This is a genomic window from Nocardioides sp. Z38_18 (assembly GCF_058215695.1).
This window is the reverse complement of the sequence record NZ_JBZAJE010000001.1, coordinates 2,075,103-2,129,692: the sequence shown is the minus strand read 5'-3', so window position 1 is coordinate 2,129,692 and position 54,590 is coordinate 2,075,103. Positions and strand designations below refer to the sequence as shown.

Sequence of the window (54,590 nt, the reverse complement as noted above, 5' to 3'; positions counted from 1 at the left end):
GTTGGCTGTGGGCGGTGACCTCGAGAAGGTCACGCTCCGCCGACTCCTCGGTCGTGACGCCCGGCCGCTTCCCGCCGTCGACCTCAGCCTGTCGACACCAGGCGTCCCCACCCCAGCAGCGTCGCTACGTCGGCGGCAATGGCCGGCTTGGCGATGCAGAGCTCGCGTGTGTCGCCGACGATGGATGCCCGACATGTTCGAAAGGAAGCGCGTTGGGGATGGTGGCCCTCGCTCGGGCACGACTTCATGTCGCCGAGGGGGACTTGGTGCTGGGAACCCCCACGTCGATGCGCACAGTGCTGCCGTCGATGACGTACTGCGTGACGAGTCGGTGCGGCTGACCTGAGCGTCGGCCGAGGTACTCGACCACGGCGAGTCTGCGTCCCAGACGCCGACCAGCCTCGCTCTGGAGCACCGGGATCAGCAGCCGGTTGAACACGAGGTTCGTCGGGGCGAACGGTCCGCGGGCGGATGACCCCATGTGTCGATCGTCCTGCGTGCGTGTCGAGGTGCGTAGTGCCGAAGGTCCCGGGCCAGGGCGTGCTGCAGGACTTCGGTCCCTGTCGCCCCGGGCGGGGTTGGGTCATCGTTGGCTTGTCCACGGATGATGCGGAGGACCCGATGCGTGGTTGGGCAGTCAGCGGCAGGGCGGGTGGGCCAGGAAGACTGGTCGAGGTCGAACGCGACCAGCCTGCTCCCGGGGCGTTCGAGGTGGTCATCCGGGTCGAGGCGTGCGGCGTGTGTCGCACGGACCTGCACCTGGCGGACGGAGATCTGGCTCCTCGGGCCGCACATCGGATACCGGGGCACGAGGTGGTCGGCAACGTGGTCGCGGTCGGTGGCCAGGCGAGCCGGTTCCGCATCGGGGACCGGGCCGCGATCGCCTGGCTTCGCCACACCTGCGGCGTGTGCGGCGCCTGCCGACGGGGCCGGGAGAACCTGTGTCGTTCCGCGTCGTTCACCGGGTGGGACGCAGACGGCGGGTTCGCGGAGTACGCCGTCGTACACGAGGCGTATGCCTACGCGCTGCCCACGTCCGTGCCGGCGGAGCAGCTCGCCCCGCTGCTGTGTTCGGGCATCATCGGCTACCGCGCACTCAAGCGAGCGCAGCTTCCTCCGGGAGGCCGCCTGGGCATCTACGGGTTCGGTGCCAGTGCTCACCTCACGGCCCAGCTCGCCCTTGCCCAGGGCTACGAGGTCCACGTGCTGACGAGGGGCGAGTCCGCGCGCCGCATGGCCCTCGAGCTGGGAGCAGCATCGGCCGGCGCGGCCACCGACGCCCCGCCCGTACCGCTGGACGGCGCGGTGCTCTTCGCGCCGGCCGGTGAGCTGGTGCCGGTTGCGCTGGCGGCGCTGGAGCAGGGCGGCACCCTCGCGGTGGCAGGCATCCATCTCAGCGACATACCCGTCCTCGACTACCAACGACACCTGTTCCGCGAGCGCACGCTCACCAGCGTCACCGCCAACACACGTGCGGACGGGGAGGAGTTCTTGCGGCTGGCCGCTGCGGTGGGAATCACGCCGCACGTGACCGGCTATCGGTTCGAGGAGGCCGACCGGGCACTGGACGACCTGGCCGAGGGAACGCTGACGGGTGCGGCGGTCCTGGTCCTCAGCTGAGGGCGCCGCGGTCACGACTGAATCGGTTCCTGAACAGCGCAGCGGTGCGCCGCACGTTCAGGCTCACTTCTCGGACAGCGTGAGAGTCGTGGCATAGGCGTCCGACTCCACGTGCAGGTCCCGGTCGGTCTGGGAGGAGACCACCTGGGCCAGAGCCTCTTGCGGCAAGGGAGGGATGACGACGAGGCGGGCAGCTGGTCTCGTCCCCGTCGTACTGCTCGTCAGCCTGAGCTGGTGCTCCGGGGACAGATCGGGCAGGACGGCAGCGAGGAGCGCCCTGCCGAGGGCGGTGTCGCGCTCGGCGTCGAAGCCGGGGCGGATGTCGATCCGGCCGCCGGCCGTGCGGAAGAGCTGAACCTGGCGCCGGAGCTCAGGGGTGTAGAAACCCGGGATGTAGAGGTCGTCGCGGGCCAGGTGCTGCAGGGTTCGGGCTCGTTCCCGCGACTTCGGGTCGCTGTGGCTCAGCGAGCCTTCCGCGATCTGGTCCAGCCACGGGGCGATCTCGTCCCTGGTCATGGCGAGGTGCCGGTCGGATGCCTCCACCAAGGACTTCTGCTCATGGCTGGCGGCCATGGCGACCTGGAGGCGCCTGCGCTCCCGGTCCACGACGCGACCGGCCCGGCTGACGAAGGCGCCGATGAGGCAGGAGCACACTGCCGGTGTGAACGTGGCCTGCAGGGCCCCGGTGGCCTGCAGGGTCGAGGTCGAGGGGTCGATCCAGATGCTCAGCCACACCGTGAGCAGCTGCGGGACGGTCAGCAGCCAGAGCAGTCGGAGGGGTACGAAGTAGGCGAAGATGAACAGCGGCAGCTCCGCCAGGGCGATCGGCCACGACGCGTATCCCTGCGTCGCGCCCGGCCCTGCGAGGTAGAGACCGATACCCGTCAGGGCGCTGAGCCCACAGCTCCACGACGTCAGCCCCAGCACGGTGGGCGCCCGGGTCTCGATGCTGCGGACGGCGCAGACCAGCACGACCACCAGCGTCGGGGCGAGCATCGCCAACGGCAGCGGGTGACTCGCCTCGTCGGTGTGGCGCGCGGCCAGGATCAGGTGGGCGACCACCATGGGCGCGACGATCCGTCGGGCAACGCGCCTGTTTCCCGTGGCTGCCCAGATGTTCTCGTAGTGCGTGGCGGTCGTCGCTCGGGCCGGCTGCGGTTCTGCGCGCGGTGACCAGGTCAGGGTCACCGTGGTGCCGTCCCGGGGGTCATGGGTGACCGTCGCGTGGCCACCTGCGGTTGCCATCCGTCCCAGGATCGAGTGCTTGATGCCGAAGCCGGTCAAGGCTCCGCTGATGGGGCGACCGTGGTCCACGACCTGGACCCGCACCCCCGACGCGTCGGCGTGCACGTTCAGCTCGACCTCGTCCACGCCTGCATGGCGCACGGCGTTGCGACAGGCCTCGCGGCTCGCTCCTCGAAGAGCGGCCAGGACGCCGGTGGGTACGACGCAGGCGTCATCGGTCGTGTCGAGCCGCAGTCGCACCCGGAGGGCGCTCTCGGCCTCCAGAGTGGTCCGGAGCTCTCGCACCCAGGCATCGAACGAGACCTGGGTGCGAGGGGCTGCTCGACTAGGCATCTGCTCGATCGAAGGAAGCGACCGAGCGGACAGCCTCCTTGCAGGCGCGGCGTACCAAGAGACGGTCCTCGAACGGCAGCTCCGAGACCGCTCGCAGGGCGCTGAGCACGTCGTCGTGCAGGACGCGCCGGACCGCGTCGGCCGCAGCAGCCTCGGTCTCCTTGCGTTCGAGGTCCAGCTCGGCGGCCGCAGCGGCTGCGGCGGACCGATCCGCGCTGCGCGCAGCGGACACCACGGACGCCCCGAAGGCTGAGCAGGCGATCACGGTGCACGCGTTGAGCACGAGGGTGTCCAGTGAGGTCGACAGCACGTCTGCACCCTGGGCGCCCGGCTGGAGGAAGACGTAGGCGTAGAACGCGGGCGCCAGGCACAGCGCGACCACCGGCGGCCTGAACGTCATGGCGCAGCACAGGCAGTAGGCCACGAGGACCAGATCGCTCGGGAAGCGAAGCGGGGTTCCGGCAACGCCGGAAAGGGGCAGGCTGCACAGCACCGTCAAGCCGAGCAAAGTCACGTTCACAAGGCCTGAGCGCCCCCGGACCAGCTGCGCCGCGACCCACAGCTGACAGGCGGCGACGAGCAGGAAGCCTGCCTGTGGTGTTTCGCTGAGGTCCTCGGACATGGCGACGCCCAGCGACACCGCAGCGAGACAGATCAGCCCCATGCCGAGCGGGAAGAACATCGCGCGCCGGACGCTCAGGGTCATCGGACCGTCGTCCGGAAGCCAGAGCAGGAGCAGGTCGAGGCGCACGTCCACGATGTTTCACTGCGAACCCAGCGGTGACCTGCGAGTTCTCACGCCGTGGGACACGATCTTGGCTGCTGCTCTCAGCGGTCCTCGTCCCAGTTGGCGATCATCACCGCGAGCGGTGGGATGACCGCCGCGACGGCGGACATCACCACAGCCGCCGTCGTGGACCAGAGCCGGACCAGGCCCCACGCCAGCGCGATCAGGGTGATGCAGGTGCCCATCAGGGCCAGGTACCAGCGCCGGCGCCGTCTCAGGCGGGCGCTGTGCGCCTCGCGAGCGTCGCTCACCGTGAAGTGTCGGCGGTCGTGCTCCATCACTCCAGTCTCACACCCGCAGCGTCCGCCGCACGTACTCGGTCGGGTGCGGTGACAGGGCGCGGAGCCAGCGACCGACCAGGACGACACTGACCACCAGGAGGGCGGCACTGGGCCCTGCATCCGCAGCCAGGGTGACGTGTCCGTCCTCGACGAAGCCGGCGAGGACACCGGCCCACAGGGCCGCGAACAGGGTGACGATCTTGATCAACGCCACCGCGGCCAGCGGGCCGGCGACCCGGTGCCCGCGCAACAGCATCACCCCGACTGCCGCGATGGCGGGCAGCACGATCACGAGGTCGAGGACGTAGACCGGGTACGCCGCTCCACCGGGTCCGGCCGGTGAGGGCGCACCCCCGCCGAACGCGAACGGAAGCAGGACGCTGAGCCACAGGCCGGCGAACATCGCGGCGACCGCGACGAGGAGCCAACCCGTGGCACGTTCCAGGCGCCTACTGGGCACCCGCGGCCACGCCTCGGCGCGGAGTCGCAGCAGGCCTTCCAGGAAGGCCGCTCCCGAGACGGTGACGATGACGGCGTACACGAGGAAGAACCGGTTCATCGGGAGTCCGATGAGGTAGATCGCGTAGCTGTAGGCGACATAGGCGAGCAGCCCGAGACGAACCAGGTGGGCCCGCGGTGAGGTCCGCCGCAGGAGTACCAGCAGCAGGCCTGCGACCCCGATGCTGCACAGGTCCTGGGCACGGGCAGCCACGACGGTCTCGTGGGCGATTCCCCGGTAGGGGTCGGCGGCGACGAAGCCGTAGACCGACGAGGCCACGATGCCCGAGGCGAGGACCAGGCCCGTAGCGACGCCCCATGACCACCGTGGAGGCGAGGCTGCCAAGGTCGGGGTCGGGTGGTTGAGCGGAATGGTCATGGCAACCTCCTCGATGAGCCCTCCTGGCGAGACCTCTCAAGTCAGTCAGGTGAGAGCCGGTCGCTCTCAACTTCAGCCTTGGGCATCCGGGAGCAATCGGCCAGGGCACAGGGACTGCTGTGCCGGGACCAAGTGCCCATCCACGCCGGCCACTCCCGTCGGCCAGTCGGCGCACGCAGGTCACCGGGCCAGGGACTTGCCCCACTGCTCCGCGCGGTCCAGCTCCCCGTCGAGCAGCGGACCTGGGCTGTCGACGACGTAGAAGCTCTCGGTGGTGACCACCCGGCCCAGGTGGTGGCGGCGTACCTCCTTGCCGGCCGCCTTCGCCGCGGAGCCCGGGAGGTGGCGCACCTTGGTCACGCGGGTGTCGAAGGTGGCCACGTCGAGGTGGTCGGACTCCGGCAGCCGATCGAGCCATTCGCGCAGCCCGAGCTTCTCGTGGCCCGGCGCAGCGCCCTGCTGCACAGCGGCGTCCCGGGTCGCAGGCCTCGTCATCGAGAACGCGTGGGTGGGGCCGCCCATCACCACCAGGTCGATGCCGTCTGGGATCGGGACGGGGGCGTGCGCCACCTCGACGACCTCCACGTCGGCGAGCCCACGAGCGACTGCCTTCGCGACCTGTCCGGTGTTGCCCCACATCGACTCGTAGACGACCAGCGCGCCCATCACCCTGCTCCTTCCATGTCGAAGACCAGGCGCGCCGGCACCTCGCCGGCGAGGACCTCGGTGAAGCACTCGTTGACGTCCTCGAGCCTGCGGCGCGCGGTGATCACCCGGGTGCGGCCGGCTGCGTGCAGGGCAAGACAGTCCGCCAGGTCGTTGCGGGTCCCCACCAGGGACCCGATCACCGACTTCCCGCTCAGCACGGTCTCGAAGATGGGGATCTCGAGCGTGTTCTCGGCGGGCAGGCCGACCAGGACCATCCGGCCGTTGGGGTTGAGTGCAGCGTGTGCGGCGCGCATCGCGCTGGGGGAGGGAACCGTGACCAGGGCGACGTCCACACCGCCGATCGCCGCCAGCTCGGCCTCCTGGTCCCCACGGGCGTCCACGACGTGATCGGCACCCAGGTCCTGGGCGAGCCGCAGCTTGTCCTCGTGGACGTCGACCGCCACGGTCGTGGTGCCGAAGATCTTGGCGTACTGCAGGCCCAGGTGGCCGAGTCCTCCGATGCCGACCACCATCGCTGTCTCGTTCGGCTGGGGGTGGGCGACCTTGAGCGCCTTGTAGGTGGTCACCCCGGCACAGGTCAGAGGTGCGGCGTCGATCGAGCTGACGCCGTCGGGCACCTTCACGACGTGGCTCGCGTAGGCCAGGGCGTACTCGGCGTAGCTTCCGTCCATCGTGTAGCCCATGTACTGAGGAGTCGTGCAGTAGGTCTCCCACCCACCGACGCAGTAGCGACAGTGTCCGCAGGCACGAGCGAGCCACGGGAGCGCGACCCGGTCACCGACCGTGAGGGGCACCTCGGTCTCGCCCATCTCGGTGATCGTGCCGACCCCTTCGTGGCCGGGCACCAGAGGGATCTTCGGCTTGACGGGCCAGTCCCCGTGGGCCGCGTGGATGTCGGTGTGGCACAGCCCCGATGCCTCGATCCTGACGAGGACCTGGCCGGGTCCGGGAACGGGGACGGGGACGTCCCGGATCTCCAGGGGTGCCCCGAGCTGGGGGACGACTGCTGCCTTCATGGGTTCCTCCTGCGGGTGATCGCTCCCTCGACGCTAGGGCGGCCAGCTGCTCCCGGGCAGGGACACCGGACCGCCCGAACGGGGACCTACGTCCCGAACCGTCGACTCGTGACCGGGCGACGACCTCCGAGGGCGGGTCGCCCCTGGTCGCCGGATGTGTCGGTGTTTGCGAGAGCGCTATCGTCCGAAGGGGGATGCCCGCACCGGTGCGCGCCGGGATTGCGACGGCCACACGGCGAGCCGAGCAGGTCCTCGATCGCCGGATCCCCGGAAGGAGTCCGCGATGTGCAGGTGGCTCGCCTACACCGGTTCACCGGTGCTCGTCCACGATCTGCTCTACCGGCCGAAGCACTCGCTGATCGTGCAGAGCCTGAGCTCCACGATGGGTGCCGAGGCGACGAACGGCGACGGCTTCGGCCTCGGGTGGTACACCGACCTTCCTGCTCCTGGTGTCTTCCGCAGCACCGAGCCTGCGTGGAACGACCGCAACCTCGAGGAGATCTCGGCACACATCAGGTCGCACTGCGTGCTCGCCCACGTCCGTGCCTCCACCGGCTCACCGGTGCAGCAGAGCAACTGCCACCCGTTCCGGCACGGGCGCTGGCTCTTCATGCACAACGGAGGCATCCAGGACTTCCTCAGGTTGAAGTACGACTTGGCGATGGCTGTGGACCCCGTCCTGTTCGGCGCCATCGAGGGGTCCAGCGACACGGAGATGTGCTTCTACCTGGCGTTGACCCTCGGCCTCGAGGAGGACCCGGTGGGTGGCGTGAGTCGGGCCGTGGGGCTGATCGAGGAGACCGGTCGTCGCCACGGCGTGCAGTTCCCCATGCAGATGACCGTCGGGATGACCGACGGTGAGTCGTTCCACGCCTTTCGGTACAGCAGCGAGGGACGCTCCCGCACGCTGTTCCACAGCACTGAGGTCTCGACCCTGCAGCAGCAGTACCCCGACAATCCGCTGCTGCGGGGGCTCTCCGAGGACGCCCGGTTGGTGGTCTCCGAGCCGTTGAGCGACCTGGAGGGTGCCTGGCGGGAGATCCCCGAGTCGACGTACCTGGTGATCCGGAGGGGCGAGCAGCAGCTGCTGCCGTTCGCCCCGACAGCGGTCCGTGGTGGCGGTCGGGACGCCCCCTTCCAGGCCTAGGTGTCGTCGTACCTCTGGTCCTGCTCGGGAGCGTCGAGGGTCCGCCGGCGCTCCTGAACGGTTCCGACGAGCACGCGGGCAACGACCCCGATGAGCACCATGTTCGCGATCATCTGCAACGTCACTGCCGCTCGGGCGGAATCGCTCCGCGCCGCGATGTCGCCGAACCCCACCGTGGCGAAGACACTGACCGTGAAGTACACGGCGTCGAGACGGGACAGCGTCTCGGTGAAGCTGTGCGGATCCGCGCGGTCCACGATGACGTACGACGAGCTGAAGCTGAGCACCAGCAGCAGCACGCTGATCGTGATCGCCTCCACTGCACGGAGCCCCGGGAAGGGCGACCGGGCGACCAGCACGATCTGCCAGGTGACGACGAGGGCCAGCACCAGCAGGGACAGGGTCAACCGGATCGTGGCCGCGTGACCGAGGCGCGGCTCCATCGGCGCCGTGACGTAGACGAGGACGAGGACGCCGGTCAGGACGAGGATGCGCGCGGTGCAGGCAGTCAGCTCTCGGGCGGGGCCCGCGCGTCGGACGACTGCAGGACGTGCTTCGCGAGCCTCGCCCACCGTGAAGCGTCGGCGGTCCTGCTCCATCACCTGATTCTCCCACTGTGCTCCTCAGGCAGTGGGGGATCGTCAGTCGCGGCGAAGGGCGCCTCAGGTCGTGACGTGGCGGTGGGGCGCGCGGGTGAACCAGCCCACGGTGATGCCGACGAGGACCCCGATGACGGTCTCCACACCCCGGTCGAAGAGCAGGGTGCTGGTCGGCGCGGGGGAGACCAGGTGGACCATGAGCAGCGCCAGCGGTGTCACGGCGATCAGGGCGATGGCGTAGTTGCGCCCCACCCAGAGCTCGGCGCCCGCCTGGAGGACGACCACCACCAGGATCAGGGCGAGACCGGGAAGGTCGGCTGCCAGGAGCACCGCTGCGAGCCCCAGGCCTGCCAGCGTGCCCAGGACGCGCTGGGCGCCCCGCGCGAGCTGGCCGGTGAAGTCCTGGTGGGTCAGCGGCACCACGGCCGACACCATCGCCCAGTAGGGGTGCCCGATGCCCGCGGCGGTGGAGAGCGTTCCTGCGATGGCGCAGCTCGCCACGACCCGCACTGCGTGGCGCGTCGCGATCGCGCTCAGTGGGACCCGACTCCGCGCGTGGTTCGCGGACGGGTGGCGTCCCGGCCGGGCCGCGCCGAGTCCGCCCACGAGGACCGAGAAGGCCGCTGAGCACCCCGCGACCGCACCGGCGATCCAGAGGGCGGTCGGCTGGGACGGGATCGAGGCGCAGGCGGCGAGGGCGAAGACCACGAACAGGGGTCCAGGGGGGTGCCAGTCCTGGGCGTCGGAGAGCAGCGAGGCGAGTCCCGCGGCGGCCGCCGTGACGGGGATGGCGAGCCAGTCACGATGCGACGACAGGCCGACAGCCACACCGACCAGCACCGAGCCGGTGAGCACCGCGCCCACCGTGAGCTGCATCCTCAGGCGCGAGAGGTGGACGTGGTTGCGGCCGTACAGCGAGGTGAAGGCACCGAAGGCGGCGTAGATCGCCCAGTCGAGGTGGCCGACCGACCACAGCGCCAGCAGGGGCACCGCCACCGAGACGGACGCGCGGGCGGCGACGCGGTGCGAGCCTGCGTGCGGCCCGACGCGCAGGACGCGTGCGATCAGAGGTGGTCCCGACATCGGGAACCATCTTCTCCCAGTGGTCAGCTGCCCCAGCGCAGGTGGTAGGCCATCAGCGGTTGCATCGCTGCCAGCAGGTCCCGGCCGCGCGGGGAGAGCCGGTAGCGCACCGAGACCGGCGTCGTGGGGATCACCTCGCGCTCGACGAGGTCGTGGGCCTCCAGCTCGCGTAGGCGGGCGGTGAGCAGCCGCGCGGAGATCCCGTCGACGGCAGCCTCGATCTCGCCGAACCGCGTGGCCCCGCGACCGAGGGCCAGCATGATCGCGCCCGTCCAGCGGCGACCGACGAACTCGAGGGGGGACGTGGCCTCCCGGCAGGTGGCGTCGTCGATCGAGTCCTGGCGTACGGCGGTCGAGCTCCTCGTAGTCACTTACTCATCATAACCTACTTACGCGCGGTTGGCGCTTCGTCGGCGTACGACGCATGCTGGCGTCATGCCCGACTACGGTCACACCTTGCGCTTCGGATCCTTCATCACGCCGACGGCCGGCTCGCCGCAACGGCCCGTCGAGCTCGCAGTGCTCAGCGAGGAGCTCGGCCTCGACCTCGCGACGTTCCAGGACCATCCCTACCAGCCGTCCTTCCTGGACACCTGGACGCTGATGTCCTACGCCGCCGCCCGCACCGAGCGGATCCACCTGGCCGGCAACGTGCTCAACCTGCCGCTGCGCCCGCCCGCCGTGCTGGCGAAGTCGGTTGCCAGCCTCGACCTGCTCTCCGGTGGCCGGGCCGCGCTGGGACTGGGCGCCGGCGGGTTCTGGGACGCGATCGAGGCCTACGGCGGCACCCGGCGGACCCCCGGGGAGGCGGTGGACGCCCTGGCGGAGGCGATCACCGTCATCCGCGGCATCTGGGACACCTCGGACCGATCGATGCTCGCCGTGGACGGCGCGTACCACCGGGTCCGCGGCGCCAAGCGCGGCCCGGCGCCCGCGCACGACGTGCCGATCTGGCTGGGCGCGCTCAAGCCGCGGATGCTGCGCCTGATCGGCCGCGCGGCCGACGGCTGGCTGCCCTCGCTGCCCTATCTCCAGCCCGGCGACCTGCAGCGCGGCATGGCGGTGATCGACGAGGCCGCCCGGGAGGCCGGCCGGGACCCCGCGGAGGTCGTGCGGCTGCTCAACATCCCCCCGGACACGGACACCGACGAGCTGGTGCGCCTGGCCCTCGAGGACGGCGTCAGCACCTTCATCGTGATCGGCGACGACGAGGACGGCCTGCGGCGCTTCGCCGCGAGGACCGGCGAGCTGCGCGAGCGCGTCGCCGAGGGACGCGAGAGCTCCGGGGTGCGCGAGCGTGTCGGCCGGGCCCGTGGCGCCTCGGCCCTGGCCAGGCGGCTCCCCGGCATCGGGTACGACGAGCTGCCGCCCGAGCTGGCCGAGCGCGCCGTCGAGCCGGGGGACGCGGGGTACGCGCGCTACACCTCGAGCTACCTCCGCGGCGGTGCCCCCGGTCTCGCGCTGCGGCCGCGGACGGTCGCCGAGGTGCAGAGCGCGGTCGCCGTCGCGCGTGAGCACCGCGAGCTGCCGCTCGGCGTCCTCAGTGCCGGGCACGGCGTCTCCGGCCGTTCCCTCAACCGCGGCGGGCTGGTCATCGACGTCAGTGCTCTCGACACCGTCGAGGTGCTCGACGCCGAGACCGGACGGGTCCGCCTCGGCCCCGGCGCCCGGTGGGTCGACGTGGCCCGCACGCTCGCGCCGTACGGGCTCGCGATCAGCAGCGGCGACTACGGCGGCGTGGGTGTCGGCGGGCTCGCGACCGCCGGTGGGGTCGGGTGGTTCGCGCGCAGCCACGGCCTGACCATCGACCACCTGACCGCGGTCGAGATGGTCCTGGCCGACGGGCGCATCGTGCGCACCAGCGCCGACCAGGAGCCCGACCTGTTCTGGGGCGTGCGCGGCGCCGGGGCCAACTTCGGCATTGCCACCTCCTTCGAGCTCACCGCTGCCCGGGTCGGCACGATCGCGTTCGCGCAGCTCGCCTTCGACGCTGACGACACGGCGACCTTCCTGGAGCGGTGGGGTCGGGAGATCGAGTCCGCGGACCGCAGCGTCACCGGCCAGGTGATCCTCGGCGCCCGGCGAGAGGGGAAGCGGATCGCCCAGGCGATGCTGGTCGTGGACTCCGAGGACCCCGACACCGTCATCGAGCGCCTGCAGCCGATCGCCGAGATCGCGCCGCTGGTGCAGCAGCAGATCGCGCTGGCGACCTATGACCAGCTGATGGGCCTGTTCAGCAGCGACGAGCCTCAGCGCGGTCGGGGCGAGCCGCACATCCACTCCGGCCTGGCCGACCACCTCTCGGCCGAGCTCGCGGCGGAGATCGCGGCCCTGCTCGACGCGGGCACGTCGTACTACTTCTCGATCCGGGCGGTCGGCGGAGCAGTGTCCGACGTGCCGAGCGAGGCCACGGCGTACGCCGGCCGCAGTGCCGCGTTCTCGCTCTCGGCCTTCGGCGCCAGCTCGGCCTTCGACGCGGCCTGGGAGCGGCTCGTCCCGCACCTGTCCGGCAGCTACCTCAGCTTCGAGACCGGCACCGGACCGCAGTGGATCGAGCGCGCCTTCCCACCCGCCCACCTCGCGAGGCTGCGTGAGCTCAAGGGGCGCTACGACCCCATGGGCCTGTTCCGCGACAACTTCTTCATCGCCCCGGCCGACGTCGAGGAGGGCTCCGCCGCCTGACTTCTCCGCACCCTCTCCGTTGGGCCGTGCTGCCTACAGTTGAAAGGGTGGCAGGCAGCCCCCGCAGGTCCAGCCGGCCGGGAGTCGGACTCGACGACGTCCTCCTGGACGTCAAGCTGTCGGTTCCCGAGCCACGTCCGGGGCTGGTCAGCCGGGCGACGCTGACGGACACGACCAGGGACTGCGGGGTCGCCGTGGTCGGGGTCACCGCAGCCGCCGGCTACGGGAAGTCGACGCTGCTGGCCGAATGGGCCCGGCGCGAAAGGCGCGGGGTCGGGTGGATCTCGTTCGACGCGCACGACGACGACCCGAACGCCCTGCTCTTCCTGCTCGCCTCGGCCTTCGAGCACGCCCTGCCCGAACAGTCCGGCCTGGCCGCAGCCATGACCGGGCTGGGCACTGCTGCGCTCGGACGGGGAGCCCCGCGCCTCAAGCGTGCATTCAGCCAGGCTCCGGCGCCGTTCGTGCTGCTGCTCGACGACCTGCACGAGCTCAGCTCACCGCAGTGTCACGACGTCCTCGACGTCGTGCTGTCGGCGATCCCGCCGGGCTCCCAGGTCGTGACCGCCAGCCGTCACGCCCAACCACACCTTCCTCGCCTGCGCGCCCACGGGGACGCCCTCGAGCTCACCGCGACCGACCTCGCCCTGGACGCGAGTGCTGCGGAGCGCATCTTCGCGGCGGCGCGCGTCGAGGTCACCCACGAGCGCGCCCTGGAGGTGACGAAGCTGACCGAGGGCTGGCCGGCGGGCCTGCACCTGGCTGCCCTGATCGAACGTGACGGGCGAGAGCGGGAGTGCGACGTCACCGGGAACGACCACTACATCGCCGACTACCTGCAGCGCGAGGTCTTCCACCGCCTCGATCCGGCGACCCAGCGGTTCCTGCGGCGTACCGCCTTCCTCGACCAGCTGCACGGCCCGTTGTGCGACGCCGTCCTGGAGGAGTCGGACTCCCAGGACCGGTTGCGCGCCCTCGCAGGCTCGAACTCGTTCGTCGTCGCCCTTGACCGGCGCAGGGAGTGGTACCGCTACCACTCCCTGTTCCGGGACTTCCTGCTGGGAGAGGTGCGCCAGCATGACTCGGAGATGATCGAGAAGCTGCACGTGCGGGCTGGGGACTGGTTCCAGTCGCACGACGCACCGGCCCTGGCGGTGGAGTGCCTCCTGGACACCGAGGAGCGCGACAGGTGTGCGCAGCTGGTCGCAGAGCTCGTGCAGCCGACGTACGCCGCGGGGCACGTCTCCACGGTGCAGCGGTGGCTGCGTGCGCTCGGTGACTCCACGATCGCGGCCAACCCACCCCTCGTCGTGCTCGCCGGCTGGGTCGCCGCGTCGGTGGGGGAGCCGCTCGCCGCCCAGCGTTGGGCCGCCGTGGCGGCCGACGCTGCACACGACCTTGCACCGAGGCAAGGGGAAGCGTCGTTCGCGTCCTCGCGCTCGATTCTGCGCGCCATGATGTGCGCCGAGGGCCCCGAGCAGATGATGGCCGACGCGACCTCCGCGGTGGCCGCGGAGACGCCGTGGAGCCCGTGGCGTGCCACCGCTCTGTGTGTCCTGGCCGAGGCACACCTGCTCGCCGGCGCGCCTGCCCGGGCCACGACGGCGTTGGAGGAGGCGACTGCGACCGGACTCGCCTTGGGGAGTGCTGACGCAGTCGTGCTCAGCGAGTCCGGTCTGGCCCTCATCGCCATGGACGACGGACGGTGGGCCGAGGCGACAGTGCATGTGGACGTCGCGCTGAGGTTGTTGGACGAGCACTTGATGGAGGACTACGCGATCAGCCTGCTCCCGCTCGCGGCCGCGGCCCGTCTGGCGGTGCACCAGGGCGACCTCGTGGACGCCGATCATTTGCTCACTCGCGCCATGCGGGCCCGTCCGGGGGCCACGTTCGTGCATCCATGCCTCGCCGCCAGGGGCCGCCTCCAGCTGGCAAGGGTGTACTGGACCCGTGGCGACCACAGCAGCGCCCGCCACCTCCTGCGCGAGATCGACGACGTCCTGCGTCGTCGTCCACGACTCGGGGCCCTGGTCGACGAGGTCACCGCCTTCCGAGAGACGACCGTAGCCGCGACCACCCGCAGCGTCCGCCACGACGTGCCGCTCACACCCGCGGAGCTGCGCCTGCTGCCGTACCTGCAGACGCACCTCAGGATCACCGACATCGCGCAGCGGCTGCACGTCTCGCGAAACACCGTCGCCTCCGAGGTCTCGGCGATCTACCGCAAGCTCGGCGTCACCTCGCGGGGCGAGGCGGTCCAGCAGGCGACCTCGCTCGGCCTGCTCGGGCAGGAAGCGGCGTCATGACGGGCGTGACCAGCCGTCCGGCAGGTCGTCGATGTCGTCCCCCAGCGCCAGGGCCACGTTCGTGGCGGCGGTCGACACGCGCACCGGGCCGATCAGCGGCAGCAGGACGAGGAGGACGTCGACGATCTCGTCGAGGCTCGCCCCAGCGCTCAGCGCACCGTCGGTGAGTGTCCCGTAGGCGCTCACACCGCCACCACCCATCGTCACGAGAGCACCGAGCCGCACCAGGGCGGTGGTCTTCGGGTCCAGGTTCGGGACGAGCCAGCTGTCTGCGTCGCCGGGCGCCCTCTCCAGCTGCGCCACCTGGGTGAGCGCCAGCCGGTGGAGCCGCTCGCTGTGATCCATGCCTGAGTCTCGTCTCGCGCACAGGTGCGCCGGGGTCGGTGTGTGCTTGGGACGCCTGCCTGATGCTGATCGCCCTACTGGATGGTCTCCTCGGTCTCGAGCTCCGCGACGAGCTCCTGGAACGAGTCGAGCTTGTTGGGGCAATAGGTCTCGATGACGGCGAGGTCGTAGGCGATGAGGCTCGGGTCCATCACCACTCGTCGCAGGTTGTTGGAGTTGTTGCCGAACTGGAACAGCGACAGCTGGTGCTGGAGCTCTCCGGCGTTCTCACAGCTCACTCCGCCGTCGGTGCCGTAAAGGCTGGTCGCCGTCTCGACGTCGAGCTTGGGAAGTCCGGCGTCGGTCAGGTTCCGGTTGAGCTGTTGGGCCAGGCTCTTGGCTCGGGCGCTGTCGGGGCCGCTCGCGGCCCCGCCCGCGCTGCAGGCGGAGAGGCCCAGAGCCACACCCACGGCCATGGCTGCCATCCGGAGTGCTGCGGGACGGGCTGCGCGTGATCGCTTCGTCGTCATCGAACTCAGGCCTCCTTGGCCGGTGCGTCGGAATGGGTGTTGTCCGGGGAGGTCTCGATCTTCCACTCCGGCTTGCGCAGCTTGTACAGGACGAACGGCCACACGCCGAGGAGGACGATGCCGGCCACGAGGATGAGGACGTAGACGCCCTGGGGTGTCGCGTCCGCGTTCCCCGAGGGCTCCACGAACCCGAGCAGGAAGGCGGCGAGGCTCGCGAGGAACCCGATCGACCCGATCACCGGCATCGCCGGCGTCCGGAAGCCGCGCGGCACATCGGGGTGCGTACGCCGCAACCGCATGGCCGCGAGGAACATCACCATGTACATCAGCAGGTAGAGCTGCACGGCCATCGCGGTCAAGATCCAGAACACCGACTGCACCGACGGCAGCACCGCGAACAGGACGGCCATGGCGGTGACGATCAACCCCTGCACCATCATGATCGGTACCTGCATCCCGCGGCTGTTGGTGCCCTGCAGGCGCGGAGGCAGGTAGCCCTCCTTGCCCACGAGGAGCAGGCCCTTGCTGGGTCCGGGGATCCAGGTGACCACCGAGGCGAGGATTCCGATCACGATCAGCAGGGACATCACCACCGTTCCCCAGGGCATCCCGAGGTGCTTGAAGAAGACGTCGAAGGCCTGGAGCACCCCCTGGGTGAGGTTGACCCCGGACTTCGGGACGCCGACGGAGATGGCCAGCGTGGGCAGGATGAAGACGAACAGGATGAGCACGACCGAGAGCACGATCGCCTTCGGGAAGCCGACACTGGGACGGCGCATCTCGGTGACGTGGACCGCGTTCATCTCCATGCCGGCGTAGGAGAGGAAGTTGCTGACGATGAGCACGATGCTGGCCAGTCCGGTGAACTTCGGGAACCACTCCGCGTCCGAGACTGCCGGGAGGTGCGAGGTGCCGCCGTCCTGCCAGTAGATGAAGGCGAAGATGATCAGGGCAGCGGCCGGGACGATCGTGCCGACGATGAACCCCCAGGTCCCCACCTTGGCGAAGGCGTCGACGCCCCGGGTCGCGATCAGGGTCGAGAACCAGTACACGATGAGGATCACCAGGCCGGTGAACAGGCCCGAGTTCGCCAGGCCCGGGTCGAAGACGTAGGCAAGTGCGGAGGCGAAGAACGCGAGCTGTGCGGGGTACCACGCCACGTTCTGCATCCACTGCTGCCAGATCGCGAAGAAGCCGATGCGGTCGCCGTACGCCTCCTTGACCCAGACGAAGACGCCGCCCTTCCAACCGCTCGCGAGCTCGGCGGCGACCAGGGCCACCGGCACCATGAACAGGATCGCGGGGAGCACGTAGAGGAAGATCGACGCCCAGTCGTAGGCGGCCATCGCCGGCAGCCCACGGACGCTGGCCACCGCCGTGGCGATCAGGATGGCCATCGAGGTCCAGCTGATGTACGCGCGCTTGGGCGCCGAGCTCTGCGCAGCCTGGGGCTGCTGACCGTCGTCCCGAGTAGCCATCTCAATACCTTTCGATGGTTGCCGTGAATCTTCGACGCTAGAAGGCCCTGCTGCGTCGGACATCACTCAGAATCAATGATTCAGCGCAGGCAGCAGGACGGCTGGTACGCCGTGCTCTACTGGAAAGGGCCGGTGGAGCGGGCCGCCCGGCCAGGGCCTCAGCAGCGCAGCCCGACCGTCAACGCACCGAGGTGGTGCTGTCGTGAACTACTGGGTCAGTGTCATCTTCCGGGCCATCCCGCTGGCGATGATGGGCGTGTGCGTCGGGTTCGGGGTCTACGTCTGGAACGCAGGTGATGCGCCGGGCAACTTCGTGGCCGGGCGGGTGGTCACGTTCCTGGGCGCGATCTGCCTGTGCCTGTTCTGCACCGCCGCCACGATCATCCGGCAGCTGATCGGACGCTTCAACGCCGTCGACAAGGTGCTCTACCCCGCGCTCGGCTACCTGGCGGGGATCACCGCGGCGGCGTACGGCATCTCCGTGTTCGCCGGCGTCTCGGGCAGCGGCCAGAACCCCGAGTACGTCGCCGGGCACGTCGTCCTCGGGCTCGGCCTGATCTGTGGCTGCGTGGCCACCGTCGCGGCCGCCTCCACCAAGTTCAGCCTGATCCCCGTCAACTCCGCCAAGCCGGCGGGGGACCGGACCCCGCCCAAGGAGGCGTTCTCCCGAGGTGCCGTCGCCGTTCTCGCCGCCATCCCGGTGCTCCTCGCGGCGGTCGCGTGGGTGTTCGCGTTTGCGAACCTGTTCGCGACCACCTCGCCGAGCAGGTTCACGGTGGGGCACGTGGTCGCCGGCCTCGCGATGATCTGCACCAGCCTGATCGGGCTGGTGTGGAGCATCCTGCGTCAGGTCCAGAACTCCTACGGTTTCCGCGACCGGGTGATGTGGTCGTGGTTGGTGATCGCGATGGGCGCCGCCGGCATGGTCTGGGGGATCGTGCTGCTGTGGCTGGACAGGGAGCCCTACTACCGAACTCCCGGGTTCGTGCTGATCGGCCTGGGGCTGGTCTGCTTCAGCATTCTCAGCAAGGTCGGCCTGCTCGCGCTGGTGTGGCGTCGTACGTTCAGCCTGGCCAACCGGGTGCCCCTGATCCCGATCGTGACGGCTCTCAGCTGCCTGTTCCTGGCGGCGTTCGTGTTTCAGGCTGCGTTCACCGACACCAACGTCTTCATCGCCGCACACGTGCTGGTTGGGCTGGGTGCGGTCTGCTTCACGCTCTACTCGATCGTCTCGATCCTCGAGAGCGGTACGTCATCGGGCCAGGACTGAGGCGCGGACCAAGGACGAGAGGTTGTCAGGGATGGACGAGCCGCAAGCCCCCAACCGTTCGGTTGGCACGCTGGGGTTGACCTTCGTCGCGGTCGGCGGCGTGGTCGGGTCCGGAGTGCTGTTCGCCCCGCTGTTCGCGGCGCAGCAGGCCGGACCTGCCGCCATCATCGCGTGGCCGATCGCAGGTCTGATGCTGATCACGGTCGCACTGGTCTATGCCGAGATCTCCGCGATGCTGCCGGTGGTCGGGGGCCTCGGGCTGTTGCCCACCTTCAGCCACGGCCAGGGGGTGGGCATCGCGATCGGCTGGGTGGCGTGGGTGGGCTACGTGACCGCCGCGCCGATCGAGACCCAGGCCATGCTCGAGTACGTCAGCAACGAGCCGGCCTTCGACTGGCTCTTCGTCGCCGAGGCCTCCTCGAGCGGAGAGAGTCCGCTGAGCCTGCCGGGGGTGGTGGCGGCCGCCGTCGTGCTGATCGCCTTCACCGGGCTGAACGCGTTCGGCGTGGCGCTGTTCACCCGGGTCAACAGCGCGCTCACCTGGGTGAAGGTGATCATCCCGGTGGTCATCGCGGTCGCACTGCTCACCAACTTCTCCACCGCACCCATCCGCGAGACCGGGTTCGCTCCGGAAGGGATGACCGGGGTGCTGAGCGCCATCACCACCGGCGGTGTCGTGTTCGCGTTCCTGGGGTTCCGGCACGCGCTGGACCTCGCCGGTGAGGCCCGCCGGCCGCAGGTGACGATCCCGGTGGCCCTGGTCGGGGGCATTCTCATCTGCATCGTGCTGTTCACCCTCCTCCAGCTCGGCTTCGTCGGCGCGGTCAATCCCGAGAACCTCGGCGGCGGCTGGGCCGGTCTGGACAAGGGCGGGGTGAACGGGCCGCTCGCGGCTCTCCTCACCGGCCTGGGGATGGCGGCGCTGGCCAAGCTCGTGGTGGCCGACGCCGTGCTCGGGCCGTTCGGCGCGGGCCTGGTCTCCACGGCCTCCACCGGTCGGCTCGCGGTGGCGGTCGCCCAGAACGGTCTCTTCCCGCGCGCCCTGTCGGTCTTCAACCGGCACGGCGTTCCGATGCGCGCGATGGTGCTGAACTTCGCGGTCGGGCTGGTGCTGCTGCTCGCGTTCCGCGACGGGTGGTCGGAGCTGCTCTCCTTCAACTCCGGCGCCATCGTGCTGTCGATGTGCCTCGGGCCGGTCACGGTCCTCGCACTGCGCCGGCAGGTCCCTGACCGGGCCCGGCCGTTCCGGCTCCACTCGGCGTCGGTGCTTTCACGGGTCGCCTTCGTCGTGATCACCCTGATCATCTACTGGACCGGGTGGGAGACGATGATCAAGCTGACCATCCCGATCGCTGTCGGTGTCGTGGTGCTCGTGTGGCGCGTCGTCCGCGAGCCGCAGCTGCGCCACTCGCTGGCGTTGGGATCGCTCGCCTGGCTGGGGCCCTACTACGCAGGCGTGCTGGTGCTGTGCTTCCTGGGCAGGTTCGGAGGTGGCCGCGACGTGCTGCCCAACGGGATCGACATGCTCCTGGTCACCGTCTTCGCGCTGGTGTTCTTCGAGTGGGGCCTGCGCTCGGCCCTGCCCGCGGCCGTCGCTGCGGCGAAGGTCGCCACGGTCCCGGAGGTCCGGCCTGTCCGGGGCGGCTGACGCGTCAGGCCACGATCGAGCGCAGCCGCCGGCAGGCGTCGTCGTAGGTCGCGACGAGGTCGCTGGAGCGACCCGACTCCCGGTCCGTCGCCCACCGGTCGAGGGCGGTGCGCACGACCGCCGAGCCGGTGGCGACCACCAGTCGCACCTCGAGGTCGTCGTCGGCGCCGAGTAGCGCGACGAGACGTGTGACCAGGCCCTCGACCCGCTCCTCGTCCATCCCGAGGACGGCGAGGTGCAGAGCCGGCTCGGTGCGCATCAGCCGTCGCAGCCGGAGCATCTGCTGCCCGGCCTCGCTGCGGCCGTCGTCGAAGCTGGTGAGGATCTCGCGCCACACGCCCTCGAGCTGGGGGAGCAGAGCAGTGTCGGCCCGCAGGGAGTCGAGCATCTCCTCGACCCTGTCCTCGAGCTCCTGCTGCGGGAGCAGGGCAGCGCGCTCCTTGGTGGGGAAGTAGCGGAACACCGTGCGGGGAGAGACGCCGGCGGCCTCGGCGATGTCGTCGACGGTGGTGCCGTCGACGCCGTGCTCCTCGAAGAGCCGCAGCGCGGCGTCGCCGATCTCGCGCGCCGTCTGGCGACGGCGGCGCTCCTGGAGGCCGGGGGTGGCGTCGGTCACGAGGCCCATTCTAGGGAATGCCGGCGTTCGCCGCCGTGTTGACAGTCACTGCCAGTAAACACCCGACTCACGAGGAGCACCGTGACGACCAGCACCACCTCCGCACCACCGGCACGGGGCACCGACCGGACGGCACGCCTGATCGCGCTGCTCGTCGGCTCCGCGTTCGTGGTGATCCTCAACGAGACCATCATGAGCGTCGCGTTGCCGGAGCTGATGCGGGAGTTCGACGTACCCGCGACCACCGCCCAGTGGCTGACCACCGCCTTCCTGCTCACGATGGCGGTGGTGATCCCGGTGACCGGGTTCCTGCTCGCCCGCTTCCCGCTGCGGCGGGTGTTCATGGCCGCGATGGTCTCGTTCGCCGTGGGCACCCTGCTGGCTGCGCTCGCGCCGACCTTCGCCGTGCTGGTCGCGGCCCGCGTGGTGCAGGCAGTGGGTACGGCGCTGATGATGCCGCTGCTGATGACGACCATCCTCAACCTCGTCCCGCCCTCGCGGCGCGGCCGGATGATGGGCACGGTCTCCATCGTGATCTCGGTGGCCCCGGCCATCGGGCCGACGATCTCGGGCATCATCCTCGACCAGCTCGACTGGCGCTGGATGTTCTGGCTGGTGCTGCCGATCGCCCTGCTCTCGCTGGCGCTGGGCACGGCCTGGGTGCGCAACGTGACCGAGCCCGTCGACGTACCGATCGACGTCGTCTCGGTGGTGCTGTCGGCGCTGGCCTTCGGCGGCCTGATCTACGGGCTGAGCAGCCTCGGCGAGGCAGCCGCGGGCGACACCCCGGTTCCGTCCTGGCTGCCGCTGAGCGTGGGCGCGGTCGCCCTGGTGCTCTTCGTCGCGCGCCAGCTGTCCCTGCGCGAGCGCGCCCTGCTGGACCTGCGGACGTTCGCGAACAGCACGTTCACGATCGCGGCCGCACTGATCGCGGTGAGCATGATCGCGCTCTTCGGCACGCTGATCCTGCTGCCGATCTACCTGCAGTCGGTGCTCGGCCTGAGCACCCTCGACACGGGCCTGGTGCTCCTGCCCGGTGGTCTGGTGATGGGTCTGCTGGCGCCGTTCGTCGGACGGCTCTTCGACAGGTTCGGTCCCCGGCCGCTGGTCGCACCGGGTGCCGCCGTCACCTCGGTGGCGCTGTGGTTGATGTCCACCCTGGACACCAGCACGACGCAGGGGACGGTCGTGAGCATCCACGTGCTGATGAGCATCGGCCTCGCGTTGATGTTCACCCCGCTGCTCACCGCGGCGCTCGGCTCACTTCCGCACCACCTCTACTCGCACGGCAGCGCCACCATCTCGACGATCCAGCAGGTCGCCGGCGCTGCCGGCACCGCGCTGTTCGTGACCGTGATGACGCAGCGCTCGGTGGCCGACATCGAGGCGGGCGCCTCGGTGGTCGACGCCACCGCCGCCGGGATACACGCGGCCGTCTTCTACGGCGGCGTCATCTCCGCGGCGGCGGTGCTGGTCGCGCTGCTGGTGCGTGGGCAGAAGGCCGTCGACTGACCGGGCCGGAGGCCCAACCGGCGGGAGCCCAGGACTGACGGGCCCTGCCGCCTCCGGCGCCTAGGAAGGGACGATCTCCACCGGGCACCGTGACTCGTGGAGGACGGCGCGGCTCACGGCTCCGAGGTGGTGCACACGGCCACCGTGGGTCGGCCGGGCCAGCAGCAGCCGGTCCGCTCCGGATGAGGCGTTGACCAGGGCGAGGGCCGGCTGCGCGTGCACGACCTCGATGCGCACCGCCACCTCGGGGTAGTCGCGGCGCAGCTCGTCGACCACGGGTGTGATGAGCTCCTTCGCCCGGGCCTCGTACTGGTCGGCGCTGGCTCGAGCGGCGATCATGTCGTCGTACCCGGACTGCAGCTTCCAGGCGTGCAGGACGACCAGCTCGGCGCCGCTGTGGCCTGCTGCCGCGAGCCCCCCGCCGAGCAGCGGCGCGGCGGTGTCGACCGACTTGAGCCCGACCACGACTCGGCCCAGGTCCTTGCCGGGCGCCCACTCAGGAGCCACCACCACGACCGGGCAGGTGGCTCGGGCGGCGACGCCGCCGACCACGTCGCCGGTCCAGAGCCGGCCCACGAAGGAGCGGCGCTCCGCGCCGAGCACCACCATCAGCGACTGCTCGGCGCTGGACACCAGCGTGGTCACGGGGGTGCCCGAGAGCAGCCGGGTGCGTACGGCGAGGTCCGGGGCCGCTTCCCGGGCCGCGGCGGCGGCCTTCTCGAGCAGGGTGTGCCCGTAGCTCGACAAGGTGGCGTCGTCGATCAGCGGGATGTCGCCGCGGAGGTCGCCGTACCCGGGGGTGGCGTGCACGATCTCCAGCTCGGCTCCGCGGCGAGCCGCCTCCAGGGCGGCGTAGGTGACCCCCCTGGTGCTGGCTGGGGTCGCGTCGATCCCGACGACGAGGCGCGCGGCGGTTGTCTGAGTGTCCATGGGACTTCCTTCCTGGCCTCCTCCAGTGTCGCGGATCTTCCCCAGCGAGGGGAGGGCCGACGGACCCCCGGAAGCCGACGGAGGACATCTCGACGCTGTGGGGGCTTCCCTCCAGCCGGCGGTTGCACCATCTTGGTTCCGAACCCCTGAGCGAGGAGCACGAGATGGGCCGTCTGATCGGGATCATCGTGGTGGTGTGGTTGCTGATCGGCGTGTTCGCCGCCTACCAGCGCGACTACTTCACCGACAAGGCTGAGGTCGACTGCAAGAAGGTGGGCGACACCGCGCTGACGATTGTGGCGGGCCCGTTGAACTACGCCGGGGTGAACCCGAAGGTGGAGTGCCGGGTCCCGAAGCCGTCCGAGTAGGGCACGGCCCCGACGTCGTACTCATCGGCCGGCGTCCGGATCCACCAGCCCGGCCCGGTGGGCCAGCACGACCAGCTGGGCCCGGTCGCGGGCGCCGAGCTTGGTCAGCAGCCGGCTCACGTAGGTGCGCGCGGTCTCCCGGCTGAGGAAGAGCGCCTCGCCGATCTCCTCGTTGGTCAGTCCCAGCCCGACGTGGGTGAGGATCTCCAGCTCGCGCTCGGTCAGGCCGGCCAGCTCCTCGTCCCGGCGGCGCCGCGTCGGGAGCCGGGCGATCCGGCTCATCATCTGTCGCAGCACGCCGGGCGCCATCTCGGCCCTGCCGTCGGCGGCGTTGCGGACCGCGCGGCGAAGGTCCTCGGCCTCGAGGTCCTTGAGGAGATAGCCGTTCGCACCCGCGGCCAGGGCCTCCACCACGTCGTCGTCATCGTCGAAGGTGGTGAGCACGAGCACGGGGGTGACGGCGAGGAGCGGGTCCGCCCGGATGGCCCGGATCGCCTCGTGGCCGTTCATCTGCGGCATCTGCAGGTCCATCAGCACGACTGCCGGCCGCAGCTCGCGCGCCATCGCGAGGGCCTCCAGACCGTTGTCCGCCTCGCCGACCACCTCGAGGTCGTCGGCGATCTCCAGGATCGCCCGCAGCCCCGCGCGCAGGAGGCGCTGGTCGTCCACCAGCAGCACCGTGGTCACGGCGCGGCCGCCAGGGGGATCCGTGCCCGCACGACCCAGCCGTCGGGTCCGGCCTCGACCCAGAGGTCGCCGCCGAGGTCGAAGACGCGCTCGCGCATGCCGCTGAGCCCGTGGCCCCCGGCGAGCTCGGGAGTCGCCGTACGCCCGTCGTCGGACGCGGCCCGACCGCGTCCGTCGTCAGCCACGCAGACCTCCAGCGTGCCCGGCGAAGCCTCGGTGACCCGGATCCGGATGCTGCGTCCACTGGAGTGACGCAGCACGTTGGTGACGCCCTCCTGCACCAGCCGGAAGACGGCGGCGTCGACCTCGGGGGACAGCGTCACCGGGTCGGCCTCGATGTGGACGTCGTACCCGGCCGTGGTCGGCGCCCGGGTCAGCCGGGCGAGATCCCGGAGCCCGGGAGCGGCCTGGGGGCGGTGCCCGTCGCGCAGCACCCCGACGGTCCGCCGCAGGTGGGAGAGGGCCTCGGAGACCGCCGTACGAACCACCCCCAGGGACTCGCGTCGCTGGGCGGCGTCGGCCTGCTCGTCGGCCGCCAGGCCCGCGTGCAGCGAGGCGAGCGTGAGTGAGTGCCCGATGGAGTCGTGCAGGTCGCGGGCGAGGGCGAGCCGGTCCTCTCGGCTGCGGGCGTCGGCGTCCAGCACCCGCTGCCGGTTCAGCAGCCGGGTCACCTGGTCCCGGCGGCGACGCAGCTGCCGGCCGGTGCGCAGGCTGTGCCCCAGGGCGATCACCGCCGCCATCAGGGTCACGTGGGTCGCGAGCTCGTAGCCCAGGACGTAGGCGATGCTCTGCTGGTCGATGACGCGGTACGCCGTGGAGCCCACGAGCGCGACCAGCGCGGCGACGAGCGCTGCTCGGGTGTGCCCGGTCTCCGCGGCGGAGAACAGCGCGGCCGCGACCGGGACCGCGACACCGAGCGCCGGGAACCCGGCGGCGTGGTAGCTGAAGAACCCGACGAGAGTGAGCAGCAGCATCAGCAACGGGTGCGTACGCCGCACCAGCATCAGCAGCCCGAGGCCCAGGGCCCAGGCGTAGGCGAGCGGGTCCACCGGCCCGCCCTGCCCCTGGTCGGAGGACACGATCACCGCCAGCACGGTGGTGACGACGACGCAGAGCAGCAGGTCGATCCGCCGGGCGCTCATGTCGATCACTGCCACGGCTTGCATGCTAGATCGGTGGCGGCGCGATCGGCAGGCGCGTGAGGCGACGAAGGAGTCGCTCCGGAGCGATCGGGTCCTCGCCCCTGGCGGCCTGTGCCACGGCGGCAGCGCTCCTAGCGTGATCAGTCCGAGGTCGGACAACGTTGGAGAGGAGTGCGGGGATGGAACGTCTCGCGCTGGCATGTCGCCGCTTTCGTCACGCCGTGGTGGGGGCGTGGATCGCGGCGGTCGTCGCCGTGTCTGTGATCTCGGGAGCCCTCGCCGGGGACGTCAGTGACGACTACGACCTGCCCGGCTCAGAGAGCCACCGGGCCACGCAGGTGATGGAGGAGGCCGGCTTCGACTTCCGGTCGGGCACCCAGGCACAGCTGGTGTTCCGGGTTCCGGAGTCGGACGTCGGGTCCGGAGCGGGCGAGGAGTTCCGCAGCCGGGTCGACCGGGTCGCGGACGAGGTGAGGCAGCAGATCCCGCGGGCTCAGGTGACCAGCCCCTACGAGCCGGGCGGCGGCCGCCAGGTCTCGGCGGACGGGACCATCGGCTATGTCTCGGTGGACCTCCCGACGCTGCCTGCCGAGCAGCTGGCCGGTGTGCAGGACCGGCTCGCGGAGATCCGGGAGGGCCAGGACGGGCTCGACCTGGAGCTCGGCGGCGTCCTGACCGACCAGGAGGCCGGGTCGGGACCGCCGGCCGAGCTGATCGGGATCCTGGCGGCCGTGGTGATCCTGCTGCTCGCGTTCGGGTCGGTGTTCGCGATGGGGCTGCCGATCCTGGTCGGGATCGTTGGAGCGGCCAGCGGAGTGGCCGTGGTCGGTATCGGTGCCCGCTGGGTGGAGATGCCCAGCTTCGCGGCGCCCGTCGCCGCGATGATCGCGATCGGTGTGGGCATCGACTACGCGCTGCTCGTGGTGACCCGCTACCGCGAGGCGCTGGTGGCGGGGGAGGGCCCGGTCGAGGCCGTGGTCACGGCGCAGACGACCGCGGGACGGTCGGTGCTGTTCGCCGGGGTCACCGTGGTGATCGCCTCGCTCGGCCTGGTCCTGATGGACCTCAAGCTGATCACGGGCGTCGCCCTCGGCATCGCGGGAGCGGTGCTGCTCACCATGGCGGCCGCGGTGACGCTGCTGCCGGCGCTGCTCGCGATCGTGGGCCGCCGGATCGACCGTCTCTCGGTGCACCGCCGCCGAGGGGCCAGGAGCTCAGACGGCCTCCTGGCGCGCAGGTGGAGCCGCCAGATCCAGCGTCGTCCGCTGCCCTGGGCTCTCGTCTCGGTGGCGGCTCTGGTGGTGATGACCATCCCCGTGCTCGACCTGCGGCTGGGTTTCTCCGACGCGGGCACCAGGCCCGGCTCGGACACCGCGCGCCGGGCCTACGACCTGATGTCCCAGGGGTTCGGTCCGGGCTCGAACGGCCCGCTCGTGGCTGCGGTCACGCTGCCTGCCGGGGCTGGGACCGAGGTCCTCGAGCGCCTCGGCCGGGACCTCTCCGACGCCGCGGGCGTGGCCCGGGTGAGCCCACCCGCCATCAGTGACGACGGCGAGGTCGCGGTCCTCCAGGTGGTGCCCGCCACGGGCCCGCGCGACGAGCGGACGACCGACCTCGTGCACCGGTTGCGGGACCGGGTGATCCCCCCGGTCACCGAGCAGACAGGCGCCGAGGTGGCCCTCGGGGGCACCACCGCGGCGGCCGTCGACTTCGCCGACTACACCGGGGACCGGCTGCCGCTGTTCCTCGCAGTGGTGCTCGGGCTGGCGATGCTGCTCCTGCTTGCGGTCTTCCGGGGCGTCGCCGTCGCGGTGAAGGCGGTGGTGGCCAACCTGCTCTCCATCGGGGCCGCCTTCGGCGCGACCGTGGCGGTCTTCCAGTGGGGCTGGGGAGTGGACCTGCTCGACCTCGGAGGAAGCGCGCCCGTCGAGGCGTGGGCGCCGATGATGCTGATCGCGATCGTGTTCGGCCTCTCCATGGACTACGAGGTGTTCCTGCTGTCCCGGATCAAGGAGGAGTACATGAGGACCCGTGACAATGCCTCCGCGGTGGCGGAGGGGCTGGCCCGAACGGCGCGGGTGATCAGCGCGGCCGCCGCGATCATGATCTGCGTGTTCGGCAGCTTCGTGCTCGGCTCGAGCCGGGAGCTCCAGCTCTTCGGGTTCGGGCTGGCGTTCGCGGTGCTGGTGGACGCGACGCTGGTCCGGCTGGTGCTGGTGCCGTCGCTGATGGAGCTGCTGGGGGACCGCAACTGGTGGCTGCCCGGGTGGCTCGACCGGTTGCTGCCCGAGCTGGTCCTGGAGCGGCGTACGACGCCTCCGGTGCCCGCCTCCACACCCGCTGGGAGGACCCATGTCTAGCGTGCGACTGACCGCCGGCGAGGTCGACTACCTCGACACCGGGGGCTCGGGACCGGTGCTCGTCCTCCTGCACGGCGTGAACATGGACGCCAGTCTGTGGGCCGAGGTGGTGGAGCAGCTCGCTCCGGACTTCCGGTGCGTGGTCCCGACGCTGCCGCTGGGCAGCCACCTGCGGCCCATGGAGCGACCCGAGCTGGTCACCCACCGGGGCGTCGCGGCGCTGGTGGGGGAGCTCCTGGAGGCGCTGGACCTGCGCGAGGTGACGCTCGTGCTCAACGACTGGGGAGGTGCGCAGTTCCTGCTCGCCGACGGCCCGACCGACCGGCTGGCGGGCGCAGCCCTGGTCGCGTGCGAGGCGTTCGACAACTTCCCTCCGGGCCAGCCGGGGAAGGCCGTGGCGATGAGCGCGCGGCTGCGGGCACTGCTGTGGACGGCGATGCAGCTGCAGCGCTTCGGCTGGTTCCGGCGTGCCCCCGGCGGCTGGGGATGGATGAGCAAGCGCCCGGTGGCCGCCGACGTGATGGACCGCTGGTTCGCACCGGCCCAGCGCGATCCTGCGATCCGTCGCGACCTGCGCAGGTTCGCGCTCTCCACGCCGACCCGGGCGGAGCTGGCGGACCTCGCCTCGCGACTGCCCACCTTCACGCGGCCGGTGCTGGTGGTGTGGGCGAGCGAGGACAGGCTGATGCCGCGCGAGCACGGCCCCCGGCTGGCGGCCCTGTTCCCCCGTGGGCACCTGGTGGAGATCGAGGACAGCTACACCCTGGTGCCCGTGGACCAGCCCAAGCGGCTGGCCACGGAGCTGGCCGGCTTCGTCCGCACCGACGTGCTCGGCCCGGACCATGAGGCGCGGTAGTCAGCCCATCACCAGGCCCTCGATGTCGTGCTTCTTGGTCGCGTTGCTGGTCCGTGGACCGAGGGTTGCTGACTGACCCGGCTTCAGCGGTGAACGTGCAGCCGCAGGGCCAGGGAGGGGGCGCCCGGGTCGTCGCCGTCGACGACGGCCAGGAGCCTCGTCCCCGGCTCAGTGGACGCGAGCGCCATCAGTCCCTCCACCTTGCTCACGCGTCCCTCGACCAGGGGCAGGAGCGCAAGGTCGGTGACCATGTCGCCCTCCAGGCGGACCAGCGCTGATCCCACGACCGGGCCGTCGTCGCGCGGATTGGCACTGGCCTCGGCGGCAGCGCTCGCGAGGATGGACCCGTCCGGGAGGGTGACGGCGTCGGTGATCGCGAGACCCACCCCGTGGACCGAGCCGAGGTCGTAGTGGCGCGGGTGGGTCACTGTGACGGATTCCGCCGGGACCTGTCCGCGCGCGACCGCCAGCAGCTGGGAGAGGTCGAGATCGACGCTGCCGGAGGGCAGGCCGGCGGAGGGCATCCCGCGGTGGAACCACCGCAGTGAGGATCCGACGACGCAGGCGCCCTCCAGGTTCAGGTGCTCGGGCCCGACGTCGAGGGCTGCGGCGACGGCGGCGTACAGCGGCCCGAGCTCGGATTCGATGGCCCTTGGTTCGCCTCGCTCCAGCCTCAGCAGCACGGCACGCATCCGGGCGGGTGCGGAACCCGATCCCAGGATCAGCAACGTGGGGTCGCCGTCGACTCCCACCTGGCACGCAGCCTCGAGGTCGGGCTTGAGGTGCTTGGTCCCGGCCGCCTCCGCGAAGACGTCGAGCCCGGCCACCGGGGCGAGCAGGCGCACAGCGGACACGCCCGCCTGCTGGAACCAGGCGCCATGGGTGGTGTCGTCCTGGACGACGAGGTGGCCGGCGCCGAACGGTGCAACGGCTGAGGCCGCTCGCACCGGCGATCCGTCACCGAAGTGAAGCCGCTCGACTCCTGCCAGCTCGATCTCCACGCGGCCAGCCTGCCGGAGTCGAGCACCTCACGCCATGGCACCCCGGCGCTGGACCGCGTCCCGCACCCACCCGCGCACGAGGCGGACGGCCTACTGGTCGGCTTGGCGGCGAGCTCCTTCAGCTCGGTGAGCCTCGACCCGCCGCTGGTCTTCCATCGCAGTGCGTTCGGTCTTCGCTGACGCCGTCGAGCCGGGTTCGAGCTTGAGCGCAACCGGTCAAGGCTCCAAGTCGAGCAGCTCGGCCGCGGCCCGTTGAGCCCGGCTGAGGACCCGCTTCGGCGAGGTCCCCAGTTCCTCGGCTGCCTGCGCGACGTCGTCGTACTCGGGGGTGGCGCTGACGACGTGGCCGTCGAGCCGAGCGAGCTTGACCCTGACCCGCTTCCCGGAGACGTCCACCGCCACCTCCTCACGTTCGAGGGCACGCCGGTCGACGGCGACGCGTCGCAACCCGATGGTGGAGGTGTGCTCGAAGACGATCCGCTCGAGGCGCTCGGCCTTGCTGGCCGTCGTCAGCACGGACAGCGTGTGCGCGGGACGCCCCTTCTTCATCAGGATGGGGGTCAGCCAGGCATCCGCCGCGCCCGCGGCCATCAGGGTGGTCAGCACCGCCGGCCACAGCCGTGGGTCCAGGTCGTCCACGTTCGCCTCGAGCACCACCGACGGTGCGGCGCCGTCAGCCGGGTGGCCGGGGCTGTCCACCGCGGATCCCACCACCAGGCGGGTGACGTTCACGTGGTCGGCCGGGTCCTGGGTGCCGGCGCCGGTCCCGATCCGTTCCGGACGCAGGTGCGGCAGCGGGCCGAAGGCGTCGGCGAGGGTCACCATCAGAGCCACGCCGGTCGGGGTCGCGAGCTCGGACTGGACGGGACCGCCGAACGCGGGAGCGTCGTGTGATCGCAGCAGCTCGAGCACCGCGGGTCCCGGGATCGGGATGGGCCCGTGGGCGCCGCGCACCCGGCCGCCTCCGAGAGCGATCGGGCTGCACACCAGGCGACTCAGGCCCAGTGACTGGACAGCGGTGACGACCCCGACGATGTCCGCGATCGCGTCCAGGGCGCCCACCTCGTGGAAGTGCACCTCGTCCAGCGGTACGCCGTGGGCCGCGGCCTCGGCGCGTGCCAGCGCGCGGAACACCGCACCCGCTTGGGCGGCGACGGGCTCGACGGCGCCCTCGAGCAGGGAGAGCACGTCAGGCAGCGTGCGCTGGACCGTCGAGCGTTCGGTGCTGACCACTGCCTTGGTGGCGGCGAGTCCGCCGCGTCGGGTGCGGGTGGCGGTGACCGTGACCTTCTCGGGCAGGCCCAGGCGGTCGATCTGCTCCTGGACGAGGGCCGGGTCCACTCCGCCGTCGATGCAGGCCCCCAGCAGCATGTCGCCGCTGACGCCCCCGGAGGCGTCGATCCATCCCACCGACCGGGTCATGGTCGTGCCTGGCGCGTCAGCGCCTCGTTCATCGAGCCGGACCGGAAACCGTGTGGGTCGACCTCGACCGCGTCGAAGCCGGTGACTGCTGCGAGGAGGTCGGGTGAGTCGGTGACGACCGGGACCAGGTCGGCGTCGACCTCGACCCGGGCACGATCGCCGAGGTCGCGCACGCGGACGTTGCCCTCGGGGAGTCCTGCAGCGGTCATGGCCGCGCGCAGGTCCTCCTCGGCCCGTTCGATCCGGTTGAGGCGATCGGTGCTGATGGACAACCCGTAGGCCACCCGGCTGGACAGGCAGGCCGCGGCCGGCTTGTCCGCGGTCGCCAGGCCCCATGCCCGGGAGGCTGCTCGCACCTGCGCCTTGGTGAACCCGGCGTCCGCGAGCGGGGTCAGGGCACCGGCGAGGACAGCGGCGCGGATGCCGGGCCGGAACCCGGCCACCAGGTCGTCCGCGTTGGTGCCGGTGGCCACGGAGGCGATCCCGAGCTCCTTCGCCAGTGGGAGCAGCACGTCGAGCAGCTCGGCCTTGCAGTGGAAGCAACGGTCAGGGCCGTTGCTGACGTAACCGGGCCGCTCCATCTCGTTGGTGTTCGCAGTGAGATGGCGGACGCCCAGCCCACGGGCGAACGCAGCTGCCTTCTCGAGCTCGCTCGCCGGCAGCGACGCCGACACCGCGGTCGCCGCGACGACGTGCTCCGGGCCGAGGGCACGCGCAGCCGCGGCAACCAGGAACGCAGAGTCGGCACCACCGGAGTACGCCACGACGAGCGAGCCCAGCCCACGGAGCCTGAGCTCGAGAGCCTCCACCCGGGAGCGCAGCTGCGCGTCGACGGGCGACAGATCGGGGGACCGATCGGTCACCGGGACTCCTCCGGAGCCGCCGTCGCGGGGCCACTTCTGCGGAGCATCCGGACCGCAGCACAGCCAGCCCCGAACCCGTTGTCTATGCCGACCACGCTGACGCCCGGGCTGCATGACGCCAGCATCCCCAGGAGCGCGGTGACGCCCTCGAGTCCTGCGCCGTAGCCAGTGCTGGTGGGCACGGCGATCACGGGCGCGGGAGTCAGCCCGGTGACCACGCTGGCCAGGGCGCCCTCCATGCCGGCCACCACGATCACGAGGTCGGCCGAGGCGATCCGGTCGCGCAGCGCCAGGACCCGATGGAGCCCGGCGACCCCGACGTCGGCGACCGGTGTGGTCGCGAAGCCGTAGGCGGTGAGCACGGCCGCCGCTTCCCACGCCACCGGGAGGTCGCCCGTGCCCGCGGTCAGGAGGAGCGGGTCCCCCTCGCGGGGGGCCTGGACGCGCCACGTGAGGGTCGTGAGCTCGGTGCCGTGGGCGTCGTACGCCACCGTGGTGCAGGTTGCGCCCGGATGCACCGCCAGCACGGCTGCCGCCTGTGCGGGATCGGCGCGGGTGAGCAGGACCGGACTGTCGTCGGGTTCGGCGAGAAGACCGGTCACGGCCTCGACGCACTGGGCCACCGACTTGCCGGGCGCATAGACCGCCTCGGCAATCCCCGTCCGGGCCGCTCTGCCGAGGTCCAGGCGGATGTCCATGCGGGGGATCATCCCATGTGCCGGCGGCGCGGCTCACGGCCACCGGGTGGTGCAGCTCCCGGCATTGGTTCGCGTACTCCCGGCGAGCCTCGGCCACGCAGAGACACCCCATCTGCCACGTTGGCCCCACCAGGCATACCCGCTCAACTGATTTGTTCCAACGCATTGCGATGCCTCAACTGAGTACCTGTACGGATGCGCGGTCCCACACCCAGGACGAAGGATGGAGCCATGAGACGACCACTGCTCCTGCTTCGCGACATCGGGTTCCGCACGGCCGCACTGCTGCTGCTGACCGAGGGGGTCGCCGAGATATTTTCGGCGCTCAGTCCCGGTGACGGCCTCGGCACCGGCCTCACCGTCATGTTCGTGCTCGTCTGCGCGGCGGCGGCCTGGGGACTCTGGGACGGGTTCCACCGGCACCCGGCACGACTGTGCGTGACCTGGGTGGTCACCGGCGTGCTGGTGTCGCTGGGATCGACCATCTACTCGCACCTGCGGTTCGACGAGGGGTCCTGGTCCGGGCTGGCCGACCGGCTCCTCGACGGGCTCGGGTTCTGGTCCGCGCTCGTGTTCGTCCCCGCGATCTGCTGCGGGCTCGTGCAGTCCGTCATCGGCTCAGGGACTCCCTCCCGGCGGCGGTTGCAGGATGCTGGTTCTCGCAACCGGTGAGTGAGGTGCGCGACATGGGTCCGTTGAACTGCGCCGGGGTCAACCCGGAGGTGGAGTGCCGGGTCCCGGAACCCTCCGAGTAGGAGACCTCAGCCCATCACCAGGCCCTCGATGTCGTGCTTCTGGGTGATCGGCTCGAGCTCGTCAACCACGGGGCAGGAGAGATGGTCGCGGACCCGCGGGGGCAACGCATCCCAGTAGCCCGTGGTGACGGCCAGGTCGTGGTGGGCGTCGTTGCCGGCGCCCGGAGCGTCCACTCCCAGCACCAGCACCGGCCGGGACACCTGCGAGGTGTTCGGCGTCCCGCGATGGATCGTCAGGGCCGACCGGGCCGAGATGTCCCCGACCCGGGGGTACTTGCGTTGCGCGAGCTCCTCGAAGCGGGGGTACTCCGACTTCGGCGGGAACTGCTCGTGGTCGAAGTCGTCACCGCGGTCCCACTGGGTGCCCAGCGCGATCTCGAACGGGCCCATCTCCTCGGTGGTGTCAACGGTGGTCAGGTTGAACGCCAGCGAGGTCAGCCGGTGCTCGTCCTTGGTCTCCGGGGGACTGGGGAAGTCGCGGTGCCAGGGCTGCAGCGTCGCGCCGGGGAACGGGGTGTCGAACCCGACCTCGACGACCCGGTAGTCCGGACCGAGGATCGTCTCGCACACGGCGCGCACCCAGGGGTGGTCGACCAGGTCGACGAAGCCGCGAAGAGCCTCGGGGTGGATCTCGACGTACCAGCGGTTCGGACCGCGTCCCACGGCTCCGCCCTCGCGGGACCTGGCCTCCTCGAACGCGGCGTCCACGTCCTCGCGGACCTGCTGCACCCAGCCGGGGGAGAAGGCGCCCTTGCAGGCGATGATCCCGTCAGTCTCCAGGCCGCGGCGGATCTCCTCGAGGTCGAACTCCTTGTCGGTGGCGGTGGTGTCTGTCATGGCACGCTCCTGTGACGGGTTGGTGAGGTGGAGCCTCAGCGCCGGAGGGTCCACGCCCGGACGTCGAGGAAACGGGCGGTGAAACCGGTGCCGCCCATGGAGACCAGCCCGATGCGTGGGGCCTGGCCGAGGTCGTGGGTCCAGGTGCCGCCGCGGACCAGGCGGCTCCCCGGGGTGCCGGTGTACGCCGTGTAGCGGTCCTCCCCGGGCCGCTGCTCCACCACGATGCGCAACCGGGTGACGGCGCCGGGCGGACCGACCACCCCGTTGCCGTAGCGCGGGTACTCCGGTGGCGCCATCGGCACCTCCTTGGCCCACTCGGTCTGACGCGTCTCCCAGATCGAGGCGTGCACCAGCTTGACGAAGGTGTCGTCGGCGCGATCGTCCCCCGAGGTGAGCACCAGCCCTGCCTGCACGTAGTTGTGGCAGCAGCCCTCCGCGGGCAGGTCCAGTGCGACGTCGGCCTCGACCACGAAGTCGCCGCGTGGGGCGGGCCGGCTCAGCACCGACGCGGTGTTGTCGTCGACGTGCAGGTCCGCGGCCTGGGTGTCGAACCGCAGGGCGCCGTTCTCGACCGCCCAGGTGCCGGGTGCCGGTTCGCGGCGCCAGCTCCAGGCCGCGTCGAGGCCGCCCGCGAAGTCCTCGGAGAAGCCCGGGAGCGCTCGTCCGGGTCCGACCGGTGCCGGCGGCTGCGGGCGGTAGCGGCTCGGGTGCCCCTTCCGGTTGGCCGGCGCGGGCATCCTCGTGTCGGACGCCCAACGGCCGGCACGCACCTGCGGCCAGCCCTGGACCCAGTCGAGCGGGTCGAGCATCGCGGGGCGCCTGGTGAACCCGGGGTCCGGATCGAAGTAGGGGTCGGTGCGGTCGGCCGCGTGGTAGACGGTCCACCAGCGGCCGGCGGCGTCGCGGAACACCGAGTTGTGGCCGACGCCGACCCAGCGGTTGCCGTTGGGGAGCAGCACCGGGGAGCCACCGACCCGACCGGCCAGCAGCGAGTGCCCGTCGCGGTCCCGGAACGGTCCGAAGGGTGATCGCGAACGGGCGGCGAAGACGCCGTACGACGTCAGCGGGCCGTTGCAGCAGTTCGTCGCGGAGCCGAACAGCCAGTACCAACCGCCGCGCTCGACGACGTTGGTGCCCTCGTAGCGGTTGCCGATCGTGATCCTGGTCGGGGTGCCGGCGGTGCGGGCGCCGTTCCGGTCGAGGACGACCCGGGTCGCGTGCACGCCGCCGTTGTAGCTGCCGTAGTAGAGGACGCTGGAGGTGCCGATGTCGTCGCCGAGGATGTCGGGGTCGTAGGTCCAGAAGAACCCGCAGTCCGCCCCTGGGTCAGGTCGCGGACCCACCAGCGGTGCCGCCGAGGTCCTCCACGGGCCCAGCGGGCTGGTGCTCACGGCCACGCCGATCGCACTGTCCTCGGAAGAGGCGCAGGCGCCGGGGCCGCGCAACGAGTCGTCGGTGTCGGTGACCACGAACGTCAGGTAGTAGAGGCCGGTGGCGCGCGAGTGCACCACGTCCGGGGCCCACAGCCCGGCGCCGTCGGCGGCCCAGGCGGGCGGCTGGGGGAGTGCGTCGCCGGCGTAGGTCCAGTTCACCAGGTCCTTCGAGCGCATCATCGGCATCGGGTGGAAGGCCAGCTGAGGGGCCGCGGCGCGCAGTGCCGCCAGCTCCGGGTCGTCCGCCTCGCTCCGCGGGGGCACGGGACCGGGCCGGACGCTCCTGGCCCCGGGGTCGGCGTCCGGCTGGACGAGGTCGGTGTCGTTGAGCGGGTCGGTGGTGCAGTACATGAACCACGAGCCCCGGTCCCGTCCGGCGCCGCGCAGCACCGCCGGATCGGCGCAGCTGTCCACGGTCGCGCCCCCTGCACCCGGGATCCGCGGGGCCAGCGGGTTCCGGTAGCTCCCCGGGCCCGGTGCGCCGGTGCTCGCGTCCGCTCCAGAGGGACTCCCCAGCGCCAGGAGCGTGGCGAGTACGGCGACCATGGTCGCCGTACCGGTGCCGAACCCGAGACGGGTCATGGATGACAACGTCGCAGGCATCCGGCCCACCTGGCAAGGGGCCCGGGCCCGGGACTCGGTGTGGTCCACATCGCGCTGGGTACGTTCCTCCGCGTGACCCAGACACGACTCGTGGCCGACCTGATGGTGGAGCGTCTGCATGCCTGGGGGGTGACCCGGATCTTCGGCTACTCCGGTGACGGCATCAACAGCTTCATGGGGGCGTTGCGGCGCGACGAGGGCGGTCCGCCCCTGATCCAGGCGCGGCACGAGGAGAACGCGGCCCTGATGGCGGTCGGGCACGCCAAGTACACCGGCGAGGTGGGGGTGGTCACCAGCACCCAGGGGCCGGGGGCGGTGCACATCCTCAACGGCCTCTACGACGCCAAGCTCGACCACGTCCCCGTGGTGGCCCTGGTGGGTCAGCAGCAGACCTCGGTCCTCGGCTCGGAGTACCAGCAGGAGATCGACCTCACCAGCCTGTTCAAGGACGTGGCCGCCCAGTTCTGCCAGACGATCCTCTCCGCGGACCAGGCGCCGATGGTGCTGGACCGGGCGTTCCGCACCGCGCTCGCCACCAGGTCGCCCTGCGTGGTGGTGGTGCCGCACGACGTGCAGAAGCTGGAAGCCCCGTCCGAGAAGGCCCAGGAGCACGGCGTGGTGGTGACGACTCCGGGGTGGCGACGACCGCACGCCGTGCCCCGCGAGGAGCACCTGCGCGAAGCTGCCGAGGTTCTCAACTCCGGCGACCGGGTGGCCCTGCTCGTCGGCCAGGGTGCTCGCGACGCCGGCGACCTCGTGGCTGCCGTTGCCGATCGGCTGGGCGCCGGAGTGACCACGAGCCTGCTGGGCAAGCCCTGGTGGGACGAGGGACTGCCCAACAGCTGCGGGGTGATGGGCCACCTCGGCACCACCGCGTCGGCATGGCTGATGGAGAACTGCGACACCCTGCTGGTCGTGGGGAGCAACGACCCCTGGACCGAGTACTACCCACCGCCGGGTGCGGCACGTGCCGTGCAGATCGACCTCGACGGACGCCACCTGGGCAACCGCTACCCGATCGAGGTCGGCCTGCCCGGGGACTGCGTCGACACCCTGGAGGCGCTGCTGCCGCTGCTCGAGGAGCGACCCCGTGGTGACTGGCGTGAGGAGGTGGAGTCGCGGGTCACCGAGTGGCACGAGATCGCCGAGAAGCGCGCGGCCCTCCCGGCGGATCCGCTGAACCCCGAGCACGTGGTCCGGACATTGAGCGACCACCTGCCCGGTGACGCGCAGGTGAGCGTCGACGTCGGGTCGGTCGTCTACTGGTACGCCCGGCACCTGCGGCTGCCCGACGGCGTGCCGGCGCACCTCTCCTCGACGCTGGCCTCCATGGGCTCGGCCCTTCCGTACGGCATCGCGGCGAAGCTGCACGCACCCGACCGCCCGGTGATCGCACTCGCCGGCGACGGGGCGATGCAGATGAACGGTGTCGCCGAGCTGATCACGGTGAGCCGGCTCTGGCCCGGTTGGGCAGACCCGCGCTTCGTGGTGCTGGTGCTGCGCAACCTCGACCTGGCCGAGGTCACCTGGGAGCAGCGCGAGATGGAGGGCGAGCCCCGGTTCGACGAGAGCCAGTCACTTCCCGACTTCCCCTACGCCGACTACGCCAAGCTGCTGGGACTCGAGGGGATCAGGATCACCGATCCCGCCGAGGTCGACGACGCCTGGCGGCGCGCCCTGGCGGCGGACCGGCCGACCGTCATCGAGGCCGTGGTGGACGCCGACGTACCGCTGCTTCCCCCGTTCCCCGCTGGCAAGGAGAAGCTGGACAACTTCCGCCAGGGCCTCGACGCCGAGGGGGACTCCGGCAAGGGCGCGCGCGAGCTCCTCGACCGACACGCCGAGATGGAGGGTGGCTGAGGCCGCGCCGCGGTCCTCGTCCTTGACAGCCGGTGCCGGGCGGGGGAAGCCTCGTTCGCAGAGGTGGTGGTCTCATGGCCCCGAAGCGCCGGCAGTGTGCCGCAATGCAGGAGTACGAGCGTCTCCTCGAGGAGGTGCCCTCGTTCCGGGCCAACCAACGGCGGGCGGAGGAGTTCACCGCTCGTGCGTTCGCCTCCGGCGATGCCAACCGGGTGGCGCGCAGGCTGGTCACGATCCCGACCGTGGTGCACGTCGTGCACAAGAACCCGCGGCAGAACATCAGCCTGGCCCAGATCCGGAGCCAGATCACCGCACTGAACAAGGACTTCCGGTCCACGAACCCCGACGTCGCCAAGGTCCCCGCGCCGTGGAAGGGCCTGGTGGGTGACCCGAAGGTCAGGTTCCGCCTCGCAACCACCGATCCCCACGGCAAGCGCACCAACGGGGTCGTGCGCGTGCACACCGACCGGGCGTCGTTCGGTGCCGGCGATGCGGTCAAGCGGGCCAAGGACGGGTCGGTCGCGTGGCCCGCGGACAAGTACCTCAACATCTGGGTGTGCCAGCTCGGTGGCGGGCTGCTCGGCTACGCCCAGTTCCCGGGCGGCCCGAAGGCGACCGACGGCGTGGTCATCCTGCACTCGGCCTTCGGCACGGAGGGTACGGCGGCGGCGCCGTTCAACCGGGGCCGCACCCTGACCCACGAGGTCGGGCACTGGCTCAACCTGCGCCACATCTGGGGCGACACGCTCGACTGCAGCGGCGGTGACCGGGTCCCGGACACACCGAACTCCGCGGGACCCAACATCGGGAAGCCGTCCTTCCCCACGGTCAGCTGCAGCAACGGACCCAACGGCGACATGTTCATGAACTACATGGACTACGTCGACGACGCCGCGATGTTCATGTTCACCGCGGGTCAGGTCGCGCGGATGAGCGCCTGCCTCGCGGGTCCACGCAAGTCGTTCCTCGGGGCGTAGCGACTGTGCGCAGCGACCAGGTCAAAGGGCGGTGGGTGCACGTCCAGGAGGAGGACACCGAGGACAACATGGTGTTCCGGCCCGCAGGCACGCCCCTGCCTCCGGCTCGCGGACGGGTCGCCTTCGAGCTGCGCGCGGACGGCAGCTTCGCGGAGTCCGGTCTCGGCGCCGCCGATGCTCCGGAGGAGGCCACCGGCAGCTGGTCGCTCGACGGCGACACGATCACGTTGAGCGAAGGCGCGGCGCAAGGCGTCCCACGCAGGATGGAGGTGCTGTCGGCCGACGAGGAGCGGCTGGTGGTGCACAAGCCTGCCGCCGACCAGGACGGGTGAGCAGCAGTCAGCTCGAAGCGGGTGACCGACGCGGACGAGGGTGTCTGCGACGTCGGGTGGTCAGCTCACCGGGGTGCGGGGAGCTCGGCGTGGTGCACGGGCTCCGGTGTGTCCGAGGATGCTCCGGATCATCACGGCCTCGGTGCTCGTCTCGTCGCGGATGCGCTCCAGGACGGCATCGACCTGGGCGTCGTAGGTGTGCGACGACACCTCGTGGTCATCGGTGTCGGGTCGGGGTGTCGTGCTCATGCCTCCAGTCTCCGTGCACCGGAACCATGAGCCCAAAGAACGAGACGGGGCTCACTCACCCGCCGCCTGGCCGTTGGCTGAGCCCCTCCCACTAGTGGATGTGTGAGCCGCCGTTCACGTCGTAGGTCGCGCCCGTGATGTAGCCGGTCTGCTCGCGGCACAGGAAGGTGATCAGATCGGCCACGTCGCTGACCCGGCCGCTGCGACCTACCGGGATTCCGGCGACGAGCTGGGTCCTGGAGTCGCCCTCGAGGGCTCCGCCGGTGATGTCGGTGTCGATCAGCCCGGGGGCCACGCTGTTGACGGTGATGCCGTGCGGACCGACCTCACGGGCCAGGGCTCGGGCGAAGCCGAGCTGGGCGGCCTTGGCGGCGGAGTAGGCGACACCACCGAAGACGCCGCCGCCTCGTTCAGCCGAGACCGAGGACAAGAAGACCACCCGTCCGAAGCCGCGATCGGCCATGCCGGGGGTGACTCGGCGGGTGATGTTGTAGGCACCGCGCACGTTGACCGCGAAGATCCGGTCCCACTCGGCGCCGGTGACGTCGTGGAAGCGAGTGGGGGAGGTGATCCCGGCGTTGTTGACCACTGCGCCGATCGGAGGCGCGGAGCTCTCGAGGGCGGCCAGGGCGCTCTCGACCGAGGCCTCGTCGGTCACGTCGCCCACGAGTCCGAAGGCCTGGACGTCGTGTGCGGTGGCGATCTCGTCGGCTGTCTCCTTCGCGCTTGCTTCGTCGAGGTCGAGGATGGCGACGTTCCACCCGTCCCCTGCGAGGGCGTGTGCGGTGGCGCGGCCGATGCCGCGCCTGGACGCGGCTCCGGTGATGATCGCGGTGAGGTCGGAGTGGGCCATCGGGTGTTTCCTTTCGGCTGTGGTGCTCAGAGGGTGGGTGGGTCGCCCGCGTCGTTGACGCTCTTGCTCCCGGAGGCCTGGAGCTCGGCCCTGACCCGGGAGACGATGGAGTCCGTGGACAGTCCGTACCGGTCGTGCAGCGTCGGCAGTGCACCCGCGGCCAGGAACTCGTCGGGCAGTGCCACCGGCACGATGCGGTTACCGACGCCGGCGAAGGCGAGCGTGGCGGCGACCGACTCGGTCAGGCCACCGACGACGGAATGGTTCTCGCAGGTGAGCAGCAGTCGGTCGGTGCGCGCCGCAGCAAGTACCGCCACGGTGTCCAGCGGCTTGATCGTGGGCACGTGCAGCACCGCCACGTCCACGTGGTCGGCCTCCAGCCTGGCAGCCGCCTGCAGCGCCCGCATGGTCATCAATCCGGTGGAGATCAGGACCACGTCGCGGCCGGTGCGCAGCTCGGCCGCCTTCCCGAGCTGGAAGGTGTAGTCGTACTCGTCGAGGACCCGCGGCACTGCTCCGCGCAACAGCCGCAGGTAGGTGGGCCCAGCATGGTCGGCGAGCTGGGGCACGGCCTGCTCGAGGTCGACAGCGTCGCAGGGGTCGACGATGGTGAGGTTCGGGCAGCCGCGCAGGATCGCGAGGTCTTCGGTTGCCTGGTGACTCGGGCCGTACCCCGTGGTGAGCCCCGGCAGCGCTCCCGCGATGTTGACGTTGAGGTTCGGCTCGGCGATGTCGAGACACAAGAAGTCATAGGCCCGCCGGGTCGCGAACACCGAGTAGGTGGAGGCGAACGGCACCAGGCCGACCTCGGCGAGACCGGCAGCGGCCCCCATCATCGACTGCTCGGACATGCCCATCTGGAAGAACCGGTCGGGGTGCGCCTCACGGAAGATGTGCATGTCGGTGTACTTGGCCAGGTCGGCGGAGAGCCCGACGATCTCGGGGCGCTGCTCGGCCAGCTGTGCCAGGGCGTGGCCGAACGGGGCCGGGGTCGTCTGCTGCCCAGGATCGGCGAACGAGGCGATCATGGCTGACGTCTTGAGCCTGGGCGGTGCCACCCGGGTGCTCGACTGGTCGCTGGTCTGGTTGGTGGTCATCGGGTGGACCCCTCCTCGAGCTGGGTGCGGGCGACCTGCCATTCGTGTTCCTCGACGCGCATGAAGTGCGCCTTCTCCCGCTCCATGAGCAGGGGTACGCCGTAGCCGATGCGGGTGTCGCAGATCAGCACCGACGGGGAGTCGCGGTGCTCGGCGATCTCGTCGAACGCGGCCACCAGGGCGGCGATGTCGTTGCCGTCCACGCGCAGGGCGTGCCACCCGAACGCCTGCCACTTCTCCAGCACCGGTTCGGTGCGCAGCACCCCGACGGTGGGCCCGTCGGCCTGGAGGGCATTGACGTCCACGATGGCGGTGACGTTGTCCAGTCCGTGATGAGCACACGCCATCGCGGCCTCCCAGGTGGAGCCTTCGTCGAGCTCACCGTCGGAGAGGAGGTTGAACACCCGGGCCGGGTTGCCCTGGTGGCGCAGGCCCAGGCCCATGCCGGTGGCCACGGTCAGCCCGTGACCGAGGGAGCCGCCAGAGATCTCCACCCCCGGGGTGTAGGAGGCCATGCTCGACATCGGCAGGCGCGAGTCGTCCGAGCCGTAGTTGTCCAGCTCGTCGAGGGGGATGGTGCCGGCTTCGGCGAGGGCGGCGTACAGCGCGATGGCGTAGTGACCGATGGAGAGCAGGAACCGGTCGCGGTTCTCCCAGTGTGGATCCTCGGGACGGTGCCGCAGCTGGTCGCAGTAGATGACCGCGAGGACGTCTGCGACGCCGAGCGCCTGGCCGATGTAGCCCTGGCCCTGCACCTCGCCCATGTGCAGGGCATGACCCCGGACCCGCTGGGCAGCGGCGCGCAACCTCTCCACTCGTTGTTCGGTGGCCTCCGGGGCCGGCGAGCCAGCCTGGTCTGTGTGTAGCGACGTCACGACGTCACTTCCCTTTCCTGGATGGGTTCTGCGAGACCTGCGCGCAGCCGCTGGGCTGGGAGTCCGCGTCATCCAGCGTGACGGCGATCACTCTTGATGTCAACACTAAATCGTCCGAAAGATAACTGTTGACATTCAGCAGTGATCCTCGTCACTATGAAATCCAAGGCACGTTGACCTGACCCTCACCGCCCGATGGAGATCACGATGAACACACCGCATCTGTCCCTGCAGGAGCGATGACATGGTCGGCACCACGGCGCTCCTGATCCACACCGCGATCACGGTGGGCATCGTCGTCGGGCTCATCGTGATCGCCAAGCTGAACCCGGTCATCTCGCTGGTGATCGGGGCCCTGTACCTCGGGCTCGCCGCCGGACTTGGATACGAGGCCACGACGGTCGCCATCTCCGCAGGTTTCGGCAACCTGATGGCCGAGGTGGGCCTGATCATCGGCTTCGGGGTGATGTTGGGCGCGCTGTTGTCGGCGATGGGGACCCTGCACCGCGTGGTGGAGGGGATGCTGCGGCTCGTCGGGGCGAAGCGCTCGCCCTACGTGGTCGGCCTGGCCTCGGGAATCGTGTTTCCCGCGATCTACTTCGACGTCGCGCTGATCATCTTGGGGCCGATGGCGCGCTCGATCGCCCTGCGGACCGGCATGAGCATCGCTCCGCTGGCCGGGGCTCTGGCCATCGGCCTCGAGGTCGGTCTGCTGATGGTCCCGCCAGGTGCGGCCGCACTTGCGATCGCAGCCTCCCTGGACCTGTCGCTGGGCACCATGCTCCTGTGGGGGGTCCCGTTCGGCACCGTGGTGATCATCGTCAGCGTCCTGCTGCACACGCTGCTGATGCGCTTCACCTGGAACGACGCGAAGGATGACGACCCGCTGACCGACCCCGAGCACACTGGCGAGATCGCGGGTCAGGGCCTGCCCTCGGTTGCTGAGAGCGCGCCGGACCAGGCAGTCATCGCTGAGCACCAGGGGATCTCCCCGGCTGAGGGCGGGGGTGGTGGGGCGACCGTGACCGAGCGTCGGCGGGGCAGCGGCGGTGAAGCCAGTGTGCACGACGACACAGCGAAGCAGCAGCCCCTGTTCATCGCCTTGATCCCACTGCTCGTCCCGGTGGCCCTGATCGTCGCGGACACCAGCACGAGTGCAGCCGGCACGGAGATCGCGCTGCTCGGGTTCCTGGGGAACCCCGTGGTGGCCCTGCTGATCGGGTTGCTCCTGGGCGTCGCGATCGCTGTGCCGTCGCTTGGGCGGACGGGGGTCGAGGAGGTGATCGTGGCAGCGGCTGGGACCAGCGGCGTCATCCTGCTGTTCACCGGGGTCGCCGGTTCGCTGGGACAGGTCATCGCGGAAACCAACGTCGGGGGCCTCGTGGCCGGTCTCTTCAGCGCCAACGCCGCCTTCCCGCTGGTCCTGGCCTGGCTGGTCGCGGCGATGCTGCGACTGGCCCAGGGTTCCGGGTCCGTGGCCGCGATCACCGCAGCGGCCCTGCTGGCGCCGGTCGTCCAGGACCTGGGCCTTTCCGCCGTGCTGATCTGGCTCGCCGCGGCATCCGGAGCCGCCTTCGGCGGGCAAGTCACCGACAACACCTTCTGGATCTTCAAGACCTTGCTGGGCCTGTCGGTGCGCGGCGCCTTCCAGGTCTACACGGTGGCCCAGGCGGTGCTGTCCTTCGTCGGTCTCGGCGCGGTGCTCCTGCTGAGCATCTTCGTGTGACGGCAGCCTCAGTCGCCGGCGTAGACGTCAGCCGCGGCGTTCATGTGGTGCCCCACGATGCGCAGTGCCGCCGCGATGTCGCCCTCCTCGATGGCGTCGACGATGGGCGAGTGTCGGTGCTCGGACATGATGTCCGGTAGGTCGGTCGCGTCGTGGCTCATGATGGAGACCCTGATCCGTCCCTCGAGATGGCGCCAGGTCTCGACCAGCATGGTGTTCTCCGCCAGCTCGCACAGCAGCAGGTGGAACGCGAGGTCTGCTTCCACCCGCTCCAGGAAGTCCACGTCCTCGCTGCTCAGTCGGGCGAGTGCGGCGCGCAGGGCCGCCACCGATTCGTCGCGGTTCGCGGACTTGATGATGTTGGTCGCAGCCAGCCCTTCCAACGCGGCACGGACCTGGTAGAGGCCGCGGATCTCCTCGGCCGAGAGCTTGTTGACGCGGAGACGCCCACGGGAGGCGGCCTCGACCAGCCCTTCCTGCTCGAGGTGCCTCAGTGCCTCGCGAACCGTCCCGCGGCTGACTCCGAGATGCGTGGCGAGCTCCACCTCGCCGAGGTGGTCGCCAGGGCGGTACTGGCCGTTGGTGATCGCAGCCCGCAGCGCCGCGAGGGCCCGCTCGCGGAGTGTGCTGCGGTCGAGGCTGACCAGAGGCTCGAGGTTGCTCAACACTGCTCCTGACGAGTGGGGTGCGCCTGGATTCGTAATACGGCGCCTAGTGTCAACATGCGAATGTTAGCAAGGGGTTCCTCGCAAGCCCGCCAAAACGGGCCAGCGTGCTGCCGTGTCGCGCTACGGGGCGGCCGGGTCGGTGACGTACGTCGCATCCCGGCCATCCATCTACACCACGGCATTCGGGTGGAGGGCCCGGGGCCCGGGTTCGGAGTGTCGGCACCCGCCGGTAGGTTATTGCGAACTATTCGCAATAACGAGGAGCTCGGCAGCGTGGCAGGGGGTCTGGCGGCGGCAACGGGGGCAGCGCAGCAGGCGGCGTACGACCCGTTGGGGATCCGGCAGCGCAGGCGCCGGACGACGACCTGGCTGGTCGGCCTCACCGTGGGACTGCTCGCCACGATCGTGGCAGGCGTCGCCTCGGGCGCGGTGTTCATCCCGTTCACGACGGTGGTCCAGGTGCTCGGTCATCACCTGGTGGGACAGCCGAGCGGCGCGTCGTGGAGCCTGCCCACCGACGCCATCGTCTGGCAGGTGCGCCTTCCGCGGGTGCTGCTCGGTGTGCTCGTCGGTGCCGGCCTCGCGGTGTGCGGGGTGGCGCTGCAGGCGATGGTGCGCAACGTGCTCGCCGATCCCTACCTGCTCGGCATCAACTCCGGTGCCTCGAGCGGGGCGGCGGCCGCGATCCTGTTCGGCTTCGGTGCCGGCTTCGGCGAGCACGCACTGCAGGTGAGTGCCTTCTCCGGTGCGCTCGCCGCGTCCCTGCTGGTCTTCCTGGTCGCGCGCAGCGGTGGTCGGGTGACCTCGATGCGGTTGCTGCTCGCGGGTGTGGCCGTGGGCTACGCCCTCTATGCCGCCACCAGCTTCCTGATCTTCGCCTCCGGGTCGGCCGAAGGGGCGCGCTCGGTGCTGTTCTGGCTGCTGGGGTCCCTCGGGCTCGCCGAGTGGAACAGCGCGCTGGTCGTGGTGGCCCTCGTCGTCGGCGGGACGGTGCTGTCGCTGACCCTGTGGGGCCGGCGGCTGGACGCCCTGGCGATCGGTGACGAGACCGCACACACGCTCGGGGTCTCCCCGGAGCGGTTCCGCACCATCCTGCTGGTGGTGGTCTCGCTGTGCGTGGGCGTGGTGGTCTCCGCCGCAGGAAGCATCGGCTTCGTGGGGCTCGTCGTACCCCACGTCGCGCGGCGGGTCGTCGGAGCCGTCCACACCCGCGTCGTCCCGGTGGCCGCGCTGATGGGAGCGATCCTGCTCGTCTGGGCCGATGTGATCGCCCGGGTCCTGCTCCAGCCCCAGGAGATCCCGATCGGGATCATCACCTCTCTGGTCGGGGCTCCGTTCCTGCTCCTGCTCATCCGCCGCCTGCAGTCCACCGGTTCATGAACCCAACGAGGAGCACCATGAGACGCCGATCAGCCCTGGCCGCCGCGGCCACTGCGCTCGCGCTCGCGACGACGGCCTGCGGGTCCGCAGCAGCACCCGCCGATGACCCGGGCGCGGACGCCGAGACCGTCACCGTCGAGAACTGCGGCGCGAAGGTCACCTTCACGGCAGCACCGGAGCGGGTGGTCCTGCTCAGGAGCGGTGCCGTGCCGTTCCTGCACGAGCTCGGTGTGCTGGATCGAGTCACGGCCAGGGCGGGGCAGTACCCCGAGGAGTACTACGACGAGGACACCCTCGCCGAGCTCGAGGACATCCCGCTCCTGACCGACAAGGTCGACACCAGCGGGCACCTGCAGATCTCGAAGGAAGTCGTCATCAGCCAGGAGCCCGACCTCGTCCTCGGACAGGTGGAGAACCTGTCCCGGAGCAGCCTGTCCGCGGTGGGCATTCCGCTCCTGGAGGAGCCCGCCCTGTGCGAGCAGGCCACGGAGAACCCCGACTTCGACGACGTCTTCTCGCAGATGACCACCTACGGACGGGTCTTCGGCAAGGAGCAGGAGGCCGCTGCTGCCGTGGCCCGGCTCGAGAAGCGCCTGGCCGAGGTGCAGCGCAAGGTCGGCGCCTCCAGCCGGCGAACGGCCGCGGTGCTCTATCCCACCGTCGGAGGTGGCGTCACCTACGCCTACGGCAACAGGTCCGCCGCCGACCCGCAGCTGCGCGCGGCCGGGCTGGAGAACGTCTTCGGTGACGTCGAGGAGCGGGTCTTCGAGGTCACCCTCGAGGCGCTCCTGGACCGGGACCCCGACGTCCTGGTCCTGCTCCACAACGACGGCTCCCCTGCGCAGGTGGAGCAGGCGGTCACCGAGCTTCCCGGTGCGGAGCGGCTCACCGCCGTACGGGAGGGCGAGGTGATGACCCAGCTGTTCAACTTCACCGAGCCGCCCACACCGCTCACGGTCGACGGGCTGGAGCGGATCGTGGAACGGTTCGGGCCCGGATGATCCGTGCCGAGAAGCTCGCCTGGTCCTACGGGCTCGACGAGGTCCTGGCCGGCGTGGACATCGCAGCCGGACCGGGCCGGGTGCTGGGCCTGATCGGCCCCAACGGCAGCGGCAAGACCACGTTGCTGCGCCTGCTCTACGGGGCCCTCCGGACGTCCACGGGCGAGGTGCGGGTCGACGGTGACCGGCTCGGCGAGCTCAGTCCCCGGGAGACCGCGCGCCGCCTCGCGGTGGTGGTCCAGGAGTCCGGCGCTGAGTCGGCGATGACGGTGGTGGAGATGGTGCTGCTCGGGCGGACTCCGCACCTGAGCGCCTTCCAGCGCACCTCCGAGCACGACCACCGGATCGCGGCGGACGCGCTGAGCCGGGTCGGCGGCGTCCACCTCGCGACTCGCGCGTTCGCCGACCTCTCCGGGGGCGAGCGGCAGCGGGTGCTGATCGCGCGCGCCCTCGCCCAGGAGGCCACCCACCTGCTCCTCGACGAGCCGACCAACCACCTCGACATCCGGTTCCAGCACGAGGTGCTCTCCTTGGTGCGTGGCCTCGGGACGGTCACGATCGTGGTGCTCCACGACCTGAACCTGGCGGCGCGCTACTGCGACGACCTGGTGCTGCTGGACCAGCAGGGCGGGGTCGCTGCCAGCGGTGAAGCGGGCGACGTGCTCGAGCCGGACCTGCTCGCACGGATCTACGGCATCGGCGTACAGCGCGTCGATCTCGACGGCGAGATCCATCTCCTGTTCCGCCCGGAGGCGGGGGAGTGCTCGCCCTCCTGATCACCACCTGTGACGCTCCACCGCACGACGGGTCAGGTCACGGTCGTCGTGACCTGACCCGCCGTCGCGGCCGCGACCAGGGCCTAGCGGCGGCGCTTGAAGACGTCCTTGGGGATGTAGCCCGTGACGACCTGGGTGCGGTCCACGACCTCGGCGTTGTGATAGTTCACGGCGATGGAGGCGAACGAGTAGGCCTTGGGCACGGTGAGCCCCTGGGTGGTCACCAGGAAGTCGACGGTCTTCTCGACCGCCATCCGCATCGCGCGGTCGAGGTCCCAGTGGATGCCCATCATGATCCAGTGCGTGTCGTTCTCGGCCCAGGGCAGCTCGGTCTCGGTCTTCTTGATCAGGGTGATCCGGAAGTTGCCGACGCACGAGTGCTCGACGGCAGTGCCGCTGACCTCGCCGTCGCCCTGGCAGCTGTGCGGGTCGCCCATGAACACCTGGCCACCGGGCTGGAACACCGGCAGGTACAGGGTCGAGCCCGAGCACAGGTCACGGACGTCCATGTTGCCGCCGAACGTCCAGGGCGGCGTCGAGTTCTGCACCCCGGTTGCCGGCGGCGGTTCGTCCTCGGTGTTGCCGATGAAGACCCCGCTCTCCGGCGCCACCGCGATGATGCCCGGGAAGGGCTGGGCCGGGATCTTCAGGCCGCCGGAGAAGAACACGACGTCCTCTCCCTTGTGCTTGCCCACGCGATACATGTGGGTGCGTACGTCGGGCCACACCCCAGCCGGCATGTTCGGCGGGATCACCGCGGGGATGTCGAGGCCGACGTCGCCCTGGCGCCAGCCGGGGTAGAACTCCGCCATCACGCCGCTGGTCGGTGAGGTGTTGTTGAAGCCGTACGGCGCACGCGTCTCCACGTCCATGATGTCGATCGCGAGCGTGTCACCGGGCTCGGCGCCCTCGACGTAGATGGGACCGGTGAGCACGTGGCCGCCGTACTGCCGTCCGCTGGCCGTGCGCTCGGCCCGGGTCTTCCAGAACTCGATCGCGTCGGGCAGGACCGCCTCCGGTCCGGCACCGAAGGCCGCGAAGTACTCGATCGGATGCGTCGCCTGGGTCGCGCCCTGGTGGGAGAGCATGTCGACCCGGACGGTCTTGCCCGACCTGATCACCATGCCCGGCTTCGCGCCGATCGGGAACCCGCCCCAGTGCAGGTTGGCGGGGGTCGCCTTCAGGTGGTGGTCCCAGCGCCCCTTCTTCCCCGGAGGACGCCCGTGGTGCCGGGGGCCATTGGCCCGGGCCGGTGCGGCGGCGCTCGCCGCGATCGGGGTGGCGAGTCCGGCAGCCAGCAGGCTGCGCCGGCTGGCTGAGCTCCAGTGGTTGGACAAGGTGAACTCCTTCGGCGTGGATGTCGGCGCCCGAGACAGGGAGCCGTGCGTTGCGGCATCTCCGCGCAGCCGTGGCTGCACGGACCCACGTTCGCGTGCTCACATTTCGGGCACGTCACGGTTGTGCAAACAGTCGACGCGACCGGGCCGGGTCGTGGCCGCGTGTGGGGTGCGTGTCAGCGCGGAGATTCCCAGAGCCGATCTTGTGTACAAGAATCCGGGGGCGCTTGACGTGACCGTGTGTTTGGTGTGTGATCTGGGTCATCCAGCGGCCTGGAAACGTATACAAAATGTTCCATCCAGGTCGGTCGTCCAAAGAAGGGCAGGCGTGATGCACGTGTCCCGCTTCCGGAGCGGACCCGCCGGGGTCCCTGCTGCGACTCGCGGGAGGGTGTGATGCACCGGCGCGCCTACGCGATCGCCCTGCGTCCCGACCTCGCGGACGAGACCGTCTCCGAGTTCGTCGAGGTGCTCCGCCGTACTCCGGACCACATTCCCACGATGCGCAGCTCACGCGTGTCCGTCGAGGTCTCGCCGCACACCGCCTGGCAGCTGGTGTGGGAGAACGACTTCGATGACGAGGCTGGGTACCTCGAGTACCTGGTCCACCCCTACCACTGCAACGTGATCGACCACTACATGTACCGCGAGCACCCGAGCAACGTCGTGGCGGAGATCTTCTGCCTGCGGTGGGACGAGTCCGTCGAGCTGCCGTCGGGCGTCGCGCCGGAGGAGGCATGACCGCCGCAGGCCTGACGATGGTCGAGACCGTCGTGCTGCGGCCCGGCTGCACCGAGGCATACCTCGAGGCGCTGTACCGCGACTACGTGCCGATGACCGAGGGTCGTGGGCTGGCACTGCGCGAAGTGCTGCGCAGCCCGGCCAGCACGGGCGAGGAGGAGCTGGTCCTGCTCTGGGACGTCGCCGGCTGGCAGGAGTACTCCGACTTCCGCCGGTACTTCCAGATCGGCAACGAGCCGCACGCCACGGCCTGGCTCGAGCTGGCCGACAGCCTGCGCACCGGCGGCAGGCGCCGGCTGCTGGAGTCGGCGACCGTCCCTGACTGATCGCCGCAAGCTGGCAGGTTCGCGACGAGCCCGTGAGACCAACTGGTTCACCCCAACGAAAGAGGTCGCCATGTTCATCAGCCCCGTAGCCCCCGAGGACATGCTGCCCGTAGCCCGTGAGGCCTGGGACAGCTCCTCCGCCGGAGCCAAGCGCTTCGTCGAGACGGTGGCGCACGCTCCCGAGCACGCCGAGCGCCTGCTGCCGTACTACAACGAGCTCCGGTTCAACACGATCATCGGGCCGAAGACCTCCGAGCTGCTGCGACTGGCGATCGCGCAGACGACCCAGTGCCCGATCTGCCTGGCCGGTCGTCGCGAGGAGGCCTTCGCCGAGGGGCTGACCGAGGAGCAGATCGCGGCCATCGTCGCCCCCGACGAGGAGTCCTTCACTGCGGCCGAGCTGGCCGTGGTGTCTTACGGGACCAAGTTCGGCGCTGACCACTTCGCGATCGGGGAGGCCGACTTCGTCGAGCTCCGCCGGCACTTCACGGAGGAGGAGCTGATGGAGATCTGCCTGCTGAGTGCGCAGTTCCTGGGGTTCGGGCGGATGGTGATGGTGCTGGGGCTGGAGAACCCGGTGTGCCCGATCCCGGCGCCTCCGACCGGGCTGGTCGCTCCCGCCGAGGCCTGATCAGCCGGTCGGGCGGCAGTCCGCTCAGGCAGAGGACGGACCGGGCTCGTCGCCGTCCTGGGGGTCGTTCCCGACGGTGCTGACCACCGTGCTCTGGGCCGCCGTGATGTGCGCGCGCATCATCGCCTCCGCCCAGGCCGCGTTGCCGGCGCGCAGGGCTGCGACCAGGTCGCGGTGGTGCGCGTGCGAGGCGGTCCGCCGCTCGTCGGAGTAGTTCTCGAAGGTGCGGTGCACCAGCGGCATGTCGACGATGCCGCGAAGCAGCGTGTCGAGCTGGGAGTTGCGCGAGGCATTGACGATCAGCCAGTGGAACTCGCTGTTCAGGGTCTTCACGACCTCGAGGTCCTCGGCTGCCTCCATCCGCGCAGCGAGGTCGCCGAGCGCTTCGACCTCCTCGGGGGTGATGCGCTCGGCGGCCAGCCGGGCGGCGTGCGCCTCGAGGAGGGCGCGGATCTCGTAGAGGTCCTCGAGCTCGCGGGCCGACCAGCCGGCAACGCGGGCTCCCCGGTTGGGCAGGAACTCCACCAGGCCCTCGGCGTCGAGCCGGCGCAGGGCTTCGCGTACCGGGGTGCGCGAGACGCCCATCTCCGCAGCGAGCTTCTCCTCGCGCAAGCGGGTGCCGCGTTCGAGCTTCCCGTTGAGGATGCCGTCGCGAATGGACGAGTAGGCGGTCTCCGCTGCGCTTGCCACCTCCGCAGCCTAGTGGCCTGCGCTCCCGCGAACGGCGGGTCTCACGGCACCGGGCGGGCCAGCGTCGTCGAGGGACTCTCGCCGAACTCCTCGCGGTAGCTGATCGAGAAGCGTCCCAGGTGCAGGAGCCCGTGGGTCAACGCCACTTCCTGCACGGTGGTCTCGCCCGGTCGGGCCGCCCGCAAGGTCTCGTACGCCCTGCGGAGCCGCACCCGGCGCAGGTAGGTCATCGGGGGACAGTCGTGGTGCCGCTTGAACCCGTCCTGCAGCGCGCGGACGCTGAGATGGACCTCGCTCGCGAGCGTGACCGTCGTCCAGGGTTCGTCGGCCCGCTCCTCCAGGAGCTGTGTGGCGCGTTCGATCGGGGTGATGACCGCCGAGGGGACGGGGCGATGCAGCTCGTCGCTGTAGTTGTGCCGGTGCGCGAGCAGGAAGCTGTCCACGAGCAGTGCCTCGACGTGGCGTTGCACCGCGGGCGTCGCGCTCACCGGGGTCGGGCGCTCCAGCTGCGCGACCACCAGCGGGAGTGCGGGCGCCAGGGCCTGGGCGACAGCATCGGCCTCCATAAGGGGTTCGGGGCGCAGCGGCTCGCGCAGCCGGTGCCCCAGGAGGGACTCCAGCTCGTCCTCCACGACCCGCTGGGGGAGGAGCAGCGTCAGCACGCGACACCCGCGGGACCAGTGGGCGTCGGTGACAGCCCCGGGTCCGTAGACGAGTGCCTCGCCGGGTGACGCGGTCACGGGCGGGGCCCCGTCGGCGGCACCGGTCGCCCGACCTCGCAGGGTGAGGTTGACGTGGAAGCCGCTGGTCCGGCCGGTGACCACTCGGGCACCGACGCCGAACGACAGCAGCCCGGTCGTCGAGGTGGCCAGGCCGGTCTCGGTCAGGTTCATCTGGAAGTCGCCGAGACCCTGGGCGGGCAGGATCAGCCGGCTCGGGACCTGGTACGTCGCGGCGACGGTGGCCTCTGCCTCTGCGGGGTCGGTCGTCCGCACCGTCGAGACACGCTCCGTCGCGCGCGGGCCCCGGCGTTTCATCACGGTCACTTTAGTGGGAGATGCCCGCGTCTATCCGATTCGCGCACGGTGCTGCGCCAGGTACGCACCGGGTCTGCGGTCACCGGACGACGACGGGTCTCCGAACGTAGTGTCCGGAACCGCGAGCCGACGTCGTCCGGGAGCGTCGTGCTGCGCCGAACCCTTGGAGCTGGCCCACGCCCATGACCACCAGGACACCGCCTGCCGAACGCACCCGGAGCCACCAGGCATGGCAGCTACCCACGCTGTGCCTCACGGCGATCGCCGCGGCCGGACTACGTCTCGAGCCGATGTCCTCCATCCCGGCGCCGACGGCGGTCGGCATGCTGCTGGTGGCGGCCTCGCCCCTGCTGATCCACGTCGACCGGTGGTGCGAGATCCCCCGGCGCCGGCACATCCTGCTGCCGCTGCTGACCGTGGGGGCGGTTGCCCTGATGATCTTCGGGTCCGTCTCCGTGATGCCATCGGTGGTGCTGGTGGCGGTGGCCCCCGTGCTGTGGACGGTCTTCGAGTTCGGACGACGTGGCACCGCCCTGGCCGTGCTGGCGGTGGCCGGCCTCTTGGGAGCAGCCTTCCTGGGCGAGGCCAAGGTGCCCTCCTCGGGTCTGGCCTGGACCCAGCTCGCCCTGCTGCTCGCGGTCGCCGCGGGGCTGTGCTTCGGGGTCGATCACATCGCGAGTCGGCTGCGCCGCGAACGCCGGGTGCTGGAGGAGCAGTCGACCCTCCTGGAGAGCACGCTGGAACTGGCACATGACCGGCTTCTCGTCGTACAGGCGCTCCTGGACTCGGTGGACGCGGCCATCATCGGCTACGACCACGACGGGGAGGTGATGCTGGAGAACGCCGCAGCCCAGGACCTCGCTGCTCGGGTCGGAGTGCGACTTTCCGGGGTGAGGACTGGTGGGCCGATCCACCTCTACCGTGAGGACCGGGTCACGGCGGTGCCCCCGGAGGAGTGGGGGTCCGCGCTGGCCATGAGGGGCGAGGATGTGGCTCCCGAGACCTGGTGGTGCGGCCCACCCGCGGACCAGGTGGCCGTGATGGTCTCCGCGCGCCAGATCCGTCGTCCCAACGGTGATCGGCTCGGAGCCGTGGTGGTCGGGTGGGACGTCAGCGACATCGTCGAGGCCGTCCGGGTGCGCGACGAGTTCCTCACCACCGTCTCCCACGAGCTGCGGACGCCGCTCACCTCGATCATCGGCTACCAGGAGCTGATCGCCGAGGAGCTGCAGTCACAGGATCCCCAGGTCGCGGCCATGCTCGCGGTGGCCCAGCGCAACGCCGGGGTGCTGTTGTCGAGGGTCTCCCAGCTCCTGCAGGCCTCGGGTGCGGAGGGGCCGCAGATCGAGATCCGGGAGCTGGACGTCTCGACCTTGCTGGACGACGCTCTCGACAAGCACCGCACCGCGGCCACCTCGGCCGGCATCCGCCTGGCCACCGTGGTGGAGCCCGGAGTGAGTGCACACGTGGATCCGGACGCGTGGGAGCAGGTGGTGGACAACCTGGTCTCCAACGCCATCAAGTACACGCCCCGCGACGGCGAGGTCACGGTGTGCCTGGGGCGCTGCGACGACTCGCTCGCGCTACAAGTGGTCGACACCGGCGTCGGCATGTCGCAGACCGAGCAGCAACGAGCCTTCGAGCGCTTCTACCGGACGACGTCCGCGAGGGACCAGGCGATCCAGGGACTCGGCGTCGGGCTGTCGATCGTCGAGGAGATCGTCGACGCCCACGGCGGAGGGATCAGCCTCTCCAGCACACCCGGCAGGGGCACCACCGTAAGCGTCGACCTCCCACTACGGCCGGCCTGAGGACCCGGTCAGCCCATCCCCTTCCGGATCGCGTCGCGGGTGCGGTCGATGACCGAGGCGAGCGGCCCGGCCATCAGGTTGGTGGTCATCGAGCTTCCGACCGAGGGGTGGGGGTGCGTGGGAGCGATCGCCTCCGCGGCGCGGACCCCGAGGGCCATCTTCTGCAGCATCCGTGGGCCGTTGTTGCTGCGCAGCAGGGGGAACTCCTCGCGTTCCTCGGCGTCGGCGTGGGCCAGCACGGC

54 protein-coding genes (1 of these 54 only partly in view) are annotated in these 54,590 nt (G+C 70.7%); 22 read left to right on the top strand and 32 right to left on the bottom strand.

From position 1 onward, the window contains the following. Positions 1-244: 244 nt before the first annotated feature. Positions 245-481: a hypothetical protein gene (locus AC4BGC_RS10315; RefSeq protein ID WP_490555530.1), complete on the bottom strand. Its 237-nt coding sequence runs from the start codon at positions 479-481 to the stop codon at positions 245-247. 140 nt (positions 482-621) lie between these two features. Here AC4BGC_RS10315 and AC4BGC_RS10310 point away from each other — a divergent pair, with 140 nt between their 5' ends. Continuing rightward, positions 622-1,620: a zinc-binding alcohol dehydrogenase family protein gene (locus AC4BGC_RS10310; protein ID WP_490555528.1), complete on the top strand. Its 999-nt coding sequence runs from the start codon at positions 622-624 to the stop codon at positions 1,618-1,620. A gap of 63 nt (positions 1,621-1,683) precedes the next feature. Here AC4BGC_RS10310 and AC4BGC_RS10305 read toward each other — a convergent pair whose 3' ends face one another. From AC4BGC_RS10305 to AC4BGC_RS10280, 6 genes are all read right to left on the bottom strand, one after another. Further along, positions 1,684-3,150 carry an ATP-binding protein gene (locus AC4BGC_RS10305; protein WP_490555527.1) on the bottom strand — a complete coding sequence of 489 codons (1,467 nt, stop codon included), beginning with the start codon at positions 3,148-3,150 and terminating at the stop codon, positions 1,684-1,686. A 40-nt stretch (positions 3,151-3,190) separates the two neighbouring features. Continuing rightward, positions 3,191-3,955, bottom strand: coding sequence for a hypothetical protein (locus tag AC4BGC_RS10300; protein ID WP_490555525.1), 765 nt, complete (start codon positions 3,953-3,955; stop codon positions 3,191-3,193). A 71-nt stretch (positions 3,956-4,026) separates the two neighbouring features. Further along, positions 4,027-4,263, bottom strand: a complete 237-nt coding sequence (locus AC4BGC_RS10295; RefSeq protein ID WP_490555524.1) for a DUF3099 domain-containing protein — start codon at positions 4,261-4,263, stop codon at positions 4,027-4,029. Between the two features lie 10 nt (positions 4,264-4,273). Further along, complete coding sequence (locus tag AC4BGC_RS10290; RefSeq protein ID WP_490555523.1) at positions 4,274-5,143, bottom strand: hypothetical protein; 870 nt, start codon at positions 5,141-5,143, stop codon at positions 4,274-4,276. A gap of 180 nt (positions 5,144-5,323) precedes the next feature. Further along, the gene (locus tag AC4BGC_RS10285; RefSeq protein WP_490555522.1) at positions 5,324-5,809 is read right to left on the bottom strand and encodes a flavodoxin family protein; all 486 of its coding nucleotides are present in this window, start codon (positions 5,807-5,809) and stop codon (positions 5,324-5,326) included. After that, positions 5,809-6,828, bottom strand: coding sequence for a zinc-dependent alcohol dehydrogenase (locus AC4BGC_RS10280; protein ID WP_490555521.1), 1,020 nt, complete (start codon positions 6,826-6,828; stop codon positions 5,809-5,811). The genes AC4BGC_RS10285 and AC4BGC_RS10280 overlap by 1 nt, the downstream gene beginning before the upstream one ends. A 283-nt stretch (positions 6,829-7,111) precedes the next feature. Here AC4BGC_RS10280 and AC4BGC_RS10275 point away from each other — a divergent pair, with 283 nt between their 5' ends. Then, on the top strand, positions 7,112-7,975 hold the full coding sequence (locus AC4BGC_RS10275) for a class II glutamine amidotransferase (RefSeq protein WP_490555520.1): 864 nt from the start codon (positions 7,112-7,114) through the stop codon (positions 7,973-7,975). Here the strand turns inward: AC4BGC_RS10275 and AC4BGC_RS10270 are convergent. From AC4BGC_RS10270 to AC4BGC_RS10260, 3 genes are all read right to left on the bottom strand, one after another. Beyond that, the gene (locus tag AC4BGC_RS10270) at positions 7,972-8,574 is read right to left on the bottom strand and encodes an ion channel (protein ID WP_490555519.1); all 603 of its coding nucleotides are present in this window, start codon (positions 8,572-8,574) and stop codon (positions 7,972-7,974) included. The genes AC4BGC_RS10275 and AC4BGC_RS10270 overlap by 4 nt on opposite strands. 63 nt (positions 8,575-8,637) lie before the next feature. Continuing rightward, positions 8,638-9,657, bottom strand: coding sequence for an FUSC family protein (locus AC4BGC_RS10265; protein ID WP_490555518.1), 1,020 nt, complete (start codon positions 9,655-9,657; stop codon positions 8,638-8,640). Positions 9,658-9,680: 23 nt separating this feature from the next. After that, positions 9,681-10,028, bottom strand: a complete 348-nt coding sequence (locus AC4BGC_RS10260; RefSeq protein ID WP_490543935.1) for a winged helix-turn-helix transcriptional regulator — start codon at positions 10,026-10,028, stop codon at positions 9,681-9,683. Positions 10,029-10,092: 64 nt separating this feature from the next. Here AC4BGC_RS10260 and AC4BGC_RS10255 point away from each other — a divergent pair, with 64 nt between their 5' ends. Both AC4BGC_RS10255 and AC4BGC_RS10250 read left to right on the top strand, forming a co-directional pair. Next, on the top strand, positions 10,093-12,339 hold the full coding sequence (locus AC4BGC_RS10255) for an LLM class flavin-dependent oxidoreductase (RefSeq protein WP_490555516.1): 2,247 nt from the start codon (positions 10,093-10,095) through the stop codon (positions 12,337-12,339). Between the two features lie 47 nt (positions 12,340-12,386). Then, positions 12,387-14,645 (top strand): helix-turn-helix transcriptional regulator, encoded by a 2,259-nt coding sequence (locus tag AC4BGC_RS10250; RefSeq protein WP_490555512.1) that lies wholly within the window; start codon positions 12,387-12,389, stop codon positions 14,643-14,645. Here AC4BGC_RS10250 and AC4BGC_RS10245 read toward each other — a convergent pair. From AC4BGC_RS10245 to gadC, 3 genes are all read right to left on the bottom strand, one after another. After that, positions 14,640-14,990, bottom strand: coding sequence for a carboxymuconolactone decarboxylase family protein (locus AC4BGC_RS10245; RefSeq protein ID WP_490543938.1), 351 nt, complete (start codon positions 14,988-14,990; stop codon positions 14,640-14,642). The two genes, AC4BGC_RS10250 and AC4BGC_RS10245, sit on opposite strands and share 6 nt — an antisense overlap. Positions 14,991-15,064: 74 nt before the next feature. Further along, positions 15,065-15,499 carry a hypothetical protein gene (locus AC4BGC_RS10240; protein ID WP_490555509.1) on the bottom strand — a complete coding sequence of 145 codons (435 nt, stop codon included), beginning with the start codon at positions 15,497-15,499 and terminating at the stop codon, positions 15,065-15,067. A gap of 5 nt (positions 15,500-15,504) precedes the next feature. Then, on the bottom strand, positions 15,505-16,977 hold the full coding sequence (gene gadC, locus AC4BGC_RS10235) for a glutamate/gamma-aminobutyrate antiporter GadC (RefSeq protein WP_490555507.1): 1,473 nt from the start codon (positions 16,975-16,977) through the stop codon (positions 15,505-15,507). Positions 16,978-17,179: 202 nt separating this feature from the next. Here gadC and AC4BGC_RS10230 point away from each other — a divergent pair, with 202 nt between their 5' ends. Both AC4BGC_RS10230 and AC4BGC_RS10225 read left to right on the top strand, forming a co-directional pair. Continuing rightward, entirely contained in the window at positions 17,180-18,247 is a 1,068-nt protein-coding gene (locus tag AC4BGC_RS10230; RefSeq protein WP_490543941.1) for a DUF2776 family protein, read from the top strand. 31 nt (positions 18,248-18,278) lie between these two features. Next, positions 18,279-19,895 (top strand): APC family permease, encoded by a 1,617-nt coding sequence (locus tag AC4BGC_RS10225; protein WP_490555505.1) that lies wholly within the window; start codon positions 18,279-18,281, stop codon positions 19,893-19,895. Between the two features lie 4 nt (positions 19,896-19,899). Here the strand turns inward: AC4BGC_RS10225 and AC4BGC_RS10220 are convergent, their stop codons facing one another. After that, a complete protein-coding gene (locus AC4BGC_RS10220) occupies positions 19,900-20,511 on the bottom strand; it encodes a TetR/AcrR family transcriptional regulator (RefSeq protein ID WP_490555503.1) in 612 nt (203 codons plus the stop codon). Between the two features lie 81 nt (positions 20,512-20,592). Here AC4BGC_RS10220 and AC4BGC_RS10215 point away from each other — a divergent pair, with 81 nt between their 5' ends. Beyond that, the gene (locus AC4BGC_RS10215) at positions 20,593-22,023 is read left to right on the top strand and encodes an MDR family MFS transporter (RefSeq protein WP_490543944.1); all 1,431 of its coding nucleotides are present in this window, start codon (positions 20,593-20,595) and stop codon (positions 22,021-22,023) included. Positions 22,024-22,083: 60 nt separating this feature from the next. Here AC4BGC_RS10215 and AC4BGC_RS10210 read toward each other — a convergent pair whose 3' ends face one another. Next, the gene (locus AC4BGC_RS10210) at positions 22,084-22,953 is read right to left on the bottom strand and encodes a universal stress protein (RefSeq protein WP_490555502.1); all 870 of its coding nucleotides are present in this window, start codon (positions 22,951-22,953) and stop codon (positions 22,084-22,086) included. Positions 22,954-23,117: 164 nt separating this feature from the next. Here AC4BGC_RS10210 and AC4BGC_RS10205 point away from each other — a divergent pair, with 164 nt between their 5' ends. Further along, positions 23,118-23,321 carry a hypothetical protein gene (locus AC4BGC_RS10205; protein ID WP_490555500.1) on the top strand — a complete coding sequence of 68 codons (204 nt, stop codon included), beginning with the start codon at positions 23,118-23,120 and terminating at the stop codon, positions 23,319-23,321. Between the two features lie 21 nt (positions 23,322-23,342). Here AC4BGC_RS10205 and AC4BGC_RS10200 read toward each other — a convergent pair whose 3' ends face one another. Together AC4BGC_RS10200 and AC4BGC_RS10195 are read right to left on the bottom strand one after the other, a co-directional pair. Beyond that, positions 23,343-24,008 (bottom strand): response regulator, encoded by a 666-nt coding sequence (locus tag AC4BGC_RS10200; protein WP_490555498.1) that lies wholly within the window; start codon positions 24,006-24,008, stop codon positions 23,343-23,345. Further along, positions 24,005-25,165, bottom strand: coding sequence for a sensor histidine kinase (locus AC4BGC_RS10195; RefSeq protein ID WP_490555496.1), 1,161 nt, complete (start codon positions 25,163-25,165; stop codon positions 24,005-24,007). The genes AC4BGC_RS10200 and AC4BGC_RS10195 overlap by 4 nt, the downstream gene beginning before the upstream one ends. A gap of 164 nt (positions 25,166-25,329) precedes the next feature. Here AC4BGC_RS10195 and AC4BGC_RS10190 point away from each other — a divergent pair, with 164 nt between their 5' ends. Together AC4BGC_RS10190 and AC4BGC_RS10185 are read left to right on the top strand one after the other, a co-directional pair. Then, positions 25,330-27,510 (top strand): MMPL family transporter, encoded by a 2,181-nt coding sequence (locus tag AC4BGC_RS10190; protein ID WP_490555494.1) that lies wholly within the window; start codon positions 25,330-25,332, stop codon positions 27,508-27,510. Then, the gene (locus tag AC4BGC_RS10185) at positions 27,503-28,366 is read left to right on the top strand and encodes an alpha/beta fold hydrolase (protein ID WP_490555492.1); all 864 of its coding nucleotides are present in this window, start codon (positions 27,503-27,505) and stop codon (positions 28,364-28,366) included. The genes AC4BGC_RS10190 and AC4BGC_RS10185 overlap by 8 nt, the downstream gene beginning before the upstream one ends. An 83-nt stretch (positions 28,367-28,449) precedes the next feature. On the opposite strand, the gene AC4BGC_RS10180 is transcribed toward AC4BGC_RS10185, so the two are convergent. The 4 genes from AC4BGC_RS10180 to larB form a co-directional block, all read right to left on the bottom strand. After that, positions 28,450-29,367 carry a DUF6910 family protein gene (locus AC4BGC_RS10180; RefSeq protein ID WP_490555490.1) on the bottom strand — a complete coding sequence of 306 codons (918 nt, stop codon included), beginning with the start codon at positions 29,365-29,367 and terminating at the stop codon, positions 28,450-28,452. Between the two features lie 216 nt (positions 29,368-29,583). Beyond that, positions 29,584-30,789, bottom strand: coding sequence for a nickel pincer cofactor biosynthesis protein LarC (gene larC, locus AC4BGC_RS10175; protein ID WP_490555488.1), 1,206 nt, complete (start codon positions 30,787-30,789; stop codon positions 29,584-29,586). Beyond that, entirely contained in the window at positions 30,786-31,652 is an 867-nt protein-coding gene (gene larE, locus AC4BGC_RS10170) for an ATP-dependent sacrificial sulfur transferase LarE (RefSeq protein ID WP_490555486.1), read from the bottom strand. The genes larC and larE overlap by 4 nt, the downstream gene beginning before the upstream one ends. After that, a complete protein-coding gene (larB, locus tag AC4BGC_RS10165; RefSeq protein ID WP_490555484.1) occupies positions 31,649-32,350 on the bottom strand; it encodes a nickel pincer cofactor biosynthesis protein LarB in 702 nt (233 codons plus the stop codon). Before larB ends, larE begins: the two co-directional genes overlap by 4 nt. A gap of 231 nt (positions 32,351-32,581) precedes the next feature. Here larB and AC4BGC_RS10160 point away from each other — a divergent pair, with 231 nt between their 5' ends. Beyond that, on the top strand, positions 32,582-33,022 hold the full coding sequence (locus tag AC4BGC_RS10160; protein ID WP_490555482.1) for a hypothetical protein: 441 nt from the start codon (positions 32,582-32,584) through the stop codon (positions 33,020-33,022). Positions 33,023-33,111: 89 nt separating this feature from the next. Here AC4BGC_RS10160 and AC4BGC_RS10155 read toward each other — a convergent pair whose 3' ends face one another. After that, entirely contained in the window at positions 33,112-33,942 is an 831-nt protein-coding gene (locus AC4BGC_RS10155; protein ID WP_490555480.1) for a phytanoyl-CoA dioxygenase family protein, read from the bottom strand. A gap of 35 nt (positions 33,943-33,977) precedes the next feature. Beyond that, positions 33,978-35,960: a family 43 glycosylhydrolase gene (locus AC4BGC_RS10150; RefSeq protein ID WP_490555479.1), complete on the bottom strand. Its 1,983-nt coding sequence runs from the start codon at positions 35,958-35,960 to the stop codon at positions 33,978-33,980. 93 nt (positions 35,961-36,053) lie between these two features. Here AC4BGC_RS10150 and AC4BGC_RS10145 point away from each other — a divergent pair, with 93 nt between their 5' ends. The 3 genes from AC4BGC_RS10145 to AC4BGC_RS10135 all read left to right on the top strand — a co-directional run bounded on the left by AC4BGC_RS10145 (position 36,054) and on the right by AC4BGC_RS10135 (position 39,150). Next, the gene (locus AC4BGC_RS10145; protein WP_490555477.1) at positions 36,054-37,841 is read left to right on the top strand and encodes a thiamine pyrophosphate-requiring protein; all 1,788 of its coding nucleotides are present in this window, start codon (positions 36,054-36,056) and stop codon (positions 37,839-37,841) included. A gap of 104 nt (positions 37,842-37,945) precedes the next feature. Beyond that, a complete protein-coding gene (locus AC4BGC_RS10140; RefSeq protein ID WP_490555475.1) occupies positions 37,946-38,818 on the top strand; it encodes a zinc metalloprotease in 873 nt (290 codons plus the stop codon). A 35-nt stretch (positions 38,819-38,853) separates the two neighbouring features. Then, complete coding sequence (locus AC4BGC_RS10135) at positions 38,854-39,150, top strand: hypothetical protein (protein WP_490543960.1); 297 nt, start codon at positions 38,854-38,856, stop codon at positions 39,148-39,150. A 60-nt stretch (positions 39,151-39,210) separates the two neighbouring features. Here AC4BGC_RS10135 and AC4BGC_RS10130 read toward each other — a convergent pair whose 3' ends face one another. The 4 genes from AC4BGC_RS10130 to AC4BGC_RS10115 all read right to left on the bottom strand — a co-directional run bounded on the left by AC4BGC_RS10130 (position 39,211) and on the right by AC4BGC_RS10115 (position 42,164). Beyond that, the gene (locus AC4BGC_RS10130) at positions 39,211-39,399 is read right to left on the bottom strand and encodes a hypothetical protein (RefSeq protein ID WP_490555473.1); all 189 of its coding nucleotides are present in this window, start codon (positions 39,397-39,399) and stop codon (positions 39,211-39,213) included. A 91-nt stretch (positions 39,400-39,490) separates the two neighbouring features. After that, a complete protein-coding gene (locus AC4BGC_RS10125) occupies positions 39,491-40,252 on the bottom strand; it encodes an SDR family NAD(P)-dependent oxidoreductase (RefSeq protein ID WP_490555471.1) in 762 nt (253 codons plus the stop codon). 26 nt (positions 40,253-40,278) lie between these two features. Beyond that, the gene (locus AC4BGC_RS10120) at positions 40,279-41,349 is read right to left on the bottom strand and encodes a transketolase family protein (RefSeq protein WP_490543963.1); all 1,071 of its coding nucleotides are present in this window, start codon (positions 41,347-41,349) and stop codon (positions 40,279-40,281) included. Beyond that, on the bottom strand, positions 41,346-42,164 hold the full coding sequence (locus AC4BGC_RS10115) for a transketolase (RefSeq protein WP_490555469.1): 819 nt from the start codon (positions 42,162-42,164) through the stop codon (positions 41,346-41,348). The genes AC4BGC_RS10120 and AC4BGC_RS10115 overlap by 4 nt, the downstream gene beginning before the upstream one ends. 304 nt (positions 42,165-42,468) lie before the next feature. Between AC4BGC_RS10115 and AC4BGC_RS10110 the strand changes: the two genes are divergently transcribed. Then, complete coding sequence (locus AC4BGC_RS10110; RefSeq protein WP_490555468.1) at positions 42,469-43,950, top strand: GntP family permease; 1,482 nt, start codon at positions 42,469-42,471, stop codon at positions 43,948-43,950. Between the two features lie 8 nt (positions 43,951-43,958). Here the strand turns inward: AC4BGC_RS10110 and AC4BGC_RS10105 are convergent, their stop codons facing one another. Next, on the bottom strand, positions 43,959-44,615 hold the full coding sequence (locus tag AC4BGC_RS10105; protein ID WP_490555466.1) for a GntR family transcriptional regulator: 657 nt from the start codon (positions 44,613-44,615) through the stop codon (positions 43,959-43,961). 276 nt (positions 44,616-44,891) lie between these two features. Here AC4BGC_RS10105 and AC4BGC_RS10100 point away from each other — a divergent pair, with 276 nt between their 5' ends. Genes AC4BGC_RS10100 through AC4BGC_RS10090 form a run of 3 tightly spaced genes read left to right on the top strand, consistent with a single transcriptional unit; the run spans position 44,892 to position 47,775 of the window. Further along, positions 44,892-45,998 (top strand): FecCD family ABC transporter permease, encoded by a 1,107-nt coding sequence (locus AC4BGC_RS10100; protein WP_490555465.1) that lies wholly within the window; start codon positions 44,892-44,894, stop codon positions 45,996-45,998. Positions 45,999-46,015: 17 nt separating this feature from the next. Beyond that, positions 46,016-46,999, top strand: coding sequence for an ABC transporter substrate-binding protein (locus AC4BGC_RS10095; protein ID WP_490555463.1), 984 nt, complete (start codon positions 46,016-46,018; stop codon positions 46,997-46,999). Continuing rightward, positions 46,996-47,775: an ABC transporter ATP-binding protein gene (locus tag AC4BGC_RS10090; RefSeq protein WP_490555461.1), complete on the top strand. Its 780-nt coding sequence runs from the start codon at positions 46,996-46,998 to the stop codon at positions 47,773-47,775. Before AC4BGC_RS10095 ends, AC4BGC_RS10090 begins: the two co-directional genes overlap by 4 nt. Positions 47,776-47,858: 83 nt before the next feature. Here the strand turns inward: AC4BGC_RS10090 and AC4BGC_RS10085 are convergent, their stop codons facing one another. Next, on the bottom strand, positions 47,859-49,112 hold the full coding sequence (locus AC4BGC_RS10085) for an acetamidase/formamidase family protein (RefSeq protein ID WP_490555460.1): 1,254 nt from the start codon (positions 49,110-49,112) through the stop codon (positions 47,859-47,861). 396 nt (positions 49,113-49,508) lie between these two features. Here AC4BGC_RS10085 and AC4BGC_RS10080 point away from each other — a divergent pair, with 396 nt between their 5' ends. The 3 genes from AC4BGC_RS10080 (at position 49,509) to AC4BGC_RS10070 (ending at position 50,810) form a co-directional block, all read left to right on the top strand. Then, the gene (locus AC4BGC_RS10080) at positions 49,509-49,853 is read left to right on the top strand and encodes a Dabb family protein (RefSeq protein WP_490555459.1); all 345 of its coding nucleotides are present in this window, start codon (positions 49,509-49,511) and stop codon (positions 49,851-49,853) included. Continuing rightward, the gene (locus AC4BGC_RS10075) at positions 49,850-50,179 is read left to right on the top strand and encodes a hypothetical protein (RefSeq protein WP_490555458.1); all 330 of its coding nucleotides are present in this window, start codon (positions 49,850-49,852) and stop codon (positions 50,177-50,179) included. The genes AC4BGC_RS10080 and AC4BGC_RS10075 overlap by 4 nt, the downstream gene beginning before the upstream one ends. A gap of 70 nt (positions 50,180-50,249) precedes the next feature. Beyond that, positions 50,250-50,810 (top strand): carboxymuconolactone decarboxylase family protein, encoded by a 561-nt coding sequence (locus AC4BGC_RS10070; protein ID WP_490555457.1) that lies wholly within the window; start codon positions 50,250-50,252, stop codon positions 50,808-50,810. A 24-nt stretch (positions 50,811-50,834) separates the two neighbouring features. Here the strand turns inward: AC4BGC_RS10070 and AC4BGC_RS10065 are convergent, their stop codons facing one another. Both AC4BGC_RS10065 and AC4BGC_RS10060 read right to left on the bottom strand, forming a co-directional pair. Continuing rightward, a complete protein-coding gene (locus tag AC4BGC_RS10065; protein WP_490555455.1) occupies positions 50,835-51,500 on the bottom strand; it encodes a GntR family transcriptional regulator in 666 nt (221 codons plus the stop codon). Between the two features lie 41 nt (positions 51,501-51,541). After that, positions 51,542-52,537, bottom strand: coding sequence for an AraC family transcriptional regulator (locus tag AC4BGC_RS10060; protein WP_490543979.1), 996 nt, complete (start codon positions 52,535-52,537; stop codon positions 51,542-51,544). Positions 52,538-52,719: 182 nt separating this feature from the next. On the opposite strand from AC4BGC_RS10060, the gene AC4BGC_RS10055 reads away from it, so the two are divergent. After that, the gene (locus tag AC4BGC_RS10055; protein ID WP_490555454.1) at positions 52,720-54,348 is read left to right on the top strand and encodes a sensor histidine kinase; all 1,629 of its coding nucleotides are present in this window, start codon (positions 52,720-52,722) and stop codon (positions 54,346-54,348) included. A gap of 8 nt (positions 54,349-54,356) precedes the next feature. Here AC4BGC_RS10055 and AC4BGC_RS10050 read toward each other — a convergent pair whose 3' ends face one another. Next, a protein-coding gene (locus AC4BGC_RS10050) for a hypothetical protein (RefSeq protein WP_490555453.1) crosses the window boundary here: on the bottom strand, positions 54,357-54,590 show its 3' portion. 72 nt of this gene lie beyond the right edge of the window; the window shows 234 of its 306 coding nt (coding positions 73-306); the start codon falls outside the window, past its right edge; it ends in the stop codon at positions 54,357-54,359.

Excerpts from the sequence above, each read along its gene's own strand:
- AC4BGC_RS10205 (WP_490555500.1), top strand. The coding sequence starts at position 23,118 with ATGGGCCGTCTGATCGGGATCATCGTGGTGGTGTGGTTGCTGATCGGC.
- AC4BGC_RS10225 (WP_490555505.1), top strand. The coding sequence starts at position 18,279 with ATGGACGAGCCGCAAGCCCCCAACCGTTCGGTTGGCACGCTGGGGTTG.
- AC4BGC_RS10265 (WP_490555518.1), bottom strand. The coding sequence starts at position 9,657 with ATGTCGGGACCACCTCTGATCGCACGCGTCCTGCGCGTCGGGCCGCAC.
- AC4BGC_RS10185 (WP_490555492.1), top strand. The coding sequence starts at position 27,503 with ATGTCTAGCGTGCGACTGACCGCCGGCGAGGTCGACTACCTCGACACC.
- AC4BGC_RS10060 (WP_490543979.1), bottom strand. The coding sequence starts at position 52,537 with ATGAAACGCCGGGGCCCGCGCGCGACGGAGCGTGTCTCGACGGTGCGG.
- AC4BGC_RS10270 (WP_490555519.1), bottom strand. The coding sequence starts at position 8,574 with ATGGAGCAGGACCGCCGACGCTTCACGGTGGGCGAGGCTCGCGAAGCA.
- AC4BGC_RS10310 (WP_490555528.1), top strand. The coding sequence starts at position 622 with ATGCGTGGTTGGGCAGTCAGCGGCAGGGCGGGTGGGCCAGGAAGACTG.
- larB (WP_490555484.1), bottom strand. The coding sequence starts at position 32,350 with ATGGACATCCGCCTGGACCTCGGCAGAGCGGCCCGGACGGGGATTGCC.
- AC4BGC_RS10210 (WP_490555502.1), bottom strand. The coding sequence starts at position 22,953 with ATGGACACTCAGACAACCGCCGCGCGCCTCGTCGTCGGGATCGACGCG.
- AC4BGC_RS10130 (WP_490555473.1), bottom strand. The coding sequence starts at position 39,399 with ATGAGCACGACACCCCGACCCGACACCGATGACCACGAGGTGTCGTCG.
- AC4BGC_RS10155 (WP_490555480.1), bottom strand. The coding sequence starts at position 33,942 with ATGACAGACACCACCGCCACCGACAAGGAGTTCGACCTCGAGGAGATC.
- AC4BGC_RS10255 (WP_490555516.1), top strand. The coding sequence starts at position 10,093 with ATGCCCGACTACGGTCACACCTTGCGCTTCGGATCCTTCATCACGCCG.
- AC4BGC_RS10150 (WP_490555479.1), bottom strand. The coding sequence starts at position 35,960 with ATGACCCGTCTCGGGTTCGGCACCGGTACGGCGACCATGGTCGCCGTA.
- AC4BGC_RS10280 (WP_490555521.1), bottom strand. The coding sequence starts at position 6,828 with ATGAAGGCAGCAGTCGTCCCCCAGCTCGGGGCACCCCTGGAGATCCGG.
- AC4BGC_RS10140 (WP_490555475.1), top strand. The coding sequence starts at position 37,946 with ATGCAGGAGTACGAGCGTCTCCTCGAGGAGGTGCCCTCGTTCCGGGCC.
- AC4BGC_RS10245 (WP_490543938.1), bottom strand. The coding sequence starts at position 14,990 with ATGGATCACAGCGAGCGGCTCCACCGGCTGGCGCTCACCCAGGTGGCG.
- AC4BGC_RS10120 (WP_490543963.1), bottom strand. The coding sequence starts at position 41,349 with ATGACCACCAACCAGACCAGCGACCAGTCGAGCACCCGGGTGGCACCG.
- AC4BGC_RS10285 (WP_490555522.1), bottom strand. The coding sequence starts at position 5,809 with ATGGGCGCGCTGGTCGTCTACGAGTCGATGTGGGGCAACACCGGACAG.
- AC4BGC_RS10070 (WP_490555457.1), top strand. The coding sequence starts at position 50,250 with ATGTTCATCAGCCCCGTAGCCCCCGAGGACATGCTGCCCGTAGCCCGT.
- AC4BGC_RS10095 (WP_490555463.1), top strand. The coding sequence starts at position 46,016 with ATGAGACGCCGATCAGCCCTGGCCGCCGCGGCCACTGCGCTCGCGCTC.
- AC4BGC_RS10315 (WP_490555530.1), bottom strand. The coding sequence starts at position 481 with ATGGGGTCATCCGCCCGCGGACCGTTCGCCCCGACGAACCTCGTGTTC.
- AC4BGC_RS10090 (WP_490555461.1), top strand. The coding sequence starts at position 46,996 with ATGATCCGTGCCGAGAAGCTCGCCTGGTCCTACGGGCTCGACGAGGTC.
- AC4BGC_RS10190 (WP_490555494.1), top strand. The coding sequence starts at position 25,330 with ATGGAACGTCTCGCGCTGGCATGTCGCCGCTTTCGTCACGCCGTGGTG.
- AC4BGC_RS10160 (WP_490555482.1), top strand. The coding sequence starts at position 32,582 with ATGAGACGACCACTGCTCCTGCTTCGCGACATCGGGTTCCGCACGGCC.
- AC4BGC_RS10240 (WP_490555509.1), bottom strand. The coding sequence starts at position 15,499 with ATGACGACGAAGCGATCACGCGCAGCCCGTCCCGCAGCACTCCGGATG.
- larC (WP_490555488.1), bottom strand. The coding sequence starts at position 30,789 with ATGACCCGGTCGGTGGGATGGATCGACGCCTCCGGGGGCGTCAGCGGC.
- gadC (WP_490555507.1), bottom strand. The coding sequence starts at position 16,977 with ATGGCTACTCGGGACGACGGTCAGCAGCCCCAGGCTGCGCAGAGCTCG.
- AC4BGC_RS10295 (WP_490555524.1), bottom strand. The coding sequence starts at position 4,263 with ATGGAGCACGACCGCCGACACTTCACGGTGAGCGACGCTCGCGAGGCG.
- AC4BGC_RS10275 (WP_490555520.1), top strand. The coding sequence starts at position 7,112 with ATGTGCAGGTGGCTCGCCTACACCGGTTCACCGGTGCTCGTCCACGAT.
- AC4BGC_RS10075 (WP_490555458.1), top strand. The coding sequence starts at position 49,850 with ATGACCGCCGCAGGCCTGACGATGGTCGAGACCGTCGTGCTGCGGCCC.
- AC4BGC_RS10055 (WP_490555454.1), top strand. The coding sequence starts at position 52,720 with ATGACCACCAGGACACCGCCTGCCGAACGCACCCGGAGCCACCAGGCA.
- AC4BGC_RS10290 (WP_490555523.1), bottom strand. The coding sequence starts at position 5,143 with ATGACCATTCCGCTCAACCACCCGACCCCGACCTTGGCAGCCTCGCCT.
- AC4BGC_RS10080 (WP_490555459.1), top strand. The coding sequence starts at position 49,509 with ATGCACCGGCGCGCCTACGCGATCGCCCTGCGTCCCGACCTCGCGGAC.
- AC4BGC_RS10125 (WP_490555471.1), bottom strand. The coding sequence starts at position 40,252 with ATGGCCCACTCCGACCTCACCGCGATCATCACCGGAGCCGCGTCCAGG.
- AC4BGC_RS10110 (WP_490555468.1), top strand. The coding sequence starts at position 42,469 with ATGGTCGGCACCACGGCGCTCCTGATCCACACCGCGATCACGGTGGGC.